Source organism: Amycolatopsis sp. cmx-4-83, assembly GCF_046548815.1.
In the GTDB taxonomy this organism is placed as follows: Bacteria; Actinomycetota; Actinomycetes; order Mycobacteriales; family Pseudonocardiaceae; genus Amycolatopsis; species Amycolatopsis pretoriensis_A.
In genome coordinates, this window is the sequence record NZ_JAEBEF010000008.1 from 1 (window position 1) to 55,512 (window position 55,512).

At 71.4% G+C, this 55,512-nt stretch carries 56 protein-coding genes, 4 pseudogenes and 1 riboswitch (1 of these 61 only partly in view); of the genes and pseudogenes, 26 read left to right on the forward strand and 34 right to left on the reverse strand.

What is annotated here, in order from left to right; genetic code table 11:
- Positions 1-172 precede the first annotated feature (172 nt).
- Together ACLJQM_RS24390 and ACLJQM_RS24395 are read left to right on the forward strand one after the other, a co-directional pair.
- Positions 173-568 carry a transposase gene (locus ACLJQM_RS24390; RefSeq protein ID WP_410632896.1) on the forward strand — a complete coding sequence of 132 codons (396 nt, stop codon included), beginning with the start codon at positions 173-175 and terminating at the stop codon, positions 566-568.
- A gap of 7 nt (positions 569-575) precedes the next feature.
- On the forward strand, positions 576-1,001 hold the full coding sequence (locus ACLJQM_RS24395; protein WP_410633251.1) for a transposase: 426 nt from the start codon (positions 576-578) through the stop codon (positions 999-1,001).
- Positions 1,002-1,599: 598 nt separating this feature from the next.
- Here ACLJQM_RS24395 and ACLJQM_RS24400 read toward each other — a convergent pair.
- Entirely contained in the window at positions 1,600-2,823 is a 1,224-nt protein-coding gene (locus ACLJQM_RS24400) for a DUF222 domain-containing protein (RefSeq protein WP_410632897.1), read from the reverse strand.
- Between the two features lie 165 nt (positions 2,824-2,988).
- Entirely contained in the window at positions 2,989-3,600 is a 612-nt protein-coding gene (locus ACLJQM_RS24405; protein ID WP_247025150.1) for a GTP cyclohydrolase II, read from the reverse strand.
- A 104-nt stretch (positions 3,601-3,704) separates the two neighbouring features.
- On the opposite strand from ACLJQM_RS24405, the gene ACLJQM_RS24410 reads away from it, so the two are divergent.
- Positions 3,705-4,337, forward strand: a complete 633-nt coding sequence (locus ACLJQM_RS24410; protein WP_410632898.1) for a LysE family translocator — start codon at positions 3,705-3,707, stop codon at positions 4,335-4,337.
- Positions 4,338-4,339: 2 nt separating this feature from the next.
- On the opposite strand, the gene ACLJQM_RS24415 is transcribed toward ACLJQM_RS24410, so the two are convergent.
- Complete coding sequence (locus ACLJQM_RS24415) at positions 4,340-5,401, reverse strand: cobalamin-independent methionine synthase II family protein (protein WP_410632899.1); 1,062 nt, start codon at positions 5,399-5,401, stop codon at positions 4,340-4,342.
- A gap of 248 nt (positions 5,402-5,649) precedes the next feature.
- Here ACLJQM_RS24415 and ACLJQM_RS24420 point away from each other — a divergent pair, with 248 nt between their 5' ends.
- The 3 genes and pseudogenes from ACLJQM_RS24420 to ACLJQM_RS24430 form a co-directional block, all read left to right on the forward strand.
- Positions 5,650-5,913 (forward strand): DUF3040 domain-containing protein, encoded by a 264-nt coding sequence (locus ACLJQM_RS24420; protein WP_360780330.1) that lies wholly within the window; start codon positions 5,650-5,652, stop codon positions 5,911-5,913.
- Between the two features lie 15 nt (positions 5,914-5,928).
- Positions 5,929-6,966 carry a DNA polymerase IV gene (locus tag ACLJQM_RS24425; RefSeq protein WP_410632900.1) on the forward strand — a complete coding sequence of 346 codons (1,038 nt, stop codon included), beginning with the start codon at positions 5,929-5,931 and terminating at the stop codon, positions 6,964-6,966.
- Positions 6,967-7,194: 228 nt separating this feature from the next.
- Positions 7,195-7,484 (forward strand): annotated as a pseudogene (locus tag ACLJQM_RS24430) (IS481 family transposase); the annotation flags it as partial.
- Here the strand turns inward: ACLJQM_RS24430 and ACLJQM_RS24435 are convergent.
- Positions 7,481-8,128: a TetR/AcrR family transcriptional regulator gene (locus tag ACLJQM_RS24435; RefSeq protein WP_247023886.1), complete on the reverse strand. Its 648-nt coding sequence runs from the start codon at positions 8,126-8,128 to the stop codon at positions 7,481-7,483. The pseudogene ACLJQM_RS24430 and the gene ACLJQM_RS24435 overlap by 4 nt on opposite strands.
- An 88-nt stretch (positions 8,129-8,216) precedes the next feature.
- On the opposite strand from ACLJQM_RS24435, the gene ACLJQM_RS24440 reads away from it, so the two are divergent.
- The 5 genes from ACLJQM_RS24440 to ACLJQM_RS24460 all read left to right on the forward strand — a co-directional run bounded on the left by ACLJQM_RS24440 (position 8,217) and on the right by ACLJQM_RS24460 (position 12,240).
- Positions 8,217-9,107, forward strand: coding sequence for an AurF N-oxygenase family protein (locus tag ACLJQM_RS24440; protein ID WP_410632901.1), 891 nt, complete (start codon positions 8,217-8,219; stop codon positions 9,105-9,107).
- Positions 9,108-9,164: 57 nt separating this feature from the next.
- Complete coding sequence (locus ACLJQM_RS24445) at positions 9,165-9,818, forward strand: hypothetical protein (RefSeq protein ID WP_410632902.1); 654 nt, start codon at positions 9,165-9,167, stop codon at positions 9,816-9,818.
- The gene (locus tag ACLJQM_RS24450) at positions 9,815-10,300 is read left to right on the forward strand and encodes a GNAT family N-acetyltransferase (protein ID WP_360780311.1); all 486 of its coding nucleotides are present in this window, start codon (positions 9,815-9,817) and stop codon (positions 10,298-10,300) included. Before ACLJQM_RS24445 ends, ACLJQM_RS24450 begins: the two co-directional genes overlap by 4 nt.
- 32 nt (positions 10,301-10,332) lie before the next feature.
- A riboswitch (S-adenosyl-L-homocysteine riboswitch) is annotated at positions 10,333-10,409 on the forward strand.
- Between the two features lie 94 nt (positions 10,410-10,503).
- On the forward strand, positions 10,504-11,964 hold the full coding sequence (ahcY, locus tag ACLJQM_RS24455; protein ID WP_410632903.1) for an adenosylhomocysteinase: 1,461 nt from the start codon (positions 10,504-10,506) through the stop codon (positions 11,962-11,964).
- Positions 11,965-12,084: 120 nt separating this feature from the next.
- On the forward strand, positions 12,085-12,240 hold the full coding sequence (locus ACLJQM_RS24460) for a hypothetical protein (protein WP_086678182.1): 156 nt from the start codon (positions 12,085-12,087) through the stop codon (positions 12,238-12,240).
- Positions 12,241-12,306: 66 nt separating this feature from the next.
- On the opposite strand, the pseudogene ACLJQM_RS24465 reads toward ACLJQM_RS24460, so the two are convergent.
- The 9 genes and pseudogenes from ACLJQM_RS24465 to ACLJQM_RS24505 form a co-directional block, all read right to left on the reverse strand.
- A pseudogene (locus tag ACLJQM_RS24465) lies at positions 12,307-12,901 on the reverse strand (cation transporter).
- 21 nt (positions 12,902-12,922) lie between these two features.
- Positions 12,923-13,039: pseudogene (locus ACLJQM_RS24470) on the reverse strand (ArsR/SmtB family transcription factor); the annotation flags it as partial.
- Between the two features lie 224 nt (positions 13,040-13,263).
- Complete coding sequence (locus ACLJQM_RS24475; protein ID WP_410632904.1) at positions 13,264-13,470, reverse strand: hypothetical protein; 207 nt, start codon at positions 13,468-13,470, stop codon at positions 13,264-13,266.
- Between the two features lie 75 nt (positions 13,471-13,545).
- A complete protein-coding gene (locus ACLJQM_RS24480) occupies positions 13,546-14,430 on the reverse strand; it encodes a Ku protein (protein WP_410632905.1) in 885 nt (294 codons plus the stop codon).
- 74 nt (positions 14,431-14,504) lie between these two features.
- Positions 14,505-15,731, reverse strand: a complete 1,227-nt coding sequence (locus ACLJQM_RS24485) for a styrene monooxygenase/indole monooxygenase family protein (protein ID WP_360780302.1) — start codon at positions 15,729-15,731, stop codon at positions 14,505-14,507.
- 19 nt (positions 15,732-15,750) lie between these two features.
- The gene (locus ACLJQM_RS24490; protein WP_247023893.1) at positions 15,751-16,371 is read right to left on the reverse strand and encodes a GTP-binding protein; all 621 of its coding nucleotides are present in this window, start codon (positions 16,369-16,371) and stop codon (positions 15,751-15,753) included.
- The gene (locus tag ACLJQM_RS24495; RefSeq protein ID WP_360780300.1) at positions 16,346-16,741 is read right to left on the reverse strand and encodes a DUF742 domain-containing protein; all 396 of its coding nucleotides are present in this window, start codon (positions 16,739-16,741) and stop codon (positions 16,346-16,348) included. The genes ACLJQM_RS24490 and ACLJQM_RS24495 overlap by 26 nt, the downstream gene beginning before the upstream one ends.
- Positions 16,741-17,178 carry a roadblock/LC7 domain-containing protein gene (locus ACLJQM_RS24500; RefSeq protein ID WP_086856585.1) on the reverse strand — a complete coding sequence of 146 codons (438 nt, stop codon included), beginning with the start codon at positions 17,176-17,178 and terminating at the stop codon, positions 16,741-16,743. The genes ACLJQM_RS24495 and ACLJQM_RS24500 overlap by 1 nt, the downstream gene beginning before the upstream one ends.
- A complete protein-coding gene (locus ACLJQM_RS24505; protein WP_410632906.1) occupies positions 17,175-18,410 on the reverse strand; it encodes a sensor histidine kinase in 1,236 nt (411 codons plus the stop codon). The genes ACLJQM_RS24500 and ACLJQM_RS24505 overlap by 4 nt, the downstream gene beginning before the upstream one ends.
- 350 nt (positions 18,411-18,760) lie before the next feature.
- On the opposite strand from ACLJQM_RS24505, the gene ACLJQM_RS24510 reads away from it, so the two are divergent.
- The 4 genes from ACLJQM_RS24510 (at position 18,761) to ACLJQM_RS24525 (ending at position 24,502) form a co-directional block, all read left to right on the forward strand.
- Positions 18,761-19,426: a TetR/AcrR family transcriptional regulator gene (locus tag ACLJQM_RS24510; protein WP_247023896.1), complete on the forward strand. Its 666-nt coding sequence runs from the start codon at positions 18,761-18,763 to the stop codon at positions 19,424-19,426.
- Positions 19,420-21,153, forward strand: coding sequence for an ABC transporter ATP-binding protein (locus ACLJQM_RS24515; RefSeq protein WP_410632907.1), 1,734 nt, complete (start codon positions 19,420-19,422; stop codon positions 21,151-21,153). Before ACLJQM_RS24510 ends, ACLJQM_RS24515 begins: the two co-directional genes overlap by 7 nt.
- Complete coding sequence (locus tag ACLJQM_RS24520; RefSeq protein ID WP_360780289.1) at positions 21,150-23,159, forward strand: ABC transporter ATP-binding protein; 2,010 nt, start codon at positions 21,150-21,152, stop codon at positions 23,157-23,159. Before ACLJQM_RS24515 ends, ACLJQM_RS24520 begins: the two co-directional genes overlap by 4 nt.
- Positions 23,160-23,434: 275 nt before the next feature.
- A complete protein-coding gene (locus ACLJQM_RS24525; RefSeq protein WP_360780286.1) occupies positions 23,435-24,502 on the forward strand; it encodes a DNA polymerase ligase N-terminal domain-containing protein in 1,068 nt (355 codons plus the stop codon).
- Here the strand turns inward: ACLJQM_RS24525 and ACLJQM_RS24530 are convergent.
- The 4 genes from ACLJQM_RS24530 to ACLJQM_RS24545 form a co-directional block, all read right to left on the reverse strand.
- Positions 24,492-24,872, reverse strand: a complete 381-nt coding sequence (locus ACLJQM_RS24530) for an SPW repeat protein (protein WP_410632908.1) — start codon at positions 24,870-24,872, stop codon at positions 24,492-24,494. The genes ACLJQM_RS24525 and ACLJQM_RS24530 overlap by 11 nt on opposite strands.
- Before the next feature lie 90 nt (positions 24,873-24,962).
- A complete protein-coding gene (locus tag ACLJQM_RS24535; RefSeq protein WP_247023900.1) occupies positions 24,963-25,472 on the reverse strand; it encodes a hypothetical protein in 510 nt (169 codons plus the stop codon).
- Positions 25,473-25,571: 99 nt separating this feature from the next.
- The gene (locus tag ACLJQM_RS24540; RefSeq protein WP_410632909.1) at positions 25,572-28,532 is read right to left on the reverse strand and encodes a BTAD domain-containing putative transcriptional regulator; all 2,961 of its coding nucleotides are present in this window, start codon (positions 28,530-28,532) and stop codon (positions 25,572-25,574) included.
- A gap of 103 nt (positions 28,533-28,635) precedes the next feature.
- A complete protein-coding gene (locus tag ACLJQM_RS24545; RefSeq protein WP_360780275.1) occupies positions 28,636-29,340 on the reverse strand; it encodes a DJ-1/PfpI family protein in 705 nt (234 codons plus the stop codon).
- Between the two features lie 100 nt (positions 29,341-29,440).
- Between ACLJQM_RS24545 and ACLJQM_RS24550 the strand changes: the two genes are divergently transcribed.
- Positions 29,441-30,418, forward strand: coding sequence for a GlxA family transcriptional regulator (locus tag ACLJQM_RS24550; RefSeq protein ID WP_247023902.1), 978 nt, complete (start codon positions 29,441-29,443; stop codon positions 30,416-30,418).
- A gap of 71 nt (positions 30,419-30,489) precedes the next feature.
- The gene (locus ACLJQM_RS24555; RefSeq protein ID WP_410632910.1) at positions 30,490-32,409 is read left to right on the forward strand and encodes a YibE/F family protein; all 1,920 of its coding nucleotides are present in this window, start codon (positions 30,490-30,492) and stop codon (positions 32,407-32,409) included.
- A gap of 29 nt (positions 32,410-32,438) precedes the next feature.
- Here the strand turns inward: ACLJQM_RS24555 and ACLJQM_RS24560 are convergent, their stop codons facing one another.
- Together ACLJQM_RS24560 and ACLJQM_RS24565 are read right to left on the reverse strand one after the other, a co-directional pair.
- Positions 32,439-33,080: a hypothetical protein gene (locus tag ACLJQM_RS24560; RefSeq protein WP_247025153.1), complete on the reverse strand. Its 642-nt coding sequence runs from the start codon at positions 33,078-33,080 to the stop codon at positions 32,439-32,441.
- 2 nt (positions 33,081-33,082) lie between these two features.
- Positions 33,083-33,649: an MBL fold metallo-hydrolase gene (locus ACLJQM_RS24565; protein ID WP_410633252.1), complete on the reverse strand. Its 567-nt coding sequence runs from the start codon at positions 33,647-33,649 to the stop codon at positions 33,083-33,085.
- 147 nt (positions 33,650-33,796) lie between these two features.
- Here ACLJQM_RS24565 and ACLJQM_RS24570 point away from each other — a divergent pair, with 147 nt between their 5' ends.
- The 5 genes and pseudogenes from ACLJQM_RS24570 to ACLJQM_RS24590 all read left to right on the forward strand — a co-directional run bounded on the left by ACLJQM_RS24570 (position 33,797) and on the right by ACLJQM_RS24590 (position 36,928).
- Positions 33,797-34,675 carry a peptidylprolyl isomerase gene (locus ACLJQM_RS24570; protein ID WP_247023904.1) on the forward strand — a complete coding sequence of 293 codons (879 nt, stop codon included), beginning with the start codon at positions 33,797-33,799 and terminating at the stop codon, positions 34,673-34,675.
- A gap of 85 nt (positions 34,676-34,760) precedes the next feature.
- Positions 34,761-34,934 (forward strand): annotated as a pseudogene (locus tag ACLJQM_RS24575) (aminodeoxychorismate lyase); the annotation flags it as partial.
- 224 nt (positions 34,935-35,158) lie between these two features.
- Positions 35,159-35,416 (forward strand): hypothetical protein, encoded by a 258-nt coding sequence (locus ACLJQM_RS24580; protein WP_410632911.1) that lies wholly within the window; start codon positions 35,159-35,161, stop codon positions 35,414-35,416.
- A gap of 73 nt (positions 35,417-35,489) precedes the next feature.
- Positions 35,490-36,290 carry a LysM peptidoglycan-binding domain-containing protein gene (locus tag ACLJQM_RS24585; RefSeq protein ID WP_410632912.1) on the forward strand — a complete coding sequence of 267 codons (801 nt, stop codon included), beginning with the start codon at positions 35,490-35,492 and terminating at the stop codon, positions 36,288-36,290.
- Positions 36,291-36,364: 74 nt separating this feature from the next.
- The gene (locus tag ACLJQM_RS24590; protein WP_360780263.1) at positions 36,365-36,928 is read left to right on the forward strand and encodes a hypothetical protein; all 564 of its coding nucleotides are present in this window, start codon (positions 36,365-36,367) and stop codon (positions 36,926-36,928) included.
- Positions 36,929-36,950: 22 nt separating this feature from the next.
- On the opposite strand, the gene ACLJQM_RS24595 is transcribed toward ACLJQM_RS24590, so the two are convergent.
- A complete protein-coding gene (locus ACLJQM_RS24595) occupies positions 36,951-37,730 on the reverse strand; it encodes an enoyl-CoA hydratase/isomerase family protein (RefSeq protein ID WP_410632913.1) in 780 nt (259 codons plus the stop codon).
- Positions 37,731-37,803: 73 nt separating this feature from the next.
- Here ACLJQM_RS24595 and ACLJQM_RS24600 point away from each other — a divergent pair, with 73 nt between their 5' ends.
- Positions 37,804-38,655 carry an alpha/beta fold hydrolase gene (locus ACLJQM_RS24600; RefSeq protein ID WP_410632914.1) on the forward strand — a complete coding sequence of 284 codons (852 nt, stop codon included), beginning with the start codon at positions 37,804-37,806 and terminating at the stop codon, positions 38,653-38,655.
- On the opposite strand, the gene ACLJQM_RS24605 is transcribed toward ACLJQM_RS24600, so the two are convergent.
- The 3 genes from ACLJQM_RS24605 to ACLJQM_RS24615 form a co-directional block, all read right to left on the reverse strand.
- On the reverse strand, positions 38,648-38,989 hold the full coding sequence (locus tag ACLJQM_RS24605; protein WP_360780254.1) for a hypothetical protein: 342 nt from the start codon (positions 38,987-38,989) through the stop codon (positions 38,648-38,650). The two genes, ACLJQM_RS24600 and ACLJQM_RS24605, sit on opposite strands and share 8 nt — an antisense overlap.
- The gene (locus tag ACLJQM_RS24610) at positions 38,989-40,647 is read right to left on the reverse strand and encodes a hypothetical protein (protein ID WP_360780250.1); all 1,659 of its coding nucleotides are present in this window, start codon (positions 40,645-40,647) and stop codon (positions 38,989-38,991) included. The genes ACLJQM_RS24605 and ACLJQM_RS24610 overlap by 1 nt, the downstream gene beginning before the upstream one ends.
- Positions 40,648-40,804: 157 nt before the next feature.
- Positions 40,805-41,242, reverse strand: a complete 438-nt coding sequence (locus ACLJQM_RS24615) for a MarR family winged helix-turn-helix transcriptional regulator (RefSeq protein WP_360780248.1) — start codon at positions 41,240-41,242, stop codon at positions 40,805-40,807.
- Between the two features lie 51 nt (positions 41,243-41,293).
- Here ACLJQM_RS24615 and ACLJQM_RS24620 point away from each other — a divergent pair, with 51 nt between their 5' ends.
- Positions 41,294-42,562: an amidohydrolase family protein gene (locus ACLJQM_RS24620; protein ID WP_410632915.1), complete on the forward strand. Its 1,269-nt coding sequence runs from the start codon at positions 41,294-41,296 to the stop codon at positions 42,560-42,562.
- A 44-nt stretch (positions 42,563-42,606) separates the two neighbouring features.
- Entirely contained in the window at positions 42,607-43,641 is a 1,035-nt protein-coding gene (locus tag ACLJQM_RS24625) for an IS481 family transposase (RefSeq protein ID WP_410632916.1), read from the forward strand.
- A gap of 424 nt (positions 43,642-44,065) precedes the next feature.
- On the opposite strand, the gene ACLJQM_RS24630 is transcribed toward ACLJQM_RS24625, so the two are convergent.
- The 8 genes from ACLJQM_RS24630 to ruvC form a co-directional block, all read right to left on the reverse strand.
- A complete protein-coding gene (locus ACLJQM_RS24630; protein ID WP_247023915.1) occupies positions 44,066-46,420 on the reverse strand; it encodes a RelA/SpoT family protein in 2,355 nt (784 codons plus the stop codon).
- Positions 46,421-46,594: 174 nt separating this feature from the next.
- Positions 46,595-47,113, reverse strand: coding sequence for an adenine phosphoribosyltransferase (locus ACLJQM_RS24635; protein ID WP_247023916.1), 519 nt, complete (start codon positions 47,111-47,113; stop codon positions 46,595-46,597).
- A 1-nt stretch (position 47,114) separates the two neighbouring features.
- Positions 47,115-48,332: a protein translocase subunit SecF gene (gene secF, locus ACLJQM_RS24640; protein ID WP_410632917.1), complete on the reverse strand. Its 1,218-nt coding sequence runs from the start codon at positions 48,330-48,332 to the stop codon at positions 47,115-47,117.
- A gap of 1 nt (position 48,333) precedes the next feature.
- Positions 48,334-50,133 carry a protein translocase subunit SecD gene (secD, locus tag ACLJQM_RS24645; protein WP_410632918.1) on the reverse strand — a complete coding sequence of 600 codons (1,800 nt, stop codon included), beginning with the start codon at positions 50,131-50,133 and terminating at the stop codon, positions 48,334-48,336.
- 218 nt (positions 50,134-50,351) lie between these two features.
- Positions 50,352-50,756, reverse strand: a complete 405-nt coding sequence (gene yajC, locus ACLJQM_RS24650) for a preprotein translocase subunit YajC (RefSeq protein ID WP_360784547.1) — start codon at positions 50,754-50,756, stop codon at positions 50,352-50,354.
- A 121-nt stretch (positions 50,757-50,877) separates the two neighbouring features.
- On the reverse strand, positions 50,878-51,945 hold the full coding sequence (gene ruvB / locus ACLJQM_RS24655) for a Holliday junction branch migration DNA helicase RuvB (protein ID WP_247023920.1): 1,068 nt from the start codon (positions 51,943-51,945) through the stop codon (positions 50,878-50,880).
- Positions 51,946-51,953: 8 nt separating this feature from the next.
- A complete protein-coding gene (gene ruvA, locus ACLJQM_RS24660; protein WP_360784543.1) occupies positions 51,954-52,547 on the reverse strand; it encodes a Holliday junction branch migration protein RuvA in 594 nt (197 codons plus the stop codon).
- The gene (gene ruvC / locus ACLJQM_RS24665; protein ID WP_410632919.1) at positions 52,544-53,128 is read right to left on the reverse strand and encodes a crossover junction endodeoxyribonuclease RuvC; all 585 of its coding nucleotides are present in this window, start codon (positions 53,126-53,128) and stop codon (positions 52,544-52,546) included. Before ruvC ends, ruvA begins: the two co-directional genes overlap by 4 nt.
- Positions 53,129-53,202: 74 nt before the next feature.
- Here ruvC and ACLJQM_RS24670 point away from each other — a divergent pair, with 74 nt between their 5' ends.
- A complete protein-coding gene (locus tag ACLJQM_RS24670) occupies positions 53,203-53,643 on the forward strand; it encodes a cupin domain-containing protein (protein ID WP_410632920.1) in 441 nt (146 codons plus the stop codon).
- Here the strand turns inward: ACLJQM_RS24670 and ACLJQM_RS24675 are convergent.
- The 3 genes from ACLJQM_RS24675 to pdxT all read right to left on the reverse strand — a co-directional run.
- Entirely contained in the window at positions 53,640-54,191 is a 552-nt protein-coding gene (locus ACLJQM_RS24675) for a DUF4262 domain-containing protein (RefSeq protein WP_247023924.1), read from the reverse strand. The genes ACLJQM_RS24670 and ACLJQM_RS24675 overlap by 4 nt on opposite strands.
- Positions 54,192-54,277: 86 nt before the next feature.
- Positions 54,278-55,033, reverse strand: coding sequence for a YebC/PmpR family DNA-binding transcriptional regulator (locus tag ACLJQM_RS24680; protein ID WP_155549612.1), 756 nt, complete (start codon positions 55,031-55,033; stop codon positions 54,278-54,280).
- Positions 55,034-55,074: 41 nt separating this feature from the next.
- Positions 55,075-55,512: the 3' portion of a pyridoxal 5'-phosphate synthase glutaminase subunit PdxT gene (gene pdxT, locus ACLJQM_RS24685; protein ID WP_281506305.1), read on the reverse strand. 177 nt of this gene lie beyond the right edge of the window; 438 of the gene's 615 nt are visible here — the last part of the coding sequence; its start codon lies off the right edge, out of view; it ends in the stop codon at positions 55,075-55,077.

The following is a 55,512-nucleotide window of genomic DNA, read 5'->3' on the forward strand; positions in this document are numbered from 1 at the left end:
GTCGCCGACGCCGCCGACCACATCTGGGCCTGGTCCCGCTTCCGCCGTCGACGACAACACCAAGCTCGCCTCAGCCACTACAAACGACGAGGCTACCCACTCACCTAACTGCCGTTGCAGTACTAGGGCGTGTCTGACAAAGTTTCGGCTGACGGCTGGGATGCTCCGAGGTGTGTCGCGGTTTCAGTTGCTCTCGGATGCCCAGTGGGCGTTGATCGAGGACCTGCTTCCGGCCCGGACCGGTAAGCGCGGGCGCCCGTTCTCCGACGCGCGGGCGATGGTCGAGGGGATCATCTACCGGTATCGGTGCGGGATCGCGTGGCGAGACGTGCCGGCGGTGTTCGGTCCGTGGCAGACGATCTGGACCTGGCATCGCCGGATGGCCCGCGAGGGAACTTGGGACACCGTCCTGCAACGCCTGCTCACCGAAGCGGACGCTGCGGGCTTGGTGGATTGGTCGGTGTCGGTCGATTCCACGATCGCTCGGGCGCATCAGCACGCCACCAACATCACCCGCCCCACAGGGGGCTGGGTCGAACTACACGGAACTGCTGACCGAGCCGCCTGACCACGCCATCGGCCGCTCCCGCGGCGGCTGGAGCACCAAGGTGCACCACGTGGTCGACGGCAACGGCCGACCGTTGGTTGCACTGGTCGGTCCTGGTCAAGCTGGCGACGCGCCCATGTTTCCGCACCTGATGCGGCATCTGCGGATCCGTCGAGCTGGACGCGGCCGGGCCCGCACCCGACCCGACCGCGTCCGCGGCGACAAGGCCTACTCTTCGCGGGCGATCCGCGGACATCTGCGCGACCGCGGCATCACCGCCGTGATCCCCGAGCCGGCCGATCAGATCGGGCACCGCAAACGCCGCGGTTCCCGCGGCGGCCGCCCACCCGCCTTCGACCCGGTCGACTACCGCGGCCGCAACGTCGTCGAGCGATCAGCGATCGTCCTCCATGCCGTGATCACCTGGACCAAGGCATTGTCAGACACGACCTAGCCGGCGAGGCCTTTCTTCGGACGAGCAGCAGCTGCGGCCCGGACGGCGGAGTCGTGAGCGATGACAACAGCCCCGGCTGCGGACAACGCCTGACTGCGCTTTGGTCCAGCTGACGAGGGCGCGGAGCGTGGCGATAACCAACAGCTACGGCGGCGGACGCCCTACGGCTCGGAGCGGTGCACCATGGCAGGCAATCACTACGGCGACCCAACGCCCGGCTCATGGCCTGACAATGCCTCGGCCGGATAGCCAAGGAAAAACAGCGACAAGCAGCTGCGGAGGCGGGCTCAGCACCTGACTTCGTTCGGGCGATCAGTGCGTATGACGAGTGGGCACTGCGGCGGATGGGCGCCCGCCTGCGGTCCGAGCGATCAAGCGTGAAGCGGTGAACGAGCTGCGGTCGATGCCTTGGCCTGGATGATCCCGTAGACGAGGACGGGCTGCCACCACAGCAGCCGATCGCCCAGACGACGAGCAGACGCTGTGGCACGGCGTCGGTGGATGGATCCGCCGGAGCATCGGCGAATGGTCTTGCCGGCGCGAAGCGGGGCAGCGCATGGGTGTAGGCCCGGAGCCTGGCGGCTACGGGCCGATCCCATCAAGCCGCGAACGGCAGTGGCTGATGCAGGTTGTTGCGCCTGGGTTTTCGACGCTTGTCCAGGAACCGCGGGGGCAGGAACTCGGGGTGGCCGTCGGAGGCAAGGCGGACCTGCCAACCCGAGCGATGCATCAGACGGTGGTGATGCGCGCACAACAAGACCAGGTTCGCCAGGTCGGTGGGGCCGCCGTCGGCCCAGTGGCGGATGTGGTGACCCTGACAGTGCCGGGGCGGGCGGTGGCAGCCCGGGAACGCGCAACCTCGGTCACGCAGGAACAGGGCTCGGCGGAGGCCGGGTGAGATCAGGCGGCGGGCTCTACCCAAGTCCAGAGGTTCGCTGCTGGCGCCGAGGACCGTGGGGATCAGCTTGCAGTCGCAGGCGTGGATGCGGGCTTCAACCGCGGAGATCCGGCCGGTGTCGCCGAGGGTTGCGTGGCCGAGACCGGATCTCAGATCCGACAGGGATACCGCGACCATCACGTGGGCACGTTCACCAGCCTGCGTCGGCAGCTCCGGGGAGTTCAACGCCAGGTCGATCGCGTCGGAGAAGGCGTCGCCGTAACGTTCCTGCGGGGAACGGAAGTCTCCGCCATCCTCGGCAGTACGGCGTTCGGCCAAGGCATCAAGCAGGGCGCTCGCGCGGGCGCCGGTCTCGTCGTCGAACCGGCCAGACAGCTCCCAGATCCCGGTTCTTTTGCGGCGCAGCGACAGTTCCCGGGCCGGGGTGGCGGGTTCGGTGTCCTCGGGCTCGGCGCCGTCAGGATCGAGGTGGGCCAGGATCCGGGTGCCCAGGGCGGCGACTTGTTTGTGGCCCGCGTCGGCGGCGAAAGCCAGCAGGTCCTGTTCGGCGGAGTCGCGATGCTCGACAGGGATCCGAGACACAGCCTCGATGATGGTGTCGATCATCGGGGTGCTCAGGGAGCCCGTCAAAGCAGCGACGCCGGTAGCGGGGGCGACAGCGGCCGGGGAGTCGAGGGTGTGAGCAGAGGTGAGAGCCCGGGCTCGGGCCACGGTGCGCTGGGCAGCCGCGTGCGGAATGTCCGCGAGGTACTCAAGCAACCGGGCAACAGAGCGATAGCCGAACAGTTCCGTCACGCCACGCGACTCGATTTCCACCAGCAGAGTCCCGATTTTCGCCTCGGCAGACCGCACCACGGTGAGCAGTCCGCGGAGACGGTCGGCCAAGGCCTCCGCGTCCGTCTGCCACACCGCTTCTCTGTCCACACAACAAGATTACCCGACCATCGACCACATGTTCATCACTCGATCAGGTGGCGATGATCGTCGCGTCGGGAATCGGCGCTGCCGACCACCACAAAAACGCAACCACCACGAGCGCCGATTTCCCACGCCCCGGCGAAGCCGTATCAGTAAAGCCGAGAAAGGGTTTTAACTGGCAATCCCAGGCAAGCGCAGAGTGTGCCCAGTCTGCTCAGCCTTCGCCCGCAGGTACCGAACGTTGTTGTCAGTGGCGAAAACCCCAGTAGGCACCTGATCCCGCACACCAATCCCAGCAGCCCGCAACTGAGCAGCCTTGTCAGGGTTGTTGGAGAGCAGATCGACCTCCCCAGCCCCCAGCGCCTTGAGCATCTGCGCGGCAACGGCGTAGTCCCGAGCATCCTCAGGCAACCCGAGCGCGGCATTGGCGGCATAGGTGTCAAGACCGTCATCCTGCAGCGCATAGGCGTCGAGCTTGTTGTAGAGCCCGATCCCCCGCCCTTCCTGCCGCAGGTAGAGCAGGTAACCACCCGCAGCGGAGATCCGTTCGACAGCCTCAGCCAACTGCGGCCCGCAGTCACACCGAGCGGACCCGAACACGTCCCCGGTCAGACACTCGGAGTGCGGCCGGACGAGCGGAACCTCCCCCGGCGTACCGAGCACGAAGGCCAAGTGCTCCCCGCCGTCCGAGAGCCCCCGGAAGGTGACGGCTTCGGCGTCGACCTCGACGCCGCCGTGCAGGCGCAGCGGGATCCGCACCCGGGTCCGCACCTCGGCCGTCACGTCGTCGCCCCTGGATTCGCCCACAAGATCGACCCTACACGAAGTTCAAATTCGAACACCGGCATGCGGGAAAACCGGTGGCGGGGCGGTCGTAAGCTCGGGCCATGATCCCCGGCGCCACCGCGGCTTCCTTCCTCCTCGTCGTCATCCTGGGCGCGATGTCGCCCGGTCCGGACTTCATCGTGGTCACCCGGTCGTCCCTCACCGGGGGACGGCGGGCCGGGATCGCCGCCGGGTTCGGGATCGCGCTCGGGGTCTTCGCCTGGGTCGTCGCGATCGCGCTCGGGGTGGCCGCCGTGCTCACCGCGTCCGCCGTCGCCTTCACCGTCGTGAAACTGGTCGGGGCCGGCTACCTCGTCTTCCTCGGGGTCAAAGCCTGGCTGGCCGTCCGGCGCGGGGAGTACCGGGACCTCGGGGCGGACGCGGACGTAGAGCCGCTCAAGGCGGCCGCCGCCTTCCGGCAGGGGTTGTTCACCAACCTGCTCAACCCCAAGGTCGCCGTCTACTTCCTCGCCCTGCTCCCCCAGTTCCTCCCCGCCGACGGCTCGACCCTGCAGACCCTCGAACTCGCCGCCATCGCGACCGCCGGCACCGTCTTGTGGTTCGTCACGCTCGCCGTGGTCGTCGGGGCGCTCAAGAAGGTCTTCCGCAACGGCCGGGTCCGGCGTGGGCTCGACGCCGTCCTCGGCAGCCTGCTCGTCGGGCTCGGCCTCAAGGTCGCCGCCACGACGGCGTGAGCTCAGCCGAGCTTCTCGGCCGCCAGGCGGGTGCCTTCGACCCGCGCCTTGATCTTCGCGAACGCGAGGTCGCGCGAAGTCGACGTGTCGTCCGCGAACGGCGAGAACCCGCAGTCGTCGCACGTCCCCAGCCGGTCGACCGGAAGGTACCGGGCCGCCCGCAGCACCCGGTCGCGGACCTCCTCCGGGGTCTCCACGCGCGGGTCGATCGGGTCGATGACGCCGACGAACACCCGCTGGTCCGCCTTCAGGTTCTCGGCGATGATCCCGAGCGCGCGGTCCGGGTCGGGCTCGCTGGCCAGCTGGACGAAGAAGCGCCCGGCCTTGAGGTCGAACAGCGCCGGCAGCAGGCCCGCGTAGTCGACGTCGAGGCTGTGCACCGAGTCCAGGTCACCGCCCGGGCAGGTGTGGACGCCGATCTTCGCGCGCTCCTCCGCCGTGAAGCGGTCGAGGACCGCGTTGTTCAGGTCGACGAACTGGCGCAGCAGGCCACCGGACGGGTCCAGCTTCAGCGAAAGCCGGCCCTCGGTGAAGTCGATCTGGACGCTGTCCGCGCCCGCGTCGAGGCTGCGCCGGATGTCCGCCTCGGCCTCGTTCACCAGGTCGGCGACGAACTGCTCCTGCGAGTACCCCTCGATGCCGTCGGCCGGGTAGATCAGCGAAAGCGCGGACGCGGCGATCACCGCCTGCTTGACCGGCTTGGCCGTGACCGCCTTCGCGCGCGTCAGGTACTCGTCCGCGTGGGTCGCGTAGCGGAACGGGCCCGCGGTCAGCCGCGGCAGCTGGCGGGTGTGGCCGTCGGCGAACGGGATGACGACGCCGTCCGGGGCCAGCGCGGTGAGCCCGGCCAGCGGGTACGTCGCGAAGCTCGGCTTCCCCTGCTCGCCGTCGGTCAGCACCGGGGACCCGGTCTCCTCGAACCGGCTGATCGTGTCGGCCAGCGCCCGGCTCTCCAGCTCGGCGAGCGCGGCGGCGTCGATCCGCCCGGCGGCGAACTCGCCGAGGCCTTCGACGAGGTACGCCGGGCGGGGGATGCTGCCGATCGGTTCGGTGGGCAGGGTCATCGAGGTCCTCCAGCTGCTCGAAGGTGCAGGCGCGCGAAGAGGACACAACGGCCCCCATCCGTCACCCGGGCCGTCACCGGCCACGTTCGAAAGGCAACTTAACGTGCTCGCGGGCGGTCACGGAGCGCGGATCACCCGGTCGGAGCAGCAAAAAGCACGAAATCAGAAGACGTTCGGCGGTTCGTTCGGAGGACGATTGGGTATTCGCTCTGGCGACACGGCGGGTTCGGCGCCGAAGGAGTACCCCGATGCTCAGTCACCACGATCGCACCGAGCTCGAGAAGATCGAGCGCAGTCTCGAGCTCAGCGACCCCGATCTGGCCACCGCGCTGCGCGACGGCAAGCGGCCGAAGTCGCGCGCGCTCCGGAGCACCCTCCTGATCTTCTTCGACGTCGTCGCCGTGACGCTGCTGGTCGTGGGGCTGGTCCTGCCCGACCCCGGGGTGACGCTGTGCGGGATCATCGCGCTCACCGGCACCGTCTGGACCCACGTGGCGCGGCACCGGGTCTGAGGCGAGACTGGGCCCGTGAAGTGGGTCCTGCACGTCGACCTCGACCAGTTCATCGCCGCGGTCGAGGTCGCCCGCCACCCGGAGCTCGCGGGCAAGCCCGTCGTCGTCGGGGGCAACGGCGACCCCACCGAACGCGCCGTCGTCGCGACCGCTTCGTACGAAGCCCGCGAGTTCGGCATCCAGTCCGGCATGCCGCTGCGGCTCGCGGCGAAGCGCTGCCCGGACGCCGTCTTCCTGCCCAGTGACCCGGACGCCTACCTCGAGGTGTCGGCGCGGGTGATGGCGGTGCTGCGGGAGTTCCCGGTCGTCGTGCAGGTGCTGGGCTGGGACGAGGCGTTCCTCGGCGCGGAAGCCGACGACCCCGAGGCGCTCGCGGCCGAGCTGAAGGCCGCCGTGGCCCGCGAGACCGGGCTGTCGTGCGCGGTCGGGATCGGCGACAACAAGCTGCGGGCCAAGCTCGCCACCGGGTTCGGCAAGCCGGGCGGGATCTACCGGCTGACGCAGGAGAACTGGTGGGCCGTGATGGCCGGGCGCCCGACCGACGCGCTATGGGGCATCGGCGGCAAGACGGCGAAGAAGCTGGCCGAGCTGGGCATCGAGACCGTCCTCGACCTGGCGGGCGCGGACGCGGCGGCGCTGGCCGCGCGGTTCGGCCCGAAGACCGGGCCGTGGCTGCGGCTGCTCGGCGGCGGCATCAGCGACGCGGACGTCAGCGCGACCCCGTACGTCGCGCGCTCCCGCAGCCGCGAGACGACGTTCCAGCGCGACCTCACCGACCCGGCCGAGATGGCGGCGGAGGTCTCGGCGCTGGCGAAGCGGGTCACCCAGGACGTCCTGGAGGAGGGCCGCCCGGCGGCGCGGATCGCGGTCAAGGTGCGGTTCGTGCCGTTCCTGACCCACACGCACAGCATCACGTTGCCGGAGCCGACGTCGGACGCGGCGGAGATCGACCGGGCGGCGCGCGAGGTCCTGGGGATGTTCGAGCTGACCCGGGCGGTGCGGCTGCTGGGGGTGCGGGCCGAGTTCGTCCGGGAGGACGAGGACCAGTTGTGAAGGCCTCCAGAGGCGAAGTGGAGCTGTTGAGGAACCGCTTCACCCACCGGAGGCCTTCGTGTCGTCGAGCAGGGCTGGACCTGCACAGCGGCGGCGAAGATGTTCATGGTCACCGCCGAAACCGCCCGCAAATGGGCCGACCGCTACCGCACCGAAGGCGTGACCGGGATGACCGACCGCGGCAACCGCCTGTCCCGCATCGACGTCACCAAGTTCGGCACCATCCCCGACGAGAAAGCCAACACCGCCGTCGGTGTCCTCCACCGCGCGCTCACCTGATTCGCCGACCACGGCGTCACCGTCGACGCGTGTTATCGGACAACGGCGCCTGCTCCCCGGCCTGGCGCGAGGCCTGCACCGAGCTGGGCACCACCCCGAAACGAACCCGGCCGTACCGGCCACAGACCAACAGCAAGATCGAGCGCTTCCACCACACCCTGGCCGGGGCCGGGCCTACGCCCGCTTCCCGCAAGCCACCCATCACCCGGCTGACCAACCTCCCCGGACAGAAAACCTAGAACTCCTCCGGCAGCGGCAACGGCCGGTCCGGGTCCACTTCCACCCCGCCGGCCCTCAGCGTGTGGTCGAGCATCGCCCAGATCGTGCCCGTCAGCTGGTCCGTCAGCTGCGCCAAGCTCAACGTGCCCGGGTGGTCGAGCCACCGGGTCGTCGCCGACTCGACGTAGCCGACCAGGCCGAACGCGATCGTGTCCGCCGGGGCCGGGTCGAGGCCGAACGCCGTCAGGTAGCCCGAGAACAGGCCGCTGAGGTGGCGGGCGATCGTGCCGCGGACGTCCGTCGTGCCCGGGCCGGTGCGCAGCAGGTAGCGGTGCAGGTGGACGTGTTCGGTGAGCCAGCGCAGGTGGGTGGAGATGACCGCCGAGATCATCTCGTTCGGCGAGCCCGACGGGTGCCACAGCGGGGCGAGCTCGGCCGTCACCAGCTCGGCCGCACGCTCGGCGATCGCGCGCTGGAGGTCGGCCGCGTCGGCGAAGTGGCGGTAGAGCCGGGTGCGGGCCACGCCGGCGCGCTCGGCGATCTGCTCCGTCGAGACCTCCGGGCCGTGCTCGGCGATGGCCGCCAGCGCCGCGTCGACGAACTCCGCGCGCCGCCGTTCCTGCTGGCCCGCCCAGCGCGCCGCCCGTCCGTCGACCTTGGTCACCCGGGAAGCCTACTCAAGTCCCGCGCGCCGGTGTACGCTCGCCGAAGTAACTAGTACATCGCGTACCCCCTACTTTCCGGAGGCCGCCATGGGCGTCGAGGCCCAGGACCGGGACGTCACCGCGGCTCGTCTGCTCAAGAGCTCCGCGAAGAACTCCTACGACCCCTACGTCGACATCGACTGGGCTGCGCCGCTCGCCGAGGGCAAGGCCTACATGCCGCTCGAGCGCGTCTCCCTCTACGGCACCGAGCTGTGGGCGAGGCTGACGCCGGAGCAGCGGATCGAGCTGTCCAAGCACGAGATCGCCAGCATCATGAGCGTCGGCCTGTGGTTCGAGATCGTCCTCATGCAGCTGCTCGCCCGGTACGTCTTCGACCTGGACGCGCGCAGCGAGCACGCGCAGTACGCGATGACCGAGATCGGCGACGAGACCCGGCACTCGGTGATGTTCGCCCGCACCGCCGAGCGGCTCGGCGTCCCGCGCTACGGCGTCCCGAAGGTGGTGCACCGCGCGGCCAAGGTGTTCGGCGCGACGGCGGCCGGCCCGTCGATGTTCGCCAGCGTGCTCGTCGCGGAGGAGACCACCGACCGGCTGCAGCGCTCGATGATGGACGACGACGGCATCCAGCCGCTGATCCGCTCGGTCAACCGCATCCACGTCGTCGAGGAGGCGCGGCACGTCCGCTTCGCCAAGGAAGAGGTGCTGCGGGAGACGCCGAAGCTGTCGAAGGCGAGCCTGCAGCGGCACCGGGTGCGGACCGCGCTCGTCGCGTTCGGCGTCATCGACAGCATGGTCGACCCGCGGATCTACCGCAGCGTCGGGATCGACCCGCGCGAGGGCCGGGCCGCGGCGCTCGCGAACCCGCACTTCCACGAAACGCGCCGCTGGATGGCCGAGAAGATCGTGCCGTTCCTGCGCGACGCGGGGCTGATCGGCGGCCGGTCGGAAGGCATCTGGCGGCGCGCGCATCTCGTTTGAGGCACTGACGGCGGAATTCCCTTCGCACCGATTGCCCGGTTCCGCCACGATGCCCGGGTGACCGCTGAGATCCCCGCCGCCCCGGCGCCGCCGCGGCGCTCGCCGTTCGCCCACCCCGTGTTCGCCGGCCTGATCGGGGTCATCGTCGGCGCGGTGCTGGTCGGCGTGCCGTGGCTGGCGCTGACCCTGCTCGGCGGGCCGAGCGGGCGCGCGCTGAGCGTGCCCTCGAGCCTGGGCGGGCTCGGCCGCACCCAGGACACGCTCGCGAAGTTCGACGTGGAGAAGAGCAAGGTCCAGGTCGCCCGCGTCGACAAAGCCGACCGGGAAACGGCCGCCCGGACGTCGGCGGCCTACGGCGGCGCGGGCGCGGTGGTGCAGCAGTACCAGGACGACCGGCTGGAACGCAGCTTCCAGCTGATCGCGGTGCGCGCGGGGTCGCCGGAACTGGTGGCGCCGTACGAGGACGCCGAGGAACTCGGCCTGGCCGCCCCGAGCACCGAACTGGTGCGCGTCGGCGCCGTGCAGTGCCTGGTCCACAACGACGCCGCGGCCGCGGGCTCGACGCCGGACCCCGACCGATCGTTCGTCACCCAGTGCCAGCGCAGCGGCCCGGACCTGACCGTCACGCTGCGCAGCATCTCGGCCGAGGGCAACCGCGACCCCCGCGAGCTGGCCGGGATCGTCGAAGAAGCCTGGAAGGAACTTTCGTGACGACCACCGTCCGGCCGGCCCGCGCCGGCGACGAAGCCGCGCTCGCCAAGATCGACGAGCGCACGTGGGACTCCACGGTGTCCCCCGCTCCCCCGCCGCCGCCCGGCACGCCGTTCTTCGACGAGGGCTCGCGGCCGGAGGACTTCCTCGTCGCCGAGCACGACGACGTCGTCGCCGGGTACGTCCGGCTCGCCGAAGGGTTCGGCATCCCGGCCCACGCGCACGTGCTGGTGGTCGGCGGGCTCGCCGTCGACCCGGACCGCCAAGGCCTCGGCATCGCGGGACGGCTGGTGGACGCGGCCGCGGCGGAGGCGCGCCGGCGCGGGGCCCGCAAGCTGACGCTGCGCGTGCTGGGTCACAACGCCGCCGCCCGCCGGGTCTACGAGCGGTCCGGGTTCGTCGTGGAAGGCGTGCTGCGCGGGGAATTCCGCATCGACGGCACCGACGTCGACGACGTTCTCATGGCCCTTTCGCTCGCTTGACAGCTTCCCGGCGGCTTTGCCATCCTGGGTCCCGGGCCGAGAGGCGCTGCGACGGAACTCTTTCCGCCACGCTCGGCCCGCGACACGCATCCAAGGGCGCCTCCCGCGAGGGAGGTGCCTTTTTTGGTGTCACAGCCGTCCGTCGTCACCCCGGTGAGTCCTCCCGCGCGCTCCGCAACCAGCCTCAGGAAAGAGCTCGAGGAATGAGTGACAAACTCGCACGCCGCAACGGTCTCGACTTCGCCGTCGCCGACCTCTCCCTCGCCGAAGCCGGCCGCACGCAGTTGCGCCTGGCCGAGCACGAGATGCCCGGCTTGATGGCGATCCGCCGCGAGTACGCCGCCAGCCAGCCGCTCAAGGGCGCGCGCGTCGCCGGGTCGCTGCACATGACGGTGCAGACCGCCGTGCTGATCGAGACACTGGTCGCGCTCGGCGCCGAGGTGCGCTGGGTGTCCTGCAACATCTTCTCCACCCAGGACGAGGCCGCCGCGGCCGTCGTCGTCGGCCCCGAGGGCACGGTCGACGCGCCGTCGGGCACCCCGGTGTTCGCGTGGAAGGGCGAGACGCTCGAAGAGTACTGGTGGTGCACCGACCAGCTCTTCGCCTTCGCCGGCGGGAAGGCCCCGAACATGATCCTCGACGACGGCGGCGACGCCACCCTGCTCGTGCACAAGGGCGTCGAGTTCGAAGCCGCGGGCGCCGTCCCGCAACCGTCCGAAGAGGACCCGGAGGAGTACCGGATCGTCCTGGAAACCCTTCGCACGAGCCTGGCCGCCGACGGCGACCGCTTCACCCGGATGGCCAAGGAGATCCGCGGCGTCACCGAGGAGACGACCAACGGCGTCAAGCGGCTCTACAAGCTCGCCAAGGACGGCGAGCTGCTCTTCCCCGCGATGAACGTCAACGACTCCGTGACGAAGTCCAAGTTCGACAACAAGTACGGCATCCGGCACTCCCTTGTGGACGGCCTGAACCGGGCCACCGACGTGATGATCGGCGGCAAGCGCGTCGTCGTCTGCGGCTACGGCGACGTCGGCAAGGGCGCGGTCGAGGCGCTGCGCGGCCAGGGCGCCCGGGTCTCGGTCACCGAGATCGACCCGATCTGCGCGCTCCAGGCGTCGATGGACGGGCTCGACGTCGTCGAGCTCGACGACGTGGTCGCCACCGGGGACATCTTCATCACCACCACCGGCAACTTCGGCATCATCTCCGCGGACCAGATGAGCCGGATGAAGCACAACGCGATCGTCGCCAACGTCGGGCACTTCGACAACGAGATCGACATGGCCGGGCTGGCGAAGCTGCCGGGCATCGTCAAGAACGAGATCAAGCCGCAGGTGCACGAGTGGACCTTCGCGGACGGCCACGCGATCATCGTGCTCTCCGAAGGCCGCCTGATGAACCTCGGCAACGCGACCGGTCACCCGTCGTTCGTGATGTCGAACTCGTTCACCAACCAGGCGATCGCGCAGATCGAGCTGTTCGCCAAGCCCGGCGAGTACACCACCGACGTCCACCGGCTGCCGAAGCACCTCGACGAGAAGGTGGCCCGCCTGCACCTCGACGCACTCGGTGTGAAACTCACCAAGCTCACGAAGGAGCAGGCGGAATACATCGGGGTCGACGCCGAAGGTCCGTACAAGCTCGATCACTACCGGTACTGATCCGAGATTGCTCCGTTTGACGCAGTTTGCCGAAGCGCGAAAGTGGCCATCCTCCCCGTGACAGCGCATCCGCCCGGCCGGCATGCCGGACGGAACCCATGCGAAGGAGTGTGTGTCAAAGTGATCGTTCTCGGTGTAATTCTCCTGATCATCGGGTTCATCGTGGGTATCCCGGTGCTTTACACCATCGGCATCATCCTCGCGGTGGCCGGCGTGGCACTGGCCATCCTGGGCGGCACCGGCCGCCGGATCGGTGGACGTGCGCACTGGTACTGATGAATGAACGGCCCGCGGCCTGGCGCGTCAGCAGCAATGCTGACCGCGCCAGGCCGTTCGGCCTTCTCACACCGCCACCACGGCGATCGCGAGCCCGACCGCCGGATCGGCCCACCACCAGCCGAACAGGGCGCTGAGCAGCAACCCCGCCAGCAGCACCGCGGAAAGGTAAGCGCAGAGCAAAGTCTGCCGCGAATCCGCGACCGCGCCGGCCGACCCCAGCTCCCGCTCGGCCCGGCGCTGCGCCGCGGACAGGGCGGGCATCGCGGCGAGCGAAACCGCCGCGAGCACGATTCCCGTGCGTGAGTTTCCGGGGCGGCACCGCCGAAGAATGTGCCGGCGGCCTCGACCATGACGTAACCCGCGGGCGCGAAAAACGACCGGGCGATCATTTCAGCGCCTGCCGTTCGCGCTTTTCCGGGTCCTCACCGGAAAACTGCCAGGAGACCGCGGCCGCGGAGGCGACTTCGATCAAGGAATCGAGCCCGAAGCCGATCAAAGCGCCCGAGGAAGCCGCGCTCCCGGCGGTCGAAGCGACGACCGCCTCGACGACGTTGTAGGTGATGGCCGCCGCCACGAGCCACCGGACCCGGCGCACCAGCACCGCCCGGCGGTCCGGCGCCACCGCGAGCGGCGCGCAGCACCCGCCGGCGCACGTCATGCCGGCTCGCCTTCGTCCCGCGGAGACGTTCGACCGGCTCAGCCCAAGTTCGGCCGCCAGCCGGCCCGGGTAGGCAGGACCGTCGAGCAGCGCCGCCAGGATCCGGCAGCGGGTCGGGTCGGACAGCGCGCGCCCGATCCAGGCGAGTGCCGCTTCCCGCGTCTCAAAATAAGGGGGTCCTCCGGCTCCGAGGGGGAGGGAGAGCCGAAGGACCCCGTTAGTGTTAGCACATCGCCAAGCCCGTGTACACAGCTGCATACACGATCGTGTTACCGCTTTGACACTGTCCTAACGCCACGAAGGCCTCCCCGGCCGGTGCGTGGCACCCGGCGGGAAGGCCTTCGCGGATCCTGGCGGGAGGCTCAGGAAGCTCGGCGCAGCAACGACTTCTCCGGCGCGGCGGCGCAGGCGCAGCCGCCGGGGGCCGGGCAGTCGACGATCAGCGCGTGCCGCACCCGATCGGGGTCCGCGCACGCGGTGTCGGCGCACTCGGCGAACCCGCGTTCCGGGTGCACCACCAGCGTGCCGTGGCAGTGGTCGATCCGGGCCTCACACGAAGCACACTCCATGAGTCCTTGGTACCACCGGGAAGCGGGCGGGCCCGGGACCGGGACGGCGTGTCGGCGCGATCACCCGTCCGGGGCTCACGCGGACTTCGGCGCCCGCTTCCGCGCGGCTGGCTTCTTCTTCGCCGCCGGCTTCGCGTCCTCATCGGACGCCTCCGAAGTGGACGTGTCCGAAGCGGACTCGCGCGACTTCTTCGCCGCGTCGACGCTGGCCTGCAGCGCCGCCATCAGGTCGACGACGTCCGCCTTCGCGGTGACCGCGGCGGGCTTGGTCGTCTCCTCCCCCGCGACCTTGGCCTCGATCATCTCCTCGAGGGCCTCGCGGTAGTGGTCGTGGTACTTCTCCGGCTCGAACACCGGCTCGGCCAGCGAGTCGATCAGCGAGCCGGCCATGGACAGCTCCTGCGGGCGGATCTGCGGCGGGTCGTCGCGCAGGAACGGGAAGTCGGGTTCGCGGACCTCGTCCGGCCAGAGCATCGTCGTCATCACCAGCACGTCGGCGTGCACCCGCAGCACCGCCATGCTCTCCCGCTGCCGGACCGCGACCTTCGCGACGGCCACCTGGCTCGACTTGTGCAGCGCGTCCCGCAGCACGACGTACGGCTTCACCGCGTTCTTCTGCGGCTCCAGGTAGTAGGTCCGGTCGTACTGGATCGGGTCGATCGACTCCAGCGGCACGAACTCCAGGACGTCGATCGTGCGCTGCGAGGACAGCGGCAGCTCGGCCATCTCGGCGTCGGTGATCACGACCATCTCGCCGTCGGGCAGCTCGTAGCCCTTGGCGATCTCCGGGTACGGGACCTCGGCGCCGTCGATCGTGCAGAACCGCTTGTACTGGATGCGGCCGCCGTCGGCCTCGTGCACCTGGCGGAGCGAGACGTTCTTGTTCTCGGTGGCCGCGTACAGCTGGATCGGGATGCTGACCAGCCCGAACGACACCGAGCCCTTCCACATCGCCCGCATGCCACGTACCTCCGAGATCGTCTTCACGCTCGGTAGTTACCGTAGCCCGAATCGTCCCCCGGCGACAGTGCGACCTAGACCTCTGCCAGGTACTTCTCCCAGAGTGCGGGGTCCATGAACCAGTTCTGGAAGTCCGTGGGATCGGTGAACCCGTTGGCGAACCTGCGGGCCACGGCCGGATTCTGCCCCGCGACGCCGAGGATCTGGAGCACGTGCGGGGGCGGCGGAAGCAGCAGCGCGTTGGTCCATTCGGTGACGTGCCGGGCGTACTCCCAGTAGCGCTCGAACGTGGCGTCCATCCACTCCGCGTCGAACGGCCGGTCGCCGTGCTCGAGGATCGCGGTCAGGTAGGTCGCCGCGCAGTGGCTCGCGTTGTTCGAGCCCTGCCCGGTGATCGGGTCGTTCGCCACGACGACGTCGGCCATGCCCAGCACCCGCGCCCCGCCCGGCAGGGTGCCGACCGGGTTGCGCACGACGGGCGTGTACCCGCCGGCCAGCGCCGCCTTGCCGTCGGTGAGTTCGGCGTCGCGGCAGCGCTCGTACTCCCACGGCACGAACTGCCGCATCAGGTCGAGCAGCCGCGTGAAGTGCTCGGCCGGTGCCGGGTGGTCGCCGAAGCAGTCCAACGGCCCGCCCGGGACACCCTCGAAGAAGAGGATGTCGCAGTTCCCGCTCAGCGTGTACGCCGGGATCATGAACAGCTCGCCGACGCCGGGCACGATGTTGAACCGCACGGCCTGCTTGTCCGGGTGCTCCGGCCGCGGCCGCACGCCGTGGGCGTAGACCAGCGAGAGCGCGCGCATCGGCTTCGTGTACGGCGACCGCTCGGGCACGCGGTCGAACAGCTGGACCAGCTCGCCCTTGCCGGCCGAGACGATCACCAGGTCGTAGAGCCGGGACAGCGCGTCCAGTTCGGACGTCATCACGCCGTGGATGACGAGCTTGCCGCCGCGGTCCTCGAACAGCTCCAGCCAGCCCGCCATCTTCACGCGCTGGTCGACCGACTGCGCGTAGTGGTCGAGCTCGGCGAACCAATCGAGCGCGCGGCCGCCGTCCGGCGCCGCCACCGACACGCCGAGGCCCTCGACACGGACGGTCTCGTCCTCCCACTGGTTCAGCCCGAGGTCCCGCTCGTGCTGCAGCGCGTCGTTGAACATGCACTGCGTCGACATCACCCGCCCGGCCCGGATCTCCTCCGGCGTCCGCGCGGACATCACCGTGACGTCGTAGTCCTTCGCCAGCAGCCCGAGGGCCAGCTGCAGCCCGGACTGGCCGGCGCCCACGATCAGGACTCTGCGCATGAAGCTCTTCTCTCCTCGTTCAGGCCTGCGGGACGCTGCCGGCCAGCTCGCGCGGGCCGGACAGCACGGCGAGGGACAGCGTGTGGCCGACCAGCTCGGTCAGGGTGGCGATGGTCGAAGCCCGGTCGCGGGCGTCGCAGGTGACCAGCGGGACGCTCGGGTCGAGGGCGAGCGCGTCCCGCACCTCGTCGAGGTCGTGCACCGGCATGCCCTCGAACTGGTTGACCGCGACCACGAACGGCAGCTCCGAGTCGTTCTCGAAGTAGTTGATCGCCGCGAACGACTCGTCGATCCGGCTGGTGTCGACGAGCACGACCGCGCCGAGCGCGCCGCGGCTCAGGTCGTCCCAGAGGAACCAGAACCGCGCCTGCCCCGGGGTGCCGAACAGGTACAGCAGCAGGTCCGGGCGCAGCGTGATCCGCCCGAAGTCCATCGCGACGGTCGTCGTCGACTTGCCGCCGGGCGGGATGTCGTCGACGCCTTCGCCGGCCTCGGTCATCCACGCCTCGTTGCTCATCGGCGGCACTTCCGACACCGCGCCGACGAACGTGGTCTTGCCGACACCGAAGCCCCCGGCGACGACGATCTTCGCGGAGATCGTCAGCAGATCGCCCTCAGGCGGGGAGCCGCTTGAGCCCATCAAGGATCCTCTCGAGCACGTTGGTGTCGTGGTGGTAGGCGTGCGCGGTGGGGTGGACGAACACCGCGCCCTGGGAGGCGAGGTCGCCGATCAGCACCCGCACCACGCCCAGCGGCAGGTCCAGCCCGACCGACAGCTCGGCGATCGAGGACCGCACGCGGGCGCGTTCGTAGAGCGAGCGCGACTCGGGCATCAGCGTGTCGCTCAGCGCCGGGTCGTACTGCGGGACCGAAACCAGCGTCTCCACCAGCAATTGGTGGCGGGTGCTGGTGCGGCCGCCGGTGAGCGCGTACGCCCGGATCCGGCGGCTGCGCCGCGGCAAGGCGGTGTCCTTCTCGGACACGGGGATCACATCCTCGGGCACGCCCATCACACCCGCGGCCGGCGCGCGGTGAGCACCTGGCGCAGTTCGGCGCGCACCTCGGGGGTGAGCGCGTGGCCGGCGTTGGTGATGAACTGGGTCATCTCGTAGGCGACCACCTTCATGTCCGCGTCGCCCGTGGTCAGCACCGCGAGCCCGGCACCGGAGCCGATGCCCATGAAGAGGAAGTAGCCGTGGGTGAGCCGGATGATGATCTGCTCGCAGGCGCCCTTCCCGAACAGCGCGGCGCTGTTGCCGGCCAGCGAGAGCAGGCCGCTGGCGATCGCGGCCAGCTGCTCGGCCTCCGCTTCGCCGACCGAGTCCGACGCGGTGAGCGGGAAGCCGTCGACGCTCATGATCAGCGCGTGGCTGACGCCGTGCACCTTGCGGACGAAGTCGTCGAGCAGCCAGGCGAAGTTCGCCGGTGCCGGGTGGGGGGCGCTCACGAGGCGGTTCCTCCGGGCGTTTCGTCCTGCTGGTGGTTTTCGGCGCGCGCGGCCCGCTCGCCGTCGGCGAAGGCGCCGAGGTCGGCGAGCAGCTGCTCGTGCCCGTTCGCCGCCGGTTCCGCGGCCGGGGGCGGCGGTGGCGGTTCGGGCGCGGCACCGCGGATGCTGCCGGGCACGCGCCGCGGCAGGCCGTTGGCGGTCGTGCCGCCGGTGGCCCGTTCGACCGGCCGCGGCCGGGGTGTGGGCTTGCGCGGCACCGGCGCGGGCTCCTCCCCCGGGAAGGCACCCGGGCGGCGGCGCGGCAGCCCGCCGGCCGCGACCGGCTCGCCGCCGGTCTTCGCCGGTTCGATCGTGACGGTCCGGGCGCCCGACCAGGCGTTGTCGGCGAGTTCGGTGACCACGCCGGTGGGCAGCAGCACGGTCGCGACCGTGCCGTGCGGGCTGCGCCGGTCCAGGCGGACGCTGACGTCGTGCCGCGCGGCGAGGCGGGCGACGACGGCGAGGCCCATGTGCCGCGCCGAGGCGTCGTCGAGGTCGCCGCCCGCGGCCAGCCGCCGGTTGAGGCCGTCGACGCGGTCGGCGGGGATGCCGATGCCCTCGTCCTCGATCCGGACGAGCACGCTGCCCTGCTCGGTCAGGTGCGCGCTGACGTGCACCGGCGAGCTGGGCGAAGACTGGTTGGCGGCGTTGTCGAGCAGCTCGGCGAGCACCCGGCCCAGGTCTTCGGCGGCGAAGCCGACGACCCCGAGGTTCACCACGCGGCCGATGGTGATCCGGGCGTAGTGGTCGATCGAGGACATCGCGGCGCGCACGAGGTCGAGCACCGAGGTCGCGCGGGCGGCGTCGTCGGCGGTGTCCTGCCCGGCCAGCACGCGCAGGTTCTCGGCGTTGCGCCGCAACCGCGTGGCGAGGTGGTCGAGCTGGTAGAGCTCGGCGAGGCGGTGGTGGTCCTCCTCCCCCGCTTCGAGTTCTTCGAGCCGCGCGAGGAGCTGGTCGAGCAGGTTGAGGTCACGCAGCGCGACACTGGCGCAGATCTCGGCCAGCACGCCCTCGTTCCGCGTGTCCTCGGGGGTGATCACCTCGGGCCGCGACAGCTCCGCGATGGCCGGCCCGGCCGCGGGCTCGTACCCGGGGTGCTTCGGCGGCGCGGTGAGGTACTGCGCGGCAGCGACCCGCGAACGGTCCAGCAGGACGCGTGATCGATCCAGGAGTTCCCGGGCCCGGCTCGCCATGTGGTCCCACTTCTTCCTTGCTCAGGTTCGGCAACGACAGCATCGCGCCGACCCCCGGGCGGCGATGCCGGACATGCAAGCAGAAAGGTTCGTCGGATGTCCACAGCGGGTCCCCGTCCGATCGCGCGGGGTGATCGGTTTTCGGCGCCGTCGCTGCTGGTGAGCGCAGCGGACTAGGCCATTCGGTTCATTTTTGCATCTTGCACCTGGCAACAGAGCGCACACGACGCCCGATACCGCAGGCAACCGGGGCTCCTGCCGCGAAATCCCAGGTCACGCCCGATTCGTCCGAAAATTGCGGGCCACGCACTTTTTTGCGGGGCACGCAACTTTTTCGCTACACTCCGTTCATGCCGTCGGACCCACCACCCCAGCTGACCCTGCGCGAGCGCAAGAAGCGCGAAGCACGCAAGGCGCTTGCCCAAGCCGCGCTGCGGCTGACGCTGGACCGCGGCTTGGAGAACGTGAAGGTCGAGGACATCGCCACCGAGGTCGGCGTGTCACCCCGCACATTCAACAACTACTTCTCCAGCAAGGAGCAGGCGGTCTGCTCGGTGGTCGTCGACCGGCACGAGGGGATGCGCGAGGCCCTGCTCGCGCGGCCGGACGGCGAGCCGCTCTGGGATTCGGTCAAGTACGCGGTGCTCGAGCAATATTCGCGTGAGGGCGAGCCCGATCGCGCGTATGTTGCGCGTATCCGTGAGCTGATGGGACGGCTCATGCTGCGTGGCGAGTTCCTCAACGCCCACGCGGCCGTCGAGCGCGTCCTGGCCGAAACGATCGCGAAACGGGTGGGCGGTGTGGACCACCTGTTGTGCCGGCTGATGGCGGCCTCGGTGGAAAGCGCTGTCCGCGTCGCCTTCACCAACTGGTTCACCACCGAAGGCGAACCGTTCCTGCCGATCCTGGAACGGCTGCTCGACGAGCTTTCCGCGGGGATGCCCACCCTGACCGCCGGCACCGCTGCTCCGCAACCCGAACCGACCACCACCGCACTGGGGGAATCGTTGTGCTAGTCAAGCTCCTGCGCAGTCACCTGCGCCCGTACCGGAGCACCTTGTGGGTGATCGTCCTGCTGCAGCTCGTGCAGACGATCGCCATGCTCTACCTGCCGACGCTGAACGCCGACATCGTCGACAACGGCCTCATCAAGGGCGACATGGACTACATCCTGCGCGTCGGCGCGATGATGCTCGTCATCACGCTCGCGCAGATCGCCGGCTCGATCGGGGCGGTGTACTTCGGCGCCCGCACCGCGATGGCGGTCGGCCGCGACATCCGATCCGGCGTCTTCCACCGGGTGCAGGACTTCTCGGCCCGCGAAGTCGGCCAGTTCGGCACGCCGTCGCTGATCACCCGCACCACCAACGACGTCCAGCAGATCCAGATGCTGGTGCTGATGACGCTCACCCTCATGGTGTCGGCGCCGATCATGTGCGTCGGCGGGATCATCCTCGCGCTGAACCTCGACGTCCCGCTCTCGTCGCTGCTGCTGGTCATCGTGCCGGTGCTGGCCGTCGCGGTCGGCACGATCATCGCCAAGATGCGCCCGGCGTTCCGGCTGATGCAGGAGCGCATCGACCGGATCAACCAGATCCTGCGCGAGCAGATCATGGGCATCCGCGTGATCCGCGCGTTCGTCCGGGACTCCCACGAGCGGGAGCGCTTCGACGTCGCCAACGATCAGCTGCTCACCGTGTCGCTGCGGGTCGGCAAGCTGATGGCGCTGATGTTCCCGATCGTCATGCTGGTGATGAACGCCTCCAGCGTCGCCGTGCTGTGGTTCGGCGGGCAGCGGATCGACTCCGGCAGCATGCAGATCGGCGCGATGACCGCGTTCCTGTCCTACCTGCTGCAGATCCTGATGGCCGTCATGATGGCCACGTTCATGTTCATGATGGTGCCGCGCGCCGAGGTCAGCGCCGAGCGGATCAGCGAGGTGCTCGACACCGAGTCGAGCGTCCGCCCGCCGGTGTCGCCGATCCGGCCCGGCGCGGTGCACGGGCACCTCGAGCTCGCGAACGTCGAATTCCGCTACCCCGGCGCGGAAAAGCCGGTGCTGTGCGACATCTCGCTGATCGGGCGGCCGGGTGAGACCACCGCGGTGATCGGCTCGACGGGTACCGGCAAGACCACGCTGCTCAACCTGATCCCGCGCCTGATGGACGCCACCCGCGGCACGGTGAAGGTGGACGGCGTCGACGTCCGCGACCTCGACCCGGCGGTGCTCGCCCGCGCGGTCGGGCTGGTGCCGCAGAAGCCGTACCTGTTCGCCGGCACGGTGGCGAGCAACCTGCGCTACGGCAACCCGGACGCGACCGACGAAGAGCTGTGGCACGCGCTGGAAGTGGCGCAGGGCAAGGACTTCGTCGAAGCGATGGCGGAGGGGCTCGAAGCGCCGATCGCCCAGGGCGGCACGAACGTCTCGGGCGGTCAGCGCCAGCGGCTCGCGATCGCGCGGATGCTGGTGCACAAGCCGGAGATCTACCTGTTCGACGACTCGTTCTCCGCGCTCGACTACGCGACCGACGCGGCCCTGCGCCGCGCGCTGGTGTCGGAAACGGCCGAGGCGACCGTCGTCATCGTGGCGCAGCGGGTCAGCACGATCCGCAACGCCGACCGGATCATCGTCCTCGACGAAGGCCGCGTCGTCGGCACCGGCACCCACCACGAACTCATGGACGGCAACGAAACCTACCGGGAGATCGTGCTGTCCCAGCTCACCGAACAGGAGGCGGCGTGAGCACCACGGAATCGCCCAAAGCCGCCGTGACCGAGGCCGGGGAACGGCCGACCGCCGAGCGGCACAAGAACACCGGTGCCGCGACGGTCGGGCCCGGCCGCTGGATGGCCGGCGGCGCGCCGCCGGAGAAGGCGCTCGACTTCAAGGGTTCGCTGAAGCGGCTGCTGCGGCTGCTGCGCCCACAGCGGGCCGCGCTCATCGGCGTGCTCGTGCTCGGCGCGGCCAGCGTCACGCTCACCGTGATCGGGCCGAAGATCCTCGGCCAGGCCACCGACGCGATCCTGGCCGGCGTGCTCGGCAAGCAGGTGCCGCCGGGCGTCACCAAGGAGCAGGTCGTCGCCGGGCTGCGCGCCCGCGGCGACGGCACGCTCGCCGACATCTACAGCCGCGTCGACCTGGTGCCCGGCGTCGGCATCGACTTCGACAAGGTCGGGCAGATCCTGCTCACCGTGCTGGCGCTGTTCGTGATCTCGTCGTTCTTCGGGCTGATCCAGGCCCGGCTGACCACGACCCTGGTGCAGCAGGCGGTGTACCGGCTGCGCGAAGAGGTCGAGGCCAAGTTCTCGCGGCTGCCGCTGAAGTACTTCGACCGCCAGCCGCGCGGCGAGGTGCTTTCCCGCGTCACCAACGACATCGACAACCTGGCGATGTCGCTGCAGCAGACGCTGTCGCAGATCGTCTCGTCGCTGCTGACGGTGGTCGGCGTGCTGATCATGATGTTCCTGATCTCGCCGCTGCTGGCGCTGATCGCGCTGCTCACGGTGCCGCTGTCGGCGGTCGTGGCGGCGAAGATCGGGAAGCGGGCGCAGCCGAACTTCATCAAGCAGTGGTCGACGACCGGGAAGCTCAACGCGCACGTCGAGGAGATGTACACCGGGCACTCGCTGGTCAAGGTGTTCGGCCGCCGCGACGAGGCCGCCGCGGTCTTCGACAAGCAGAACGAAACGCTGTACGAGGCGAGCTTCCGGGCGCAGTTCATCTCCGGCATGATCCAGCCGGCGATGATGTTCATCGGCAACCTGAGCTACGTGCTGGTGGCGGTGATCGGCGCGCTGCGCGTCGCGTCGGGCAGCCTGACGCTCGGCGAGGTGCAGGCGTTCATCCAGTACTCGCGCCAGTTCAGCCAGCCGGTGACGCAGATCGCGAGCATGGCGAACCTGCTGCAGTCCGGCGTCGCCTCGGCCGAGCGGGTGTTCGCGCTGCTCGACGCCGAGGAGCAGGCCCCGGAGCCCGCTTCGCCGGAGCGGCCCGCCGAGATCCGCGGGCGCGTCGAGTTCCAGGACGTCTCGTTCCGCTACCTGCCGGAGAAGCCGCTGATCGACGACCTGTCGCTGACGGTCGAACCCGGCCAGACGGTCGCGATCGTCGGCCCGACCGGCGCGGGCAAGACGACGCTGGTCAACCTGCTCATGCGCTTCTACGAGCTGGACGGCGGGCGGATCACGCTCGACGGCGTCGACATCGCGAAGATGAACCGCGAGGAACTGCGCGACCAGACCGGCATGGTGCTGCAGGACGCGTGGCTGTTCGGCGGCACGATCGCGGAGAACATCGCCTACGGCGCGGACGACCCGAGCCACGAGGAGATCGTCGAAGCCGCGAAGGCGACGCACGTGGACCGCTTCGTCCGCACGCTGCCGGACGGGTACGAGACGGTGCTCGACGACGAAGGCGGCACGGTCAGCGCGGGCGAGAAGCAGCTGATCACGGTCGCACGGGCGTTCCTGGCCAAGCCGGTGATCCTGATCCTCGACGAGGCGACCAGCTCGGTCGACACCCGCACCGAGGTGCTGATCCAGCGGGCGATGAACTCGTTGCGGAGCGGCCGGACGAGCTTCGTGATCGCGCACCGGTTGTCGACGATCCGCGACGCCGACGTGATCCTGGTGATGGAGCACGGCCGGATCGTGGAGCAGGGCGACCACGAGACGCTGCTGCACAGCGGCGGCGCGTACGCGCGGCTGTACGCGGCCCAGTTCGCCGAGGCGATGGCCGAGACGGACTGAGACCGGGTTTTCGGAAGCCCTTCGCCCTCGGCGCGGGGCCTCCGCGGCTTTCCGCGGTCACCCGCGCTGGAAGCGCGGCCCGGCCGGGCGGCCTGCACTGTCATGAACGACCCTTTCACCTCGCCAGACGCGGTGAAAGGGTCGTTCATGACGTCCGCTCCCGGGAATCGTGGTCCGGCGTCGTGAACGAGTCGGCCATCCCAGGGCGGCCGGACGCCGCTCACCGCGCCCGGTACCCTGGAAGCTCTTGCAGCGGAAGGGGTACCGGGGCGGCCATGGCCGACAGACTCGAGGAATACCGCGGCAAACGCGGCAAGGACCGCACCCCCGAACCCTGGCCGGACGGGCCGCCGGAGCCCGGGGGCGACGACCTCTTCGTCATCCAGGAGCACCACGCCACCCGGCTGCACTGGGACTTCCGGCTGGAGCGCGACGGCGTGCTCGTCTCCTGGGCCGTTCCGAAGGGCCTGCCGCTCTCCCCCGGCGTCTCGCGGCTCGCCGTGCACACCGAAGACCACCCCATGGAGTACCTCACCTTCGCGGGCGAGATCCCCGCCGGCGAGTACGGCGGCGGCCGGATGACCGTGTGGGACACCGGGAAGTACGAAACCCTGCACTGGAACGACCACAAGGTCGAGGTCGTCTTCCACGGCGCACGCGCGCGCGGCAAGTACCTGTTCCTCAACCGGCACGACGAGGACGACCGCGACTGGACGCTGCGGCGCCTCGACCCCGCCGAGCCCGGCCACGAAGACGCGCCCGAGTTCCTCGAGCCGATGACGGCGGTCCCCGGCGACCTGCCCGCGGACGACGACGAGTGGGCGTACGAATTCGCCTGGGGCGGCCTGCGGACGATGCTGCTGGTGAGCGGCGGCCGCGTCACCGCGCACGACGAAACCGGCGCCGACGTCACCGGGCGGTATCCCGAGCTGCACAAGCTCGGCGAGGAGTTCGGGTCGACGGAAGTGCTGCTGGACGGCGAAGTCGTCGTGGTCAAGGACGGCAAGCCGCACCCGGACGGGCTCGAAGAACGGCGCAAGGCCGACGGCGCCGCCGCCAAGCGGCTCAAGGCCCACTGCCCCGTCTTCTACTTCGCGGCCGACGTCCTGCACCTCGACGGCAAGCCGACCCTGGACCTGCCCTACACGAAACGCCGGGAACTCCTCGACGGGTTCGCCGTCGAAGACCGGCACTGGCAGGTGCCCCGCTACTTCGCCGGCGGCGGCGAGGCCGTGACCGGCGCGAGCCGGCAGCACGGCCTCCCCGGCGTCGTCGCGAAACGGGCCGACAGCCCCTACCGCCCCGGTGACGGCTCGGGCGACTGGCTGCTGATCAAGAACTGACGCGGCGGGCCGGTGCCAGTCCCGCGACGACGACCACGGCGCCGGCCACGACGTTGCCCACCAGGGCGCCGGTCGACGGCGGGGTTTCGCCGCCGTGGCGGAGCAGCCACGGCGAGACGGCGGCCCACGCGCCGAGGACCGGGACGACCCAGCCGATCAGGGCGAGCCGCCGGGTGGCCGTGCGGGCGATCGCCAGCGCGATCAGGACCAGGCCGACCAGGGTGTCGCTCAGCGCGAGCACGCCCGCGCCGCCGAAGCCGGCGATCCACGGGGCCAGCACCAGGTAGAGCCCGGCCAGCAGGACGAAGCCCGCCGCCGCGCCGATCAGCGCCGTGCGCGGGCGGGGAGCCGGGGTGCTGTGCGAAGTCATCTCCTCACCTCCACCCGCTCGGGTACCCGGCCGTCGCAGCCGGTAACCGGGGCCTGCCCGCCGCCCTCGGAACGGACAGGCCCCCGGACGTCAGCAGCCGCAGGTGTAGTACGTGATGTCCCAGTGGTTTCCTTCGTCGCAGTAGAGGTTGCCGGAGCCGGCCTTCCACTGCGGGTAGCCGTCGCCGCGCAGCCCGATGTAGCCGAAGCTGTTCTTGATGTAGGCGTCGATGCAGCTGTTGTGCGCGATGTCGACCTTGTAGCCGTTGTAGTGGCTGTAGGTGCCCGACGCGTGGCCGACCTCGGTGCCGCCGGTGATGTTGATCGCGCAGCCGCTCGCCCGCTTCAGCGTGATCACGCCGCTGACCGTGCTCTGGTTGATCTGCTCGTACGACGTGCAGGTCGAGTTCGACCGCGTCGTGCAGCCCCCGCTGGACGAGTGCGTCACCCCGGCCGCGGACAGCTGCGACGCGGCCGCCGACTGGCTGAGCTTGGTCACCTCGACGCTCGCGGACGCGGTGCCGATGGTCGCGAACACGACCGTCGCCGCCGAAGCGACCAGCCCCAGTGCCGCCCGCGCCAGAATCCGTTGTCCCGGCATGCCGTTGCCTCCTCGATCCGACGATCCGTCGGCGGCAGCCAAATCGGGAGGCCCATAACTTCGCCAAACACCCGCCCGCGGGCAGGGCCGGTGCGGGCGTCAGGTCCTGATCTTCGTCAAGAGTTCACGGCTGCGGTCGCGGGCCGGGGATTCACCGCTCACGCTGGTCAGCTCCCCCAGCGCACGCAGCTCCCAGAGCGGGAACCCCAGCTCGCGGAACAGCCCGGCCGACCCGCGCAGGCACCGCGCCGCCTCGGCCGCGGCGTCTTCGGCCGCGTGCGTCCGGCCCAGGCTGAGCAGGGCGTACCCGGCGCCGCGGCGGTCACGCAGCTCCCGGAAGACGGCCATGGCGGCCAGCAGGTGCCGCCGCGCCCCCACCGGATCCCCCGCCCGGCGGCGGGCCTCGCCCAGGCTGCGGTGGGTGTAGGCGGCGGCGTGCCGGTGCCCGATCTGGTCGAACAGCGCCAGCGACCGCGTGAGGCACCGCTGCCCGTCGGCGAACTCCCCGGCGTCGGTGTGCAGGTCGCCGAGGCTGCGCAGGACGTGCGCCTCCCAGTGCCGCTCCCGCGTCCGGACGGCGCCGCCGAGCGCCCCGGTGAGCAGGTCGGCCGCCTGGTCGTGCCCACCGTGGCGGCGCAGGACGTCGGCGTAGCGCTTCGCGGCCTGGTCGTGCCAGCGGCCGTCGTCGCACTGGCGGGCCAGCAGCATGCTCACTTCGAAGCTCTCGACCGCGCCCCGCACGTCCCCGACGTCTTCGGCGAGCGACCCGAGCTGCGCCGCGGCGGCCGCCTGCCCGCGCCGGTCCCCGCAGTCCCGGAGCAGGGCGAGGGCTTCCCGCAACTCCGCTTCGGCGGTCTGCGGATCACCCCCGTCGAGGTGGACGTCGGCGAGCGCGGCCAGCGCGGTGCCGGTGCCGCGAGGGTCCTCCAGGTCCCGGTAGCGGTGCTCGGCCATGGCGAAGTAGTTCCGCGCCTGGCGGGCGTGGCCGTGCTGCCAGTGCACGGCCCCGAGGTTGTAGAGCTTCTCGGCTTCGGCCCGCGGATCCCGCCGCCGCCGGGCGGCGGCGAGCCCGAGCACGGTGACGGCCCGGGCGGCTCGGCCGAGCCACGGGGTGCCGGCGAGGGCGGTGCAGGCGTCGGCGAGCCGCTCGGTCAGGTCGTGCCAGCCGTGGGCGCCGGCGAGCCGGACGGCGGCCGCGAGGTGACTGGTTTCGGCGGCCGCCCAGGCCGCGGGATCGGCGGCGACCCGGCGCAGGACCGCGGGATCCGGCTTCGCCCCCGCCGCCGATGGCCGGCGCGCCGGACGGCCCAGCGCGTGCTCCGCCAGCGCCAGCGCGGCCTCGCACGCGCGGCGCAGGGCGGCCGGGTCGACCTCACCCGGCGGGCCCTCTGCCAGCACCAGCCGCACGAACGGCGGGATCGTCCCGGCCGCGTCCAGCAGGTGCGCCGCGGTCAGCTCGTCGAGGCGGTCGCGGGCTTCCGGTGTCGGGCGGTCGAGCAGGGCCGCCGCGGACCAATACGGGACGGCGCCCTCGAACGCGGTCAGCAGCCTCAGCAAAGCGACGTCACCGGCGGGCCGCTCGCGCAGCGCCGATGTCACCGCAGCCCGGACGCTCAGGTCGCCCGCGGTCAGCTCGTCGAGGCGTCGCCGGTCGTCGGCGAGGCGGGCCGCGAGTTCGGCGATCGGCAGGTTCGGCCGGGCCGCCAGGCGCACCCCGGCGATCCGGACAGCCAGGGCAAGGCGGCCACACCGGGCGAGAAGTCGTTGCGCCGCTTCGGGTTCCACGCGCAGCCGGGACTCCCCCGCGATCGCGGCCAGCAGCGCGTGAGCGTCCTCAGTGGACAGATCAGGCACCGGAACCGCGTGCGCGCCGCAGAGGCCGGGCAGCTCGCGGCGGGTCGTGACCAGCGTGGCGCAGCCCGGGCCGCTCGGCAGCAGGGCTCGCACCTGGGCCTCGGACGCGGCGTCTTCCAGCAGCACCAGCAGCCGCCGGTCGGCGGTGTAGCCGCGCCAGAGTCCCGGTAATCCCGTGCGGTCGGCCAGTTCCGACGGGGTCGCGCCGAGCAGGCGCAGGAAGCCGGAAAGCACCGCCGCGGGTTCGGCGGGGGCCCCGTCGGACCCGCGCAGCGATGCGGTCAGCTGGCCGTCGGGGAACCGGCGGCGGACCCGCCACGCGGCCTGGACCGCGAGCGCGGACTTGCCGGCCCCGGCGGCGCCGTGCAGCACGACCGGCGCCGGACCCCGCACCGCGCGCGTGACGTCGGCGAGTTCGGCCGCGCGGCCGGTGAAGTCGGGCACCGCGGGCGGGAGCTGGGCGGGCGGGCCCGGCGTCGTCCACTCGGTGCCGGCGATCCGGCGGTACACCGCGACGAGGTCCGCGCCCGGCCACACGCCGGCCTCTTCCCAGAGCGCCCGGCGCGTCCGGCGGAGCACCTCCAGAGCCGATTCGCGGCGCCCGACCGTGCCGAGCGCGGACGCGAGCCGGGCGGCGAAGCGCTCGTCGGCGGGCCGGGCCGCGACCACCGGGCCGAGCCGCTCGACCACCGACCGGCCGTCGCCGTCGGCGAGTTCCAGCTCGACCAGCTGCAGCAACGCCGCCGAGCGCCGGTCCTCCAGCCACAGCTTGTGCGCCTCCAGCAGCGGTCCGCCGGCGACGTCGGCGAACGCGTCGCCGCGCCAGCAGGCCAGGGCCCGCTCGAGGCCGCGGCGGCGCTGGGCGCGGTCGTCGGCACCCGCCGACAGCCACGTCAGGAACTCGTCCGCGTCCAGCTCCCCCGGCTCGACGCTCAGCGCGTACCCGCGCGGCCCGGACCGCAGCCGCTGCCCGGCCTCGGCGGCGCCGAGGCCGGGTGAGAGCGTCTTGCGCAGCTTCGACACGGTGACCTGCACGATCGCCGCGGCGCTCGACGGCGCGCCGTCCGGCCACAGCTCGTCGACCAGCGTGTCGCGGCCGACGAACTGTCCGGCGCGCGCGAGCAGCACGGCGAGCAGCCGCCGCGGCTGGGCCGCCGAGGGCAGCGGGACGGAGGCCGTCATCGGGCCGAGCACCTGGAACCGCACGGCTACAACACCCCACCCGCGAGATCACCTGATCGAGCGAGCTGAATCTAGCCGCCGGGCGCGCGGCGCGTCCCCCGATCACCCGGATGGCCGACGACGTCGGTCAGGTGTGCGCGAGCAGTTTCTCCAGCAGTTCAGGGTGGTCGGCGAGCCCCTCCCGCAGGGTGTGCTCGCGCAGCGGCTTGAGGTCGCCGAAGGGCGGGTTCGCCCAGTCCAGCGCGCCCTGCGGCGGCTCCGGGTCGTACTCGATGCCGAACTGGACGTTGGTCGCCAGCTGCCGCCCGGCCAGCCGTTCCACCAGGTGCAGCGCGAGGTCGATGCCCGCCGACACCCCGGCGGCGGTGATCACGGAGCCGTCCTCGACCCACCGCTGCGCGACCGGCGTGGCGCCGAGCCCGGCGAGGACGTCGCGGAACATCCAGTGCGTGGTCGCCTTCTTCCCCTCCAGCAGGCCCGCCGCGCCGAGGATGAGCGAGCCGGTGCAGACCGACGTCACCAGCTCGGCGCCGGCGGCCGCGGCGCGCAGCCACGCGAGGAGGCGCTCGTCGGCCATCGCGCGCAGCGTCGGCACGGTGCCACCGGGCACGAGCACCGCGTACGGCGCCGGGACTTCGTCGAAGGTGTGGCTCGGGGCGACGCGCAACGGCGTGTCCGTGCCGACGGTGCCGGTGCTCGCGCCGACGACGACGGTCCGGTAGCCGGCGTCCATCCGCGCGAGCGCGCTGAGCACCTGCAGCGGGCCGACCAGGTCGAGCGGCGTGAGGCCGGGGTACACGACGAAGGCGAGGGTCTTCTGCTCATCGGTCATGTCCCCGACCATGGCGGGCCGGGACGCCGGGCGGCGCGCCGGTGTCCGGATTCCTGCGAACCGCGTCCGAGCGCCCGGTCCGGCTGCTAGCGTGCCGATCATGTCAGGGTCACCCAGACGGGTCGTGATCGTCGGGTACGCCGACGCCGAGCTGCTGGACATCGCCTGTCCCGCCGATGTGTTCGACGCCGCGAACCGGCTCGGCGCGCGGCCGCCGTACGAGCTCCAGCTCGCTTCGGTCGACGGCCACGGCATCCGCACCTGCGCCGGGCTGGTGCTGCAGCCGCACCTGCGGCTCGACCAGGTCGCCGGCGACCTCGACACGCTGGTCGTCGCGGGTGGCTGGGGCAGCCCCGCCGCGGCGGCCGACGAGCGCGTCCTCGCCCACGTCCGGCGGCTGGCCCGCACCAGCCGCCGGGTCGCGTCGGTCTGCACGGGCGCCGAGGTGCTCGCCGCGGCCGGCCTGCTCAACGGCCGCCGCGCGACCACGCACTGGCGCTACGCGGCGAAGCTCGCGCGGGACTACCCGGCGGTGACGGTGGACCCGGTGCCGCTCTACGTCCGCCACGGCAACGTCTACACGGCGGCGGGCGTGACGAGCGGGCTCGACCTGACGCTGTCGCTGGTGGAGGCCGACCACGGCCCGTCACTGGCCCGCGAGGCGGCCCGCGCGCTGGTCACCTACCTGCAGCGGCCCGGGAACCAGGCCCAGGTGAGCCTGTTCCTGTCCGGTCCGCCACCGGAGCACCGCGAGGTCCGCGACCTGACCGCGTACATCGCCGAGCACCTCGAGGAAGACCTGGGCACGCCGGCGCTCGCCGCCCGCGCGGGCATCAGCACGCGCCAGCTCACCCGGCTGTTCGACGCGCACCTGGGCACCACGCCCGGCCGGTACGTCCGGACGATCCGCACCGAGCAGGCGGCCCGCCTGCTCTCCGGCACCGACCTCCCGCTGGCCACGATCGCCCGCCGCTGCGGCTTCGGCTCGACGGAAACCCTCCGGCAGGCGTTCCTCGACCACTTCGACACGCCGCCGTCGGCGTACCGGCGGGTGCACGTCCGCCAGGCGTACGGCTGAGGCATCCGGACGAACCGGTCGCCCGGCGGCCCCTGGCGCGGGCGCCGGGATCCCGCTGTCAGGATGTGCGGGTGGACCGCCCCGACCTCGCCGACGACGCCACCGGACCGATTCGCCGGGTCACGGACGAGGTGTCCCCTTCGCCGGGGCCCGGGACGTCCGGAACGCCGGGAACGCCCGGGAAACCGGCCCGCCGCACGCCACCGGAGGCCGGCCGCCGCCGCACGGACACCGGAGCGCAGCGGGTGCCGCCCGAGACCGGCTCGCACCGCATCCCGGCCGACGTGGCGGCTCCGCGCACCAGCCGCCGAGCCGACACGGGCGCCCAGCGGCTCCCGGCCGTCGACCTGGGCGAGACCGCCCGGACCCGTCGCGGGGACACGGGACCGCACCGCACCGCGGCCGCCGCCGACCACGCACCAGCCCGCCGCAGCGCCCAGCGAGCCCCCGCCGAAGACCAAGGCGAGACCCCACGAGTCCCCCGCGGCGCCCAGCAAGCCCCCACGGGCGACCAAACCGGCACTGCCCGGTCCCGCCGCGGAGACACCGGCCCGCAGCGCGCCGCCGATCAAGCCGACAGCGCGCCACCCCGCCGCGGCGCCCAGCAAGCCCCAGCCGTCGGCCAAACCGACACCGCCCGGCCCCGCCGCGGAGACACCGGCCCTCAACGCACCACTCGGCGTGGCGACACCGGCCCCCAGCGCGCCGCCGCGAGTTCCCAGCCGCGCACACCGGCCGAACCCGAAACCGGCCACGGGCATGGCCACGGCCATGGGCACGGCCCCGCCGCCCCCGCGTCGCGCCGGGTCAAGCTGCTCCTGATCTGGCTGCTCGCCCCGCTGGCCCTCGCCACCGTCGTCGGCATGGTCGTCCTCTACCCCTGGGGCAAGGCGTCCCCCACGAGCGTCGTCCCCCAAGGCACGCCCGTCCACGCGAACATCACCGCCACCGCCAGCGGCCCCTGCCTGGCGCAAGGCCAGGTGCAGGTCGGCGACCAGACCGACCCGAACGCGAAACCCTGCCTGACCGTCGACCTCACCATGACCGACGGGCCGGCGAACGGGAAGCAGCTCAAGCTGACCGTCCCGATCGAGCCCAGCACCCCGCGGTTCGCCGCCGCCGACGCCGTCGTGCTCGCCTACAACGGCGGGAACGCCGATGACCCGGCCAGTTTCCAGCTGGTCGACTTCCAGCGCGGGACGCCGCTGTTCGTACTCGCCGCGCTGTTCGCCGTCGCCGTGCTCGTGCTCGGGCGCTGGCAGGGGGTCGCCGCGCTCGTCGCGCTCGGGCTGTCCTTCGTCGTCATCGCGCTGTTCATCCTCCCGGCCATCCTCGCCGGCGAAAACCCGCTGGTCGTGGCGATCGCGGGAGCGGGTGCGATCATGTTCATCGCGCTCTACCTGACCCACGGGCTGTCCGCGAGAACGTCCGCCGCGGTGCTCGGGACGCTCGTCAGCCTCGCGCTCATCGGCGTCCTCGCCGCGATCTTCTCCGCCGCCGCCTCGCTGACCGGCCTGGACGACAGCACCTCGACGCTCATCGGTTCGCTCGGCCACGGCATCGACGCGCGCGGGCTGCTGCTCGCCGGCGTCGTGATCGGGGCGCTCGGCGTGCTCGACGACGTCACCGTCACCCAGACGAGCGCCGTCTGGGAGCTGCGCCGGGCCAACCCGGACCTGACCTGGCAGGAGCTTTACCGCTCCGGGCTGCGGATCGGCCGCGACCACGTCGGGTCCGCGGTCAACACGCTCGTGATGGCCTACGCCGGGGCCGCGCTGCCGGTCCTGCTGTACTCGTCGATCTCCGGGGTCGGGCTGGGCGCGCTGCTCGGCAGCGAGGACATCGCGCAGGAGATCATCCGGACGCTCGCCGGCAGCGTCGGCATCGTCGCGGCCGTCCCGGTGACGACGGTCCTGGCCGCGCTGATCGCCTCCCGCGAGCCGGCGGCCCACCTCAGCAGCACCACGAAGGCCGTTCCGTCCCACCCGTGACACCGGCGCGGCCGCCCGCGAGGACGACGTCAGTCGAGCGTCGCCACGAACCGGCTGACGGCTTCCATCGTGAAGCGCTGGACGTACTTGCCCGACGGCGCCACCGACGCCAGCCGGTAGAGCGGGCGCTCGGCCACGCCGGAGCCGCGCGCCTCCGCCTTCAGCTCGGCGACCAGCAGCTCGCCGAAGACGAGGCCGTTCGCCTCGGTGTTGTTCATCAGCGCGTTCGCCAGCTTCCGCAGCTGCAGGATGCCCAGCTCGCGCCCGCCGGTCCCGGAGAACACCGCGAGGTCCACCTTCGCGACCTTGCCGCGCTGCCCCGCGTTGACCAGCAGGCTGACCGTGCGGCTGCCCCGGACGTCGCCGACGACGAGGTCGAGCCGGGTCGCGGCGACCAGGTCGACCCGGCGCAGGCCCCAGGTGCGCACGAGCAGCGTCGAGCCCTCCAGCCAGACGCGGCGCCGGATGCTCACCGCCATCACGTACAGCAGCGGCAGGGCGATCACCAGCGCGACGATCAAGCCCGGCACCGTGCCGCCGATCAGCCCGGCGACGCCGCCGAACGCCGCGGCCACGATGACCACGCCGATCAGGCCCGAGATCCCGCGGCGACGGCGTCCGCGCGGGTCCTCCTCGAACAGCGCGATCCGCTCGGTCGTCTCCTCGGCCATGCTCACGCCCCCGTCCCGGCGAGGAACGGGTTGCCCGCGCGTTCCCGGCCGATCGTCGTCGCCGGGCCGTGGCCCGGCAGCACCACCGTGTCGTCCGGCAGGTTCGCCACCAGCTCCCGCACCGCCTCCGCCACGTCGCCGCGGCCCACCGACCCGGCGAACAGCGTGTCGCCGGTCAGGGCGAGCCGCCCGCCTTCCGCCGTCTCCAGGACGAGCACCACCGAACCCGGGGTGTGCCCGGGCGCGGGCCGGACGTCGATCTCCAGCCCGGCGAAGGTCCCGGCTTCGAGCGGGACGCTGGCACCGTCGTGGAGGTCCGCGTCGGCCGGGTGCAGGTGCAGCGGGACGCCGTGCTCGGCCGACAGCGAAGCGGCCGAAGCGACGTGGTCGGGGTGCCCGTGGGTGGCCACGAGGGCCGCCGGGACCAGCCGGTGCTCGGCGAGCGCGGCGGCCAGCGGCGCGGCCACCTCCTGCCCCGGATCCACGACCACGCACGGCCCGCCGGCGGCCTCCGCCAGCAGGTAGCAGTTGGCCTGCAGCGGGCCGCTGCCGAACCCGACGACGAGCACCGAACGCCTCCCGGACATCCGCGCCGGATGGCGCCGATCACGATCGGGTTGAGACTAGCGGGCCCTGTACATGGTCCTCACAGGCTGTGCCCATACACTGCCGCTACCTCAGACGTGTGACACGAGCGGAAACCTGGAGGGTACGGGGTGGCGACCAACCAGCAGCGCCGCGAAGCTGCGAAGCGCAAGCTCGAGAGGCAGCTCGAGCGCCGATTGGAGCAGCAGAAGCGACGCAGGAGGATCGGCGCCGGTGTAGTCGGCGTGGCGGTCCTCGTCGTCGCGGGCGTGGTGGTGTGGATCGTGAGCGCGAACGGCGGTGACAGCACCGACACGGCCGCGTCGTCGTCCTCGGCCACCCCGCCGCCGACCGAAGTCCAGATCCCGACGCAGCGCACCGCGCTGCCGAAGCGGGCCACGGCGCTGCCGAACCCGACGACGTGCGACTTCAAGGCCGACACGACGGGCAGCAAGGCGCCGAAGAAGGTGAACACGCCCGACGGCAAGAACGTCCCGTCGACCGGCACGGTCAACGTGACGCTCAAGAGCACCGCGGGCGACATCCCGCTGACGCTCGACCGGGCGCTCGCGCCCTGCGCCGTGCAGAGCTTCATCAGCCTCGCGAAGCAGAACTTCTACAACGACACCATGTGCCACCGGCTCGGCACCGAGGGCCTGCAGATGCTGCAGTGCGGTGACCCCTCGGCCACCGGCGACCCGACGACCGACGGTCAGGGCGGCCCGGGCTACACGATGCCGGACGAGGCGTTCCCGGAGATCAAGTACGGCCGCGGCATCCTCGCCATGGCGAAGACGTCCGCCCCGAACTCCGGTGGCAGCCAGTTCTTCATGGTCTACGGCAACGCCGAGGGCCTCCCGGCGGACTACTCGGTGTTCGGCAGCATCAGCGACGAGGGCCTGAAGGTGCTCGACGCGGTCGCCAAGGCGGGCATCGCGAACCCGAACCCGCAGGACGGCACCGGTGCGCCGACCAAGCAGGTCAAGTTCACGGGCGTCACCGTCGCGTAGTGCCGCCCGCTACGAGCTGAACGGGGATCCGCTCGGCCCGGACGCCGCGCTCGCGGGAATGGTCTCCTACGGCCACTTCACCGCGATGCAGGTCCGGGACGGGCGGGTCCGCGGGCTCGCGTTCCACCTCGAACGGCTCGCGACGAGCACCCGGCTGCTGTTCGGCACCGACCTCGACGTCGAATTGGTGCGTTCCTACGTCCGGCAGGCGATCGACGCCGAACCGGCGCTTTCGCTGCGGGTCCTGGTGCTGACGCGCTCGTTCGACGAGCCGATGCGGCCGGAGATCCTCGTCCGGACACTCCCGCCGCACCCGCCGGGTGCACTGGCCGGGTTCGACGACGCGTTGTTCGTCGACCACGCCGGCCGGATCAGCGAAGCGTCGATCTGGAACGCCGGATTCCTCCACGGCGACGCTGAGACAACCGCGGCTTCGCCGCGGGCCGGGGGCTCCGCCACCCGGAACCCCCGAAGGATGGTGTCGTGTGGCCGGAGGCCGCCGTGCTGCCCAGGATCACGATGCTGGTGCAGAAGGAAGCCCTGCGGCGCCTCGGCGTACCGCAGGAAACGCGTGAAGTCCGGCCGGCCGACCTCCGCGACTTCGACGCGATGTTCGTGACGAACTCCGAAACGCCCGGCCGCCCGGTCGCCGCCGTGGACGACCTCGTCCTGCCGCCCGCGGACCGGGCGGTGGCGTTGCTCGCGCGGGCCTACGAAACCGTTCCCTGGGACGAGATCTGAACCACGGCCGCACCGGCCCCGTGTAGGGGGCAACACCGGAACCCGCCGGGGTCGCCGGGGAGAGGTGCCGACCATGGCCGAAAACCGGGCTCCCGCGGTGCGCCGCGTCCTCGGGCGGGCCGGGCAAGCCGGTGCCGCCGGTGTCCTCTTCGCCGTGCTCGCCGGGGGTCCGGCCCTCGCGCAGGCCGCACCGGACCCGCCGTCGGTCAAGTACTACATCGTGCCGCACGCCGACAACCCGGACGACATCACGCTGTTCAGGATCGCCGAACGCGCGCTCGGCGACGGGAACCGCTTTCCCGAGATCTTCCGGCTGAACCAGGGCCGGCCGCGGCCGGACGGCTCGCCGTTCACCGACGCCACCCGGATCGAACCGGGCCAGGTGCTCCAGCTGCCCGAGGACGCCCAGGACCCGGCCGTCCGGTTCGGCCCGTTGCCGGCCGCCCCACCCGTGCCCGTTCCCGCGCCGGTGGCGGCCCCGGAGCCGTCCGGGGTCGGGGTCGGGCTGGCGTCGGCCGTCAGCGGTTCCGGCGGCCTGCTGACCGGCCTGATCGCCGGGCTCTGGTGGCGACGGCGCCCGCAGCTCGTGCCGCCCCCGCCGTTCGAACCGCCCGAGGCACCCGATCCGCTCGAACCCGAGACCGGCGACGACTGCAGTGGCTCGGTCAGCGGCACGCTGCCGATCCCGGTCGTGCCGGCGGTGCTGCGGCCGGAGCCGAGCACGGCCGAACACGCGATCATCGTGCTCGACACCGCCGACACGCAGGTGATCGCCGCGGTCCGGCCGGGTTCGCGGTTCCACTTCAAGCTGGGCGGCCCACCCGATTTCGCCGACGGCTCGACGGTGCTCGTCGTCGACGACGACGGGCGGTGACCGGCCCTGCGCTGAACGGCTCAACCGGCGCCGGAACCCTGGCCTCGGCCCGCCGGGGCCGCAATAGTCGAACGATGACCTCGGATCCGTTCGGGACCCTGCGCAAGGCGCTGTGGATCGGCGGCGCCCCGTGGACCGGGAAGTCCACGGTCGCGCGCCTGCTGGCCGACCGCCACGGGCTGACCACCTACCACCACGACCACCGCGCGCGCCCCGCCACCGCGCCGGGGGACGACGTCCCGGCCGGCGAGCAGCTGACCGCCGTGCTGGCGGAGTTCGAACAGCGGTTCCAGCGGGCGCTGGACGAGCTGCGCGCGTGGGAGTCCCCGCGCCCGATCGTCGCCGAGGGCTGGGGCCTGCACCCGGAACTGGTGGCCCCGCTGGTGGATTCGCCGCGCCGGATGGTGGTGCTGGTGCCGACCGAGCTGTTCCGCCAGCACCAGCTGCGCCACCGGCCGGACGAGCCCACCATCCCGGAGCAGCGCAGCCGCCTGACGCGCGACCGGATGCTGGCCGCGCAGGCGGTCCGCTCGGCGCGGGCGCGGGGCATCCGGGTCATCGAGATCGACGGCAGGCTCGACCCGGCCGGGGTCACCGACGTCGTCGCCGAGCACTTCCGCGAGTACCTGGACGCGTGACTTCTCTTGTGGCGACGGGACTTCAGCGGTAGGTGAAGCGCGGCGGGCGCCGCTCGAGGAACGCGGCGACGCCCTCCGCGTAGTCCTCGCCGTGCAGGGCTTCGGAGCGGATCTCCTCGACCTCCGCGTCCGGGGTCTCCTGGCCGGCGACGATCTTCTCGATGATCCGGTTCATCCCGCGGATCGACGCCTGCGAACGCGAGCACAGCGTCGCGGCGAACTCCGCCGTCGACGCTTCCAGCGATTCGGCCGGGAAGACGTCGTTGAGCAGGCCGATCTCGCGGGCACGGGCGGCGGTGATCAGCTCGCCGGACAGCAGGAAGTACTTGGCGTGCGCCGGGCCGACCAGCGACACCAGCTGGCGCGTGGAATCGAAGTGGTAGACGATGCCGAGCTTCGCCGGGGTGATGCCGAACCGGGAACCTTCGGCGGCGAAGCGGAAGTCGCAGGCGACCGAGACCTGGCAGCCGCCGCCGATGCAGTTACCCTGGACCATCGCCACCGACGGCTTGCGCATCGAGGTCAGCGCCGCCACCGCGCCCTCGACCGCCTTGTCATAGCTCGCCGCGCCTTCCGCCGTGGTGCGCAGCTCGCCGAACTCGCTGATGTCGGCGCCCGCGGAGAAGTGCTTGCCCGCGCCCGCGATCAGCAGCACCTTCAGCGCCGGGTCGGCCTCGACCTCGGCCACCACGTCCGGGATGGCCGACCACATGCCGTAGGTGATCGCGTTCATCTTCTCCGGCCGGGTCAGCGTGAGCCGGGCGACTTCGCCGTCGCGCGTCAGGTCGAATCCGTCGGTCATGCACCGCACCCTAACCGCTCGCCCTCAGCGAAACCTGCGGTGTGTGACGTGGTCGTGCCGCTAGCTTGGGGCCATGGCGATGATCGAGGTGGGCGGGACGACGTTCGGCTACGACGAAGCCGGTGAGGGGCCCGAGGTCGTGCTGCTGCACGCCGCGATCGGCGACCGCCGGATGTGGGACGCCCAGTTCACCGCGCTCGGCGCCACGCACCGGGTGATCCGCTACGACCGCCGCGGCTTCGGCGAAACCGCCGACGGCCCCGGCGAGTTCGCCCACTTCGAGGACCTGCTGGCCCTGCTCGATGCCCGGGGGATCGAGCAGGCCGCGCTCGTCGGGGCGTCCATGGGCGGGGCGTGCGCGCTGGACGCCGCCCTCGCCGCACCGGAGCGGATCACCCGGGTCGCCCTGCTCGGCTCCGGCCTCACCGGGCACCCGTGGCCGGACCACATGCAGGCGGACATCGCGCGCCTGACCGCCGAGATCCTCCCGGCCGACCGGCTCGCCCGCTACCACGCCCGCGAAGGCGACGTCGACCCGGCGGACGTCCGGGCGATGGCCGACGCCAACATCGACTACCTGGTCGCGGGTCCGGAGCGGGACGTGTCGGTGCTGCCGGCCGAAATGGTGGCGCTGGTGCGGGAAATGTGCGAGCAGGTCTACCGCCACGACTGGACGGCTCCACAGTGGACGGAGCGGATCCCGGACACCCGGCACCGGCTGGCCGAGATCACCACCCCGGCGCTGGTGGTGATCGGGACGTCCGACGCACCCGGCCTGGTCGAGCTTTCCGCGCACCTGGCGGAGTCGCTGCCGGACGCGAAACTCGTCGAGCTCGCCGACACCGGCCACCTGCCGTCGATGGAACGCCCCGACGAGGTCACCGCGCTGCTGCGGGAATTCCTTGGAGGACAGCCGCTCAGGTGAAGATCTTCTGCACCTGGTCGGAAATCTTGGCCACCAGCTCCGAGAACTGCACGAGCCCGCCCAGCAGGCCCTTGACCTTCTCCCACCGGCTGCGCACCACCGCGGGCTCCGCGGCTTCCCCGGCGCGCAGGTCGCTCGCCAGGTCGGCCAGCGTGTCCTCCACGACCTCCTGCTTGGCCAGCTCCTTGCCGCGCACCTCGGCCGTGAGGCGCTCGACGAGCTCCAGCAGCGACGAGACCGCGGCCTCTCCCCCGCCGCCGTCGATTCCGGTCTGGCTGATGTCGCCCGAGTTGTCGCCGCCGATGCTGACCTTGTTCGAAATGCGGTGTCCCATCAGACCTCCGTCCTGGCCGTCCGGCCGGGCTTGCCGGGCAGCAGCTGGCTGCCCGTCCCGGTCTGGGTGATCGGGGCGCGGTTGTCGCCCGCGATGGTGATGTCGTTGTTGATCACGACCGCCGCCTGCTCGTCGAACTTCGCCGTCGAGAACCCGGCGTCGCCGAGGAGTTTGCCGATGGCCGGCAGGAGCCGGCTTTCGATGATCTTTTCGTAGCGTTCGATGTCGACGAGCTGGAAGTAGTCGGTGAACCTGTTCACCGACCCCAGTTCGCGCAGCGTGCTCGCGGTGCCGTAGCGGTCCGGGTCGAGGACGCCGGGCTCGCGGCCGGGCTGCCGGATCCAGGACGCCACGTTCGCGACCCGGCCGGGCAGGGTCGCCGGCATCTCCAGCCACGCCAGCAGTCCCTGGCCGAACGGGCGCAGCGAGTCCGGCCGCATCTTGTCCACCGCCCGGTACTCGGCCTTGACCGGCGGCAGCATGAACGGCGTCCACTCGACGTACAGCGTCGTGTCGGCCACCGCGACGTGCAGGAACGTCGTCAGCACCAGCTCCCGGTCCCAGGTCTCGACCTGGAAGCAGAGGTAGTAGCGCGCCCATTCCTTCGGCTCGGTCCGGAGCTGCTCGACGTGCGCCTCGGGCAGCCGCGTGAGCGGCGGGTGCTCGACGTCCGGCAGGTACGCCGCGGCTTCCGGCTCGTCCAGGTGGTCGACGAGTTCCGCGGCCGGGGTGAACACCGCTTCGGTCACGGTCAGCCCGGCCAGCCGGCGGTCCGGCGACAGCGCGCTCGAGTTGCGGAGGTTCCCGATCGCCGCGCGGATCCCTGCGTACATCGCTTCGGTGGTCAGCTCCGGCCGGTTTTCCGGGGCGTCTTCGCCGTCTTCGACCCGCTCCAGCGGGATCGCCATGGACCAGGCCGCACGCCGGAACCCCGCGCCCACGAAGGGGTTGTAGCCGCGGTACACCACCAGGGGCGCGCCGGCCGAGCCCGCGAGCTCGTCGTCCCGCCGGTAGCGGCCGAGCTGTTCGCGGAAGTCTTCGGTGAACGCCCCGGTGAGCGTGCCGGTGTCGGGCGCCGGTGGGGCGAGGCGCCGGAAGCGGCTCGTCAGCAGGTTCCACAGCGACCACCGCTCGATCGTCACCACCACGAGCACCACCACGGCGAGCACGATGCCGACGACCAGCCGGGCGGTGCTGCCGCCCGAGGTCTCTTCGTAGTAGTCGTCGTACCGCGCGGCGTACCGGCTGCGGTCGTCCTCGAAGAGCGCGCTCCCGTAGGTCAGCGCCAGCCACACGACCACGATGGAAAGGCCGATCATGACGAGCGTCTTCGGGTTGAAGGTGCGCTGCGTGACGTAGGTGGTCTTGCCCGCCCGCGCGGCGACGAGCAGGACCGACAGCACGATCCAGCCGTACAGCACCAGGTTGTCCCACGACAGCGCGAGCACGACCGCCATGAGCAGCACCAGGATCAAGTCGTAGTTCTTGCGGCGCGCCCGGGCTCGCACGGCTTCGGTGAGCACGCGGCCGGCGTCGATCCCCGGCGTCGCCGGGACCGGCCGGGTGGGCTCGACGAGGAATTCCTTGATCGCCCGCGTGCTGTAGCCGGGGTCGAGGTAGGACGCCGCGCACAGGTACCGCGTGGTGTCGTCGGACATGCTGCCCCTCCCGGCACAACCGCACATTTCGGACCACCTGCAATTTGCCGACCGTAGCATGCGGGCGCGGTTTCCGGGGAGGGCATTTACACCGTGGTCGCGCGGTTCCGGGAATCGTCGAATGACAATTCCCGGACACGGTCCTGCGACAATTGCGCTAACCGCGTTCGGCGCGCTCGATCAGCTGCTCGGCCCACTCCCGGATGGCCGTGGCCTGCCCGGGGCTGAGCTGGTCGAGGACGAGCCGGCGGACGTTGCCGCCGTGCGCACGGGTGGCGCGTTCGGCCGTCCGGCGGCCTTCGGCGGTCAGCTCGACGCCGGTGCGGCGGCCGGTCGCGCCGTCCTCGATCCGTGCCACGAGCCCGCGGTTCTCCATGCGTGTCAACAGGTGCGAGACGCGGCTCTTCTCCCAGTCGAGTGCGTCGGCGAGCTCGCCGACGCGCATCGGGCGGCCCAGCGTCATCAGCACGCTGAACTCGGCCTTCGAGATGCCGCAGTCGCGCTGCAGCCCCTGGTCGAGTTCGCGGACGAGCACGCGCTGGGCCCGCATCCAGGTGTCCCAGAACGCCCAGTCCGCCGCACTCATGCCCGCCATGCCGTCAGTCTACGCTAGAGTTGACACGTCAACTCTTGGGGAAGGACACCGATGAAGACTCTGGTTCAGGGCGGCCTGGTGGTCAGCGTGGATCCCGCCGTGGGCACGCTCCCCCGCGGCGACGTGCTCGTCGAAGACGGCCGGATCGCCGCCGTCGCCCCGGCGATCGACGCGACCGGCGCCGAGGTCGTCGACGCCACGGGCAAGATCGTGCTGCCCGGCCTCGTGGACACCCACCGCCACACCTGGCAGACGGCGTTCCGCGGCCTCGGCGCCGACTGGACGTTCGACCAGTACCGCGTCGCCGTGCACGGCACGCTCAAGCCCCACTACCGGCCGGAGGACGTCTACCTGGGCAACCTCCTCGGCCGGCTCGAAGCACTCAGCTCCGGCGTGACGACCGTGCTCGACTGGTTCCACTGCGCCTTCCGGCCGGAGAACGCCGACGCCGCGATCCAGGCCCTGCGCGACGCGCCCGGCCATTCGATCTTCTGCTACGGCGCCGACGGGCCGGACATCGAGCCGGAGATCCGACGCGTCCGCGAGGTGCTGCCGGGCGAGGACATGGCACTGGGCCTGCGCGGGCCGGTGGTGTCCACAATGGACGATACTGCCGCGGATGTCACGCTGGCGCGGGAACTCGGGCTGCGGGTGAGCCTGCACGTCCACGGCACCGGCGGCTGGCCGCACGGCGACCGGCCGATCGACGGCATGCGCGAGCGGGGCCTGCTCGACGAACGCACGACCGTCGTCCACGGCAACGGGCTTTCCGACGACCAGCTGGCGATGCTGGCCGACGCGGGCTCCTCGGTGTCGATCAGCCCGGACGTCGAGCTGAAGATGGGCTTCGAGCCGCTGATCACCGGCCGGGCGCTGGCCGCCGGGCTCCGGCCGTCGCTGTCGATCGACGACTGCCCGTCCGCGGCCGGCGACCTGTTCGGCGCCATGCGCACGGCGTTGGCGGCCGAACGCGGGCGCATCACGACGAGGGACGTCCTCGGGTTCGCGACGCTGGACGGCGCCCGCGCCTGCGGGCGCGCGGACCGCGCCGGCAGCCTCACCGTCGGCAAGGCCGCCGACCTCGTCCTGCTCGACGCCGAGGACCTGTCGGTCTTCCCCGTCGCCGACCCGGTCGGCACGGTCGTCGCCGCCGGGCACCCCGGGCTGGTGGACAGCGTCTTCGTGGCCGGAAAAGCGGTCAAGCGCGACGGGAAGCTGCTCGGTGTCGACTTACCGGCTCTGCGCACCCGGCTGCGGGAATCGCGCGACCGGATCGCCGCGGCCGCCGGCATCGCCGTCGACGGGTCGTGGGTGCCCTAGGTGTCCTGTGCGGGGAGGTTGCGATCGTGGCGACACGTGATCGGATGATCTTGGCGTGGGGGAGGGCCTCCGGGTTCGGTGTGGATTGCGACATCTGCACCGGCTGCCTGGAGGCCCTCGTTACCCACGCTAACGCACCCCTGACCCCGACCGGCAGACTCCGCCTGGCCCACTGCGTCGTCGAGGACGGTTGGCCGCTGCGACGAGCTGCCGAACGCTTCCAGGTATCAGTCTCCACCGCCGCCCGATGGGCCAACCGCTACCGCACCCTCGGCACCGCCGGCATGGCCGACCGGTCCAGCCGACCACGCCTCAGCCCGAACCGCACACCGTCCCGGACCGAGCGGCGGGTCATCAAGGTCCGGGTACTGCGGCGCTGGAAACCGGCCCGCATCGCCTACCTGCTCAGGCTCAATCCCTCGACAGTGCACCGGATCCTGACCCGCTACCGGATGGCCCGGCTCACTCACCTGGATCGGGCCACCGCCGCCCCGATCCGCCGCTGTGAACACCCCGCCCCCGGTGACCTGGTGCACGTCGACATCAAGAAACTGGGCAACATCCCCGACGGCGGCGGCCACAAAGTCCTCGGCCGGGCCGCCGGGCGCCGCAACAGCGATCACCGTGGCCACGGCTACGCCTACCTGCACAACGCCGTGGACGACCACTCCCGCCTGGCCTACACCGAAATCCTGGCCGATGAGACCCGGGAAACCGCGGTCGGGTTCTGGATCCGGGCCCGGGCGTTCTTCACCAGCTACGGCATGACCGTCCGGCGGCTGCTGACCGACAACGGCTCCTGCTACCGCTCACACCTATGGCGTGACACGCTGCGCGAGGCGGGCATCACCCCGAAACGCACCCGGCCTTACCGACCGCAGACCAATGGCAAGGTGGAACGCTTCAACCGCACCCTGCTCGAGGAGTGGGCCTACGCCCAGCCCTACCGCACCGACACCCAACGCCGCCTCGCCCTGCCACACTGGCTGCACACCTACAACCACCACCGCGGCCACACCGCACTCGGCGGCAAACCACCCGCCAGCCGCGTCCCCAACCTCTCCGGGCAGTACACCTAGGTCTTTTGTGCGGGGAGGCTGTGCCTGGCCCGCTGCATCGTCAAGGACGGGTGACCACTGCGGCGGGCCGCGGAACGGTTCCAGGTGTCGGTCTCCACCGTCGCCCGAGGGGCCGGCCGCTGTGATCAAGCCCGGGTGCTGCGGGCGCCGGGGACTGGCCCGCACCGGCTACCTGCTCGCCCCTGAACCCCTTGCCGGTGCACCGGATCCTGCCCCGCTGCCGACGATGCCGCCGGCCGCCGCAACGGTCGCGCTCGCGGGCGTGGCTACGCCTGCCTGCACAACGCCGTGGACGACCACTCCCCTGGCCTGCACCGAGATCCTGGCTGGTGAGACCCGGGAGACCGCGGTCGCGTTCTGGGGCCGCCCAGGCGTTTCACCAGCTACGGCGTTCACGCGCTTCCGAGCTCATGGGTCAGTACGCCTAGGAAGCCGACGTCACGCGGTAGACGTCGTAGACGCCCTCCACGCCGCGGACCACCTTGAGGACGTGGCCGAGGTGCTTAGGGTCGCCCATCTCGAACGAGAAGCGGCTGACCGCGACCCGGTCGCGGGACGTCGTCACCGACGCCGACAGGATGTTGACCTTCTCGTCGGCCAGCACCTTGGTGACGTCCGAGAGGAGCCGGTGGCGGTCGAGCGCCTCGACCTGGATGGCCACCAGGAACACCGACGAAGCCGACGGCGCCCACTCGACCTCGACCAGCCGCTCGGGCTGGGACTGCAGGTCGCCGGCGTTCGTGCAGTCCGTGCGGTGCACCGAAACGCCGCCGCCGCGGGTCACGAACCCGAGGATCTCGTCGCCCGGCACCGGGGTGCAGCAGCGCGCGAGCTTCGCCCAGACGTCGCTGGCGCCCTTGACCACGACGCCGACGTCGTTGGAGCCGCGGCGGCGGGTGACCGTCGACGGCGTCGCGCGCTCGGCGAGTTCCTCCTCCGCCGCGTCGACCCCGCCGATGAGGGCGACCAGCCGCTGCACGACGTGCTTCGCGCTGGTGTGGCCCTCCCCGACCGCCGCGTACAGCGACGAGATGTCGGCGTGGCGCAGTTCGGTGGCGACCGCGCCCATCGACTCCGCGGAGACCAGCCGCTGGATCGGCAGGCCGACCTTGCGGATCTCCTTGGTGATGGCTTCCTTGCCGCCTTCGATCGCCTCGTCGCGGCGTTCCTTGGCGAACCACTGCCGGATCTTCGCGCGGGCCTTCGGCGAGCCGGCGAACTGCAGCCAGTCGCGCGACGGCCCGGCGTTCTCCGCCTTCGACGTGAAGATCTCGACGACTTCGCCGTTTTCCAGCTTGCGTTCCAGCGCCACCAGGCGGCCGTTGACGCGGGCGCCGATGCAGCGGTGCCCGACCTCGGTGTGCACGGCGTAGGCGAAGTCGACCGGCGTCGACTCCACCGGCAGCGTGATGACGTCGCCCTTCGGCGTGAACACGAAGATCTCGCGCGAGGCGAGCTCGTAGCGCAGCGACTCGAGGAAGTCGCCCGGGTCCGCCGCTTCCCGCTGCCAGTCGAGGAGCTGGCGCATCCACGCCATCTCGTCGACGTCCACGGCGTTGCCGTTGTGGGTGCCCTTGGTTTCCTTGTACCGCCAGTGCGCGGCGATGCCGTACTCGGCGGTGCGGTGCATCTCGTAGGTGCGGATCTGCACCTCGAGGGGCTTGCCGTCGGGGCCGATCACCGTCGTGTGCAGCGACTGGTAGACGCCGAAGCGCGGCTGCGCGATGTAGTCCTTGAAGCGGCCGGGCACCGGCTGCCACAGCGCGTGCACGACGCCCATCGCCGCGTAGCAGTCGCGGACGTCCTCGACCAGGATCCGGACGCCGACCAGGTCGTGGATGTCGTCCAGGTCGCGGCCGCGGACGATCATCTTCTGGTGGATCGAGTAGTAGTGCTTCGGCCGGCCCTCGACCTTCGCGGTGATCCGCGACGACACGAGGTTGCTGGTCAGGTCGGTGATGACCGAGCGCAGGTAGATGTCGCGCGAGGGCGCGCGGTCGGCGACCAGGCGCACGATCTCGTCGTACTTCTTCGGTTGCAGGATCGCGAACGCGAGGTCTTCGAGCTCCCACTTGACCGTGGCCATGCCGAGCCGGTGCGCGAGCGGGGCGAGGACCTCGAGCGTCTCGCGGGCCTTGCGGGCCTGCTTCTCCGGCGGCAGGAAGCGCATCGTGCGCATGTTGTGCAGCCGGTCCGCGAGCTTGATGACCAGGACGCGGGGGTCCTTGGCCATCGCGATGACCATCTTGCGGATGGTCTCGGCCTCGGCGGAGGTGCCGAGCTTGACCTTGTCCAGCTTCGTGACGCCGTCGACGAGCTCGGCGACCTTCTCGCCGAAGTCGGCCTTCAGGCTCTCGACGGCGTAGCCGGTGTCCTCGACCGTGTCGTGCAGCAGCGCCGCGACCAGGGTCGTGGTGTCCATGCCCAGCTCGGCGAGGATGGTCGCAACGGCGAGCGGGTGGGTGATGTAGGGGTCGCCGGACTTGCGCCGCTGGTTCCGGTGCAGTTCTTCGGCGACGTCGTAGGCGCGCTGCAGCAGCCCGAGGTCGCCGTTGGGGTGCAGCTCGCGGTGGATGACGGCGAGGGGCTCGAGGACCTGCTTGACCGGGGCGGCGCGCTGCGCGGTGATCCGGCGGGCGAGGCGTGCCCGGACGCGGCGGGTCGCGGACGGGTTCGGCGCCGCGCCGTTCGGCTTCGGCGGCGCGGGCTGTGCCGCCGCCTGCCCGTTTTGCTGGGCGTCCTGGTGCGCGGGCACCGCGGCGTCGAGCTCCTGGCTCACCCGCACCTCCTGCTGCTCGTGCGGCCTTCGGACCACCAGGGTAGCCGCTGCGCCTCGCAGCCCTGTCGGGTGCGCCCGTTCAGGGGGATCCCACGGCTCCGAACAGCGGTTTCGTGCTCCACCGGTCGTGAGTGTTCGGGGCGGTTAGAACCGCCCCGAACACTCACGACGGGGTCAGCAGGTCTGCAGCGCGTGCACCTTCCGGCCGCCGAGGACCTCGCGGCCGCCCAGCGCGCCCAGCTCCAGGATCACCGAGACGCTGTCGACGACCGCGCCGGCGTCTTCCAGGAGCTTGCCGGTCGCGGCCACCGTGCCGCCGGTGGCCAGGACGTCGTCCAGGACGGCGATCCGCTGCCCCGGCCGGACCACACCGGCCGGGAGCTCGACCGTCGCCGTGCCGTACTCCAGCGCGTAGTCGACCCGGCCCGCCACCTGCGGGAGCTTGCCGGGTTTGCGGATCAGGACCACGCCGAGGCCGCGGGCGTACCCGACGGCCGCGGCGAGGAGGAACCCGCGGGCTTCCACACCCGCGAGCGCCTCCACACCCGGTTCGAGCGTGTCCGCCAGCGCGTCGGTGACCGCTTTGAACGCGCCCGCGTCCGCGAAGAGCGGGCTCAGGTCGCGGAACAGCACGCCGGGCTCGGGGAAGTCCGGCACCTCGGCGATCAGGCCGAGTGCCTCGTCGAGCTCCACGTCAGCGCTTCCGCTTGCCCGCCGGGCGCTGCTTCTGGATCCGGGCGGGCACGCTGGCCGCGGCCGCGTACGCCTTCTCCTTGCGCAGTTCCTTCGCGAGGGCGTCGTCGTCGGTGGCGTCGAAGTCCTCCTCGCCCGCCGCCTTGCGCGCCTGGCTGACGCGGCGCTGGCGGACGCGCTCGGCCTGCTGCTGGTACTTCGGGTCGCGCATCTTGAAGTCGACCAGCAGCGGGGTGGCCAGCGCGACCGAGGACAGCACGCCGACCAGGGTGCCGGTCAGCTGCACCAGCGCCAGGTCCTGCAGCGTGCCCGAGCCGAGCAGGATGTACCCGACGATCAGCAGGCCGAGGATCGGCAGCAGCGCGATGAACGCCGTGTTGAACGACCGCATCAGGGTCTGGTTCAGCGCCAGGTTCGCGGCCTCGCCGTACGTCCGGCGGGTCAACCCGAGCAGGCCGCGCGTGTTCTCGCGGACCTTGTCGAACACCACCACCGTGTCGTAGAGCGAGAACCCGAGGATCGTCAGCAGGCCGATGACCGTCGCCGGGGTGACCTCGAAGCCGACCAGCGAGTACACGCCGGCCGTGACCAGGATGTCGTGCAGCAGCGAGATGAGCGCCGCCGCGGCCATCCGCGGGTCGAAGTAGATCGCCAGGAAGATGACGACCGCGACGAGGAACACGATGAGCGCGATCAGCGCCTTCTGCGAGATCTCGCCGCCCCACGACGCGCTCACCGCGCTGTCGCTGATGGCCTGGACGCTCGGCTGGCCGTTCGTGCCCTTCGGGCCCAAGTCCTGGAACAGGCCCTGCTTGACCTTCGCGACGTCGGCCGCGTCCAGCGCGTCGGTGCGGATCTGGATGGTCGACGCGGCGCCCGAGCCGACCTTCTGCGTCTCCGAGGCCGGACGGCCCAGCGCTTTCTGGAACGAGTCCTTGGCCTGCTCTTCGCTGATCACGCCGTGGATGCCGTTGGCCGGCATCTGGATCTGCGTGCCGCCCTCGAACTCGATGCCGATGTTGAAGCCGCGGAAGACCATCGACGCGAGGCAGATCAGCACCAGCGCGGCGAAGAACATGTACCAGCGCTTGCGCTTGCCGACGACGTCGAACGCGCCGGTGCCGACGTACAGCCGGTGGAAGACGCTTTCCTTCTTGCCGGGCTTGACCGCCGCCTTGGCGTTGCCCTCGGCGTCCGTGCCCACTTCTTCGACCCCCACGTCAGGCCTCCTTCACGTTCGCGCGGCCGACCGAGGTCGACTTCTTCCGCTGCGAACCCAGTTGCTGCACGGCGCCGAGGCCCAGGTGCCTCGGATTGGACAGGAACGCGTTCTTGGACGTGGAGACCATGGCCACCAGCGGGTGCGTCACCAGGTACACGACGACGAGGTCGAGCACCGTGGACATGCCGAGGGTGAACGCGAAGCCCTGCACGTCGCCGACCGCGATGACGTACAGGATGGCCGCGGCCAGGAAGCTCACGCCGTCCGAGGCCAGGATGGTGCGCCGGGCGCGGACCCAGCCGCGCGGCACCGCGGACCGGAACGTCCGGCCCTCCCGGATTTCGTCCTTGAGCCGTTCGAAGTAGATGACGAACGAGTCCGCCGTGATCCCGATGGCGATGATCAGACCGGCGATGCCCGCGAGGTCCAGCGTGTAGCCGATCCAGCGGCCGAGCAGCACCAGCACCGCGAACACCAGCGCGCCGGACAGGGCCAGCGACAGGATGGTGAGCACGCCGAGCAGGCGGTAGTAGAACAGGCAGTAGACGAACACGACCAGCAGGCCGATGCCGCCGGCGATCAGGCCGGCCTGCAGCGAGGCCAGGCCGAGGGTCGCCGACACCGTGGTCGCGTCCGAAGAGGCGAACGACAGCGGCAGCGAGCCGTACTTCAGGATGTCCGAGAGGTCTTTCGCCTCGGTCTGCGTGAACTTGCCGGTGATCTGGGTGTTGCCGTCGAGGATCGCGGCCTGGATGGCCGGTGCCGAGACGACCTGTGTGTCGAGGACGAACGCGGCCTGGGCCTGCTGGCTGACGTTCTTCGACGTGAAGTCCGCCCAGATCTTGGTGCCCTCGGCCTTGAAGCTGAGGTTCACGGCCCACTGGCCGCGCTGCTGGTCGTAGCCCGAGGTCGCGTCGGCGATCTCGGTGCCCGGCAGGAACTCCGGCTCCAGCAGGTACTTGTACGTGTCGTGGTCACCGCAGGCGACCAGCGGCAGCTTCGGGTCGTCGTTGCCCTCGAGGGGGTCCTTGGCGTTCGGCGAGCAGGTCAGCGACGCCATCGCCTTCGCGACGAGCTCCTGGTTGGCCTGGCCGTCGGCCCCGATCAGCTTCGGGTCCTGGCGCACCGCCTTCGCGGCCTGGATCTCCTTCGCCGTCTCGGCGTCAACCGAGCCGTCCGAAGGGGCCGGGGCCTGACTCGACGGCGGCGGCGTGGTGCTGCTCGGCGGGGCCGGCGTGGTGCTCTGCTGCTGCGCGGGCGCGGCGGCGGCACCGCCACCACCGGCGGCCGGGCTGGACGGGGGTGCGCTCGACGTCGCGGCCGGCGCGGAGCTGCTCGGCGCGCCGGGCTTCGGGGTGCCCGAGGTCGGCGTGCCGGTGGCCGGCGGCGGGTTGGTGGGCTGCGGCGGCACGACCGGCTGGGTCGCGTTCGCGACGACCTTCCGGAAGCCCAGCTTCGCGGTCTTGCCCAGGTTCTTCGCCTGGTCACCCTGCTCGCCGGGGACGGTGATGACGACGTTGTTGCCGTCGAGGAGGACCTCGGTGCCGCCGACGCCGATCCCGTTGACGCGCCGTTCGATGATCTGGCGCGCCTGGTTCAGGGACTCCCGCGTCGGCTGGCCGCCGTCGGGGGTGCGGGCGGTGAGCGTGACCCGGGTGCCGCCCTGCAGGTCGATGCCCAGCTTCGGGGTCGGCTTGTGGTTGCCGGTGAGGAACACCAGCGCGTACAGCACGATCACGATCAGGGCGAACAGGGCGAGATAGCGTCCCGGGCGGAGATGCCCGGCTGAAGCTGCCACGGTGCTTCGGTCTCCTCGGACGGGGTGGACCCCAACGTTGCGGTGCCCGCCCGGAGGGTTACCGGGAGGGACTGTGTGCGATTCACTCCCGGGCGCGGGTATGACGGCGGACACGCACGCAGCACCGAGACACTACTCGGTGCTGCGTGAGCCCGGCGTTGCAGGCCACACCGACTTTCGTCGGGATTTTCGCCGCGTGCCCGGGAGCGAGCGCGGGGTTACTTCTTGCCGTGCTCCAGCGGCGGCGCCACCTGCGCGGTGGTCTGCGGCTCTTCGGTCTTGACGTCGGCGTCGGACTCGATGATCGACTCCTCGGCGGGGGCCGAGGCCTCGTCGGTGGTGTCCTCGTCGGTCTCGACGACCGGCTCGACCTTCTCGCGGACCGCGAGCCGCAGCCAGGTGGTGACGACGCCGGGCGCGATCTCGATGTCGATCGTGGTGTCACCGGACGTGTCCGCGACGGTGCCGTAGAGACCCGAAGTGGTCATCACGCGGTCACCGGGCGCCAGGCTGTTCTGCAGATCCTGCTGCGCGGCCTGCTGCTTCTTCTGCTTGCGCGTGCTCATGACCAGCGGCACCGCGAGGACGAGCACGAGCAGCAGGGGCAGCAATAGCTGTTGCATGTTTCTCCGTTCGACGGACTCTCGGGCCCAGCCGAAATGTCCGGTTTTTGGGTATGTGCTCCTGTCAAGTGTGCCAGGTACCAGCGCGGACGCCAGCACCCACCCGCCGGTTCCGCACCGCTCAGTCCTGCTCGAACGACGAGAGCCCGCCCGGGTCGGGGCGCCCCGGGTGGTCGGCGGGCGGCACCATGCCGAGGTGCTCCCAGGCAGCCGCCGTGGCGACCCGGCCCCGCGGGGTGCGGGCGAGCATACCGGCGCGCACGAGGTAGGGCTCACACACCTCTTCCACGGTCGTCGCCTCCTCCCCCACGGCCACCGCCAGCGTCGAAATACCCACCGGTCCGCCACCGAACGACCTGGTCAGCGCGGTGAGGACGGCGCGGTCGAGCCGGTCGAGGCCCAGCTCGTCGACGTCGTAGACGGCCAGCGCGGCGCGGGCGATCTCGACGGTCACCTTGCCGTCCGCGCGGACCTCGGCGTAGTCGCGGACGCGCCGCAGCAGCCGGTTCGCGATCCGGGGCGTGCCCCGCGAGCGCCCGGCGATCTCCTGGCAGCCGTCGCGGTCGATCGGGATGTCGAGGATCGTCGCCGCCCGGCGGACGACCAGCTCCAGCTCGGTGTCGGTGTAGAACTCCATCTGGCCGGTGAAGCCGAACCGGTCGCGCAGCGGCCCGGTCAGCGACCCCGACCGCGTGGTCGCCCCGACCAGCGTGAACGGCGCGATCTCCAGCGGGATGCTGGTGGCGCCCGGCCCCTTGCCCACGACGACGTCGACCCGGAAGTCCTCCATCGCCAGGTAGAGCATTTCCTCGGCCGGGCGGGCGATCCGGTGGATCTCGTCGATGAACAAGACGTCGCCGGGCGCGAGGTTGGACAGCATCGCGGCGAGGTCGCCGGCGCGTTCGAGCGCCGGGCCCGAGGTGATCCGGATGGCCGCGCCCAGCTCGGCGGCGACGATCATCGCCATCGACGTCTTGCCCAGCCCGGGCGGGCCGGACAGCAGGACGTGGTCGGGCGGCACGCCGCGGCGGCGCGCGCTCTCCAGCACCAGCTCCAGCTGTTCGCGCACGCGCGGCTGGCCGACGAACTCGTCGAGCTTGCGCGGCCGCAGCGTGCCCTCGACGGTCTCCTCGCCGGTCTGGGCCCACGCCGAGAGGGCTTCGTCTTCCTCCACGGCTTCATACTCCACGGCCCCGCCTACCGCTTCCGGCCGAGGGTGGCCAGCGAAGCGCGCAGCACGCTCGCCGTCGTGTGGCCGTCACCGTCGGCGAGGACCTTGTCGACGGCCTGCTCGGCCTGCTTGGCCGGGAACCCGAGCCCGGCCAGCGCCTCGACGACCTCGGCCCGCAGCGCGCCGGGCGCGGTGACCGCGGGCGCGTCGCCGGAGCCGAGCGCGGTGACCTTGTCGCGCAGTTCGAGGGTGAGCCGTTCGGCGCCCTTGCGGCCGATGCCGGGCACCGAAGTGAGCACGGTGATGTTGCCTTCGACCAGTGCACCGCGCAGCTTGTCCGGGTCGAGCACGGCGAGGGTGGCGAGCGCGAGCCGCGGGCCGATCCCGGACACCGTCTGCAGCAGCCCGAACAGCTCGCGCGCGTCGGCGTCGGCGAACCCGAACAGCGTCAGCGAGTCCTCGCGCACGACCAGTGCGGTGTGCAGCCGGGCTTCTTCGCCGCGGCGCAGGGTCGCCAGCGTCGCCGGGGTGGCCTGCACGGCGAAGCCGACCCCGCCGACCTCGACCACGACGTGGTCGAGGCCGACCGAGAGGACTTCTCCGCGTACCGACGAGATCATCGTGATGCTCCTGGGTTCTTCGCTTGTTTCGCCGCGGCGGCGAGGCGGGCCTTGTGGGTGCGGGCCATCTCGGCGGCGCGGGCTTCGGCCTCGGCCAGCCGCGCGCGCATCGGCTCCCGCCAGAGGTGGCAGATGGCCAGCGCGAGGGCGTCGGCGGCGTCGGCGGGGTGCGGCGCGACTTCGAGGTTGAGCAGCCGCATCACCATAGCGGTGACCTGCGCCTTGTCCGCGCGGCCCGACCCGCTGACGGCGGCCTTGACCTCGCTGGGCGTGTGGAACACGACGGGCAGGCCGCGGCGCGCGGCCGCGAGCGCGACCACCCCGCCCGCCTGCGCGGTGCCCATCGCCGTCCGCACGTTGTGCTGGGCGAAGACGCGCTCGACCGCGACGGCGGCCGGCTTGTACCTGTCCATCCAGCGTTCGACCTCGTCGGAGATGCCGAGCAGGCGGTGCGCCAGGTCGGCGTCGGGCGGGGTCCGCACGACGTCGACGGCGACGCAGCGGACGGCCCGGCCCTTGCCGCCGTCGACCACCCCCAGGCCGCACCTGGTCAGACCGGGGTCGACCCCGAGCACCCGCACCCGATTTCCCTCCGCCGCGAACATCCGTTCGAGTTGGCAGGCTACTGGGCGCGGGCTCCGGCAGGATGGGTGACATGCCGGAGCCGTCGGATTTCGTCACCCACCTGGGTCTTCAGCCGCTGCCCATCGAAGGCGGGCGGTGGGCGCAGAGCTGGCGCTCGGAAACCGGGTCCGCGATCTACTACCTGCTCGTGGCGCCCGAGTTCTCCGCGCCGCACCGGCTGGACCGCGTCGAGGTGTACGCCCACCACGCGGGGGCGCCGGCCGCGATGCTGCTGCTGCACCCGGACGGCTCGGTCGAGCGGCCGGTGCTGGGAACCGACGTCGCCGCCGGCGAACGCCCGCAGGTGGTCGTGCCCGCCGGGACGTGGCAGGCGACCGTGACGCGCGGCGCGTGGAGCCTGCTGGGGACGGTCGTCGTGCCGCCCTACACCGACGACTGCGTGGAGTTCGCGGCCGCCGCGGACCTGGCGCTGCGATACCCGGAAGCCGCCGCCGACCTGCGGAAGTTCTAGGGACCGTCGACGCCGGGGGTCCAGCTTTCGGGGTCGCCGCTCCCGGTCAGCACCGGCTGCCACCGCGCGAAGCCCTCGGGCGCGTCCGGGTGCCAGGGGAACTTGCCCTCCGGCGTCGCGACGATCAGCTGCAGGGCCGGGAAGTCGCCGTCGGGGTAGATGAGGAACGCGGTGCCGAAGTACTCGGGGTAGTGCCCCTTGTCGACCCGCTCGAGCACGACCGGGACGCCGTCGAAGAAGTCGTCGTAGCGCTTGCCGACCTCGAAGATCTCACCGTTGGCCGCGCGGTCGACGTAGGCGTCGAGCAGGACGGCGCCCATGTGGTCGGGCAGCCCGACGACGACGGCCTCGGGCACGTTGTGCAGCGCCCACGCACAGGCGGTGAAGCAGTAGCCGGCCCCCTCGTCGTCCGCGGCGACGGTGACGACGGCGTTCCCGCGTTCCTTGGCCTGCCCCTCGATCCACTCGACGAGCTGCTGTTCGTCGGGCGTGAGTTCGGCGGCGAGGTCGGCGGAGGTGGCGGGGGTCGTCGAGGTCACGGCGCACATTCTGCCTGACGAGACCCCGAGAGCCCAGTGCCCGGGCCGGAAAGTTTCCGGCCCGGGCACGAAGGCGTTGCGGCGCTTGGGAAAACTCAGCCGACTTCGGCGAGCACCTCGTCCGACACGTCGAAGTTCGCGTACACGTTCTGGACGTCGTCGCAGTCCTCGAGGGCGTCGATCAGCTTGAAGACCTTCTTCGCGCCGTCGGCGTCCAGGGGGACGCTGACCGACGGGAGGAACGTCAGCTCCGCCGACTCGTATTCGAAGCCCGCTTCCTGCAGCGCCTTGCGCACCGGGACCAGGTCGCCGCCCTCGGAGACGATCTCGAAGCTCTCGTCGAGGTCGTTGACCTCTTCGGCACCCGCGTCGAGGACCGCCATCAGGACGTCGTCCTCGGACGCGTCGCCCTTGGGCATGATCACGACACCCTTGCGGGTGAACATGTAGGCGACCGAGCCCGGGTCGGCGAGGGAGCCGTTGTTGCGCGTGAGCGCGGTGCGGACCTCCATCGCGGCGCGGTTCTTGTTGTCGGTGAGGCACTCGATCAGCACCGCCACGCCGTTGGGGCCGTAGCCCTCGTACGTGATGTTCTGCCAGTCGGCGCCGCCCGCCTCTTCGCCGGCGCCGCGCTTGCGGGCGCGCTCGATGTTGTCCTGCGGGACCGAGTTCTTCTTCGCCTTCTGGATGGCGTCGTAGAGCGTGGGGTTGCCATCCGGGTCGCCACCACCGGTGCCCGTGCGGGCGGCCACCTCGATGTTCTTGATCAACCGCGCGAAGAGCTTGCCGCGCTTCGCGTCGAGGTTGGCCTTCTTGTGCTTCGTGGTGGCCCACTTGGAGTGGCCGCTCATCTCTCCTCCATCTGTTCCGTACCCCGGCCGGGCACCGCGTCTCAGGCTGCCTTCCGCACGAGGTCGACGAACAGCCGGTGCACCCGCACGTCGGGCGTCAGTTCCGGGTGGAACGCGGTCGCCAGCACCGCCCCTTGCCGGACCGCGACGATCCTAGCGGCTTCCTCCGCCACGCCGGGCACGCCGCTGACCGTGGCCAGCACCTCGACGCCGTCCCCGGCCTTCTCGACCCACGGGGCCCGGATGAAAACGGCGTGCACTCCTTCGTCGATCCCGGCGAAGTCGAGGTCGGCCTCGAAGGAGTCGACCTGCCTGCCGAAGGCGTTGCGCCGGACGACGACGTCGAGGCCGCCGAGCTGCTGCTGGTCGGGCCGCCCGTCGAGGGTCTGGCGCGCCAGCAGGATCATCCCCGCGCACGAGCCGAAGGCGGGCATGCCCTCGGCGATCCGCGCGCGCAGCGGCTCGAGCAGCTCGAACGT

Coding starts and splice junctions, on each gene's coding strand:
- ACLJQM_RS24410 (WP_410632898.1), top strand. CDS start 3,705: ATGATCCCCGGCGCCACCGCGGCTTCCTTCCTCCTCGTCGTCATCCTG.
- ACLJQM_RS24415 (WP_410632899.1), bottom strand. CDS start 5,401: ATGACCCTGCCCACCGAACCGATCGGCAGCATCCCCCGCCCGGCGTAC.
- ACLJQM_RS24420 (WP_360780330.1), top strand. CDS start 5,650: ATGCTCAGTCACCACGATCGCACCGAGCTCGAGAAGATCGAGCGCAGT.
- ACLJQM_RS24440 (WP_410632901.1), top strand. CDS start 8,217: ATGGGCGTCGAGGCCCAGGACCGGGACGTCACCGCGGCTCGTCTGCTC.
- ahcY (WP_410632903.1), top strand. CDS start 10,504: ATGAGTGACAAACTCGCACGCCGCAACGGTCTCGACTTCGCCGTCGCC.
- ACLJQM_RS24475 (WP_410632904.1), bottom strand. CDS start 13,470: ATGGAGTGTGCTTCGTGTGAGGCCCGGATCGACCACTGCCACGGCACG.
- ACLJQM_RS24480 (WP_410632905.1), bottom strand. CDS start 14,430: ATGCGGGCGATGTGGAAGGGCTCGGTGTCGTTCGGGCTGGTCAGCATC.
- ACLJQM_RS24485 (WP_360780302.1), bottom strand. CDS start 15,731: ATGCGCAGAGTCCTGATCGTGGGCGCCGGCCAGTCCGGGCTGCAGCTG.
- ACLJQM_RS24490 (WP_247023893.1), bottom strand. CDS start 16,371: ATGGGCTCAAGCGGCTCCCCGCCTGAGGGCGATCTGCTGACGATCTCC.
- ACLJQM_RS24495 (WP_360780300.1), bottom strand. CDS start 16,741: ATGGGCGTGCCCGAGGATGTGATCCCCGTGTCCGAGAAGGACACCGCC.
- ACLJQM_RS24505 (WP_410632906.1), bottom strand. CDS start 18,410: ATGGCGAGCCGGGCCCGGGAACTCCTGGATCGATCACGCGTCCTGCTG.
- ACLJQM_RS24510 (WP_247023896.1), top strand. CDS start 18,761: ATGCCGTCGGACCCACCACCCCAGCTGACCCTGCGCGAGCGCAAGAAG.
- ACLJQM_RS24525 (WP_360780286.1), top strand. CDS start 23,435: ATGGCCGACAGACTCGAGGAATACCGCGGCAAACGCGGCAAGGACCGC.
- ACLJQM_RS24530 (WP_410632908.1), bottom strand. CDS start 24,872: ATGACTTCGCACAGCACCCCGGCTCCCCGCCCGCGCACGGCGCTGATC.
- ACLJQM_RS24535 (WP_247023900.1), bottom strand. CDS start 25,472: ATGCCGGGACAACGGATTCTGGCGCGGGCGGCACTGGGGCTGGTCGCT.
- ACLJQM_RS24545 (WP_360780275.1), bottom strand. CDS start 29,340: ATGACCGATGAGCAGAAGACCCTCGCCTTCGTCGTGTACCCCGGCCTC.
- ACLJQM_RS24550 (WP_247023902.1), top strand. CDS start 29,441: ATGTCAGGGTCACCCAGACGGGTCGTGATCGTCGGGTACGCCGACGCC.
- ACLJQM_RS24560 (WP_247025153.1), bottom strand. CDS start 33,080: ATGGCCGAGGAGACGACCGAGCGGATCGCGCTGTTCGAGGAGGACCCG.
- ACLJQM_RS24585 (WP_410632912.1), top strand. CDS start 35,490: ATGGCCGAAAACCGGGCTCCCGCGGTGCGCCGCGTCCTCGGGCGGGCC.
- ACLJQM_RS24590 (WP_360780263.1), top strand. CDS start 36,365: ATGACCTCGGATCCGTTCGGGACCCTGCGCAAGGCGCTGTGGATCGGC.
- ACLJQM_RS24595 (WP_410632913.1), bottom strand. CDS start 37,730: ATGACCGACGGATTCGACCTGACGCGCGACGGCGAAGTCGCCCGGCTC.
- ACLJQM_RS24600 (WP_410632914.1), top strand. CDS start 37,804: ATGGCGATGATCGAGGTGGGCGGGACGACGTTCGGCTACGACGAAGCC.
- ACLJQM_RS24605 (WP_360780254.1), bottom strand. CDS start 38,989: ATGGGACACCGCATTTCGAACAAGGTCAGCATCGGCGGCGACAACTCG.
- ACLJQM_RS24610 (WP_360780250.1), bottom strand. CDS start 40,647: ATGTCCGACGACACCACGCGGTACCTGTGCGCGGCGTCCTACCTCGAC.
- ACLJQM_RS24615 (WP_360780248.1), bottom strand. CDS start 41,242: ATGGCGGGCATGAGTGCGGCGGACTGGGCGTTCTGGGACACCTGGATG.
- ACLJQM_RS24620 (WP_410632915.1), top strand. CDS start 41,294: ATGAAGACTCTGGTTCAGGGCGGCCTGGTGGTCAGCGTGGATCCCGCC.
- ACLJQM_RS24625 (WP_410632916.1), top strand. CDS start 42,607: ATGATCTTGGCGTGGGGGAGGGCCTCCGGGTTCGGTGTGGATTGCGAC.
- yajC (WP_360784547.1), bottom strand. CDS start 50,756: ATGCAACAGCTATTGCTGCCCCTGCTGCTCGTGCTCGTCCTCGCGGTG.
- ruvA (WP_360784543.1), bottom strand. CDS start 52,547: ATGATCTCGTCGGTACGCGGAGAAGTCCTCTCGGTCGGCCTCGACCAC.
- ACLJQM_RS24670 (WP_410632920.1), top strand. CDS start 53,203: ATGCCGGAGCCGTCGGATTTCGTCACCCACCTGGGTCTTCAGCCGCTG.
- ACLJQM_RS24675 (WP_247023924.1), bottom strand. CDS start 54,191: ATGTGCGCCGTGACCTCGACGACCCCCGCCACCTCCGCCGACCTCGCC.
- ACLJQM_RS24680 (WP_155549612.1), bottom strand. CDS start 55,033: ATGAGCGGCCACTCCAAGTGGGCCACCACGAAGCACAAGAAGGCCAAC.